This is a genomic window from Streptomyces sp. M-16, from assembly GCF_052114405.1.
In the GTDB taxonomy this organism is placed as follows: domain Bacteria; phylum Actinomycetota; class Actinomycetes; order Streptomycetales; family Streptomycetaceae; genus Streptomyces.
The window spans coordinates 1-41,637 of record NZ_JBFRER010000059.1; the positions used below are offsets into that span (position 1 = coordinate 1).

Below are 41,637 nucleotides of genomic sequence, written 5' to 3' on the forward strand. Positions count from 1 at the left end.
TCGTGTTGTGGGGCGGGGGTGGGGGGGGGGGGGGTCTTCCCCGCCACGCCCGACACCGCAAACATGGCGGGGGGGGGCCCGGGGGTTACGCCGGGGGGCCCCGCCGCGCGTTGTTGGCTGTGTCGGCCGTGGCGGGGAAGACCCCCCGAGCCCCCACCACGGCCGCAGACCTCGATCCGGACGCCGCCCCCGCACCGCGCCCCGTGCCCCGGGCGGCGTCCGCGCGTCAGGCCAGGCCGGCCAGCTCCAGGGCCTCGGTGCCGGCGCGCAGGGCGGCGAGGCGCTCGTCCAGGGTGAAGCCGGCGGGGGCGAGCGTCAGGGTGGTGACCCCGGCGTCGGCGTAGGCGCGCATCCCGTCCGCGATCCGCTCGACGGAGCCCAGCAGGGTGGTCGAGTCGATCAGCGAGTGCGGCACGGCGGCCGCCGCGCCGTCCTTGTCGCCGCCCAGGTACTTGGCCTGGATCTCGGCGGCCTCCTTCTCGTACCCCATGCGCTGGGCGAGCTGGTTGTAGAAGTTCTGCTTGGGGCTGCCCATGCCGCCGACGTACAGGGCGGTGTAGGGGCGGAACACGTCCGCGAGGGCGTTCACGTCCTCGCCGAGGGCCAGCGGCACGGTCGGGCAGACGTCGAAGCCGTCCATCGTCAGTCCGGCCTTCTCGCGCCCGGCGCGGATGTGCCGCAGGGCCGTCTCCTCCAGGTGCTCGGCGGCCGGGAAGATCAGCAGGGCGCCGTCGGCGATCTCGCCGGTCTGCTCCAGGTTCTTGGGCCCGATGGCGGCGATGTAGAGCGGGATGTGCTCGCGCTCGGGGTGCACGGTCAGCTTGAGCGGCTTGCCGGGGCCGCCGGGCAGCGGGAGGGTCCAGTGCGCGCCGTCGTAGGAGAGGCGCTCACGGCTCATCGCCTTGCGGACGATCTCCACGTACTCGCGGGTCCGGGCGAGGGGCTTGTCGAACTTCACCCCGTACCAGCCCTCGGAGACCTGCGGGCCGGAGACGCCGAGGCCGAGCCGGAAGCGGCCCTTGGTCAGGGAGTCCAGGGTGGCGGCCGTCATCGCCGTCATCGCGGGCTGGCGGGCCGGGATCTGGAAGATGGCCGAGCCGACGTCGATGCGCTCCGTCTGGGCGGCCACCCAGGCGAGCACGGTGGCCGCGTCGGAACCGTAGGCCTCGGCCGCCCAGCAGACGTCGTAGCCGAGGCGGTCCGCCTCCTGCGCGACGGCGAGGTTGTCGGCGTCCATGCCCGCGCCCCAGTAGCCGAGGTTGATGCCGAGCCGCATGTGTCGTCCCCTTACGATGTGCCGCTTTACCGATCAGTAACGTGGGTCTGCGGGGGACTGTAGCGCGCCCGGCCGCCGCGCGGCAGTGCCCCAGTAGTCTCAGCGCTCATGGAGCAGAGGCATCTCGGCCGCACCGGACTGCGCGTCTCCCGGATCGGCCTCGGCACCCTGACCTGGGGCCGTGACACCGGCGAGGAAGCCGCCGCCGAGCAGTTGAGGACGTTCTGGGAGGCGGGCGGCACGCTCGTCGACACGGCCGACGTGTACGGCGGCGGGGAGGCGGAGTACCTCCTCGGGCGGCTGGTGGGCTCCCTCGTGCCGCGCCGGGACCTGGTCATCGCGACCAAGGCGGGCAGCGTGCCCGACCCGGACCGGCGGTTCGACGGCTCGCGCGGACACCTGCTGGCCGCCCTGGACGAGTCCCTGGCCCGCCTCGGCACCGGTTACGTCGACCTGTGGCAGGTGCACGCCTTCGACCCGGCGACCCCGCTGGAGGAGACCCTCCAGGCACTGGACCTGGCCGTCGGCAGCGGCCGGGCCCGCTACGCCGGGATCTCCAACTTCAGCGGCTGGCAACTGGCGAAGGCGGCGACCTGGCAGCTGGCCGCACCCGGGACCCGGACCCGCCTCGCGTCGACGCAGATGGAGTACTCGCTCCTGCAGCGGGGCGTGGAGCGGGAGGTGCTCCCGGCCGCGCTGGACCTCGGCGTCGGCCTGCTGCCCTCCTCCCCGCTGGGCCGGGGGGTGCTGACGGGCAAGTACCGGGACGGGACCCCGGCCGGCTCCCGGGGCGCCTCGCAGTCGCTGGCCGCCTTCGTGGACCCGTACCTGGACGAGGCCGCCGGGCGGATCGTGGACGCGGTGGTGACGGCCGCGCAGGGCCTGGCCGTCACCCCGCTCCAGGTGGCGCTGGCCTGGGTCCGGGACCGGGCGGGGGTGGCCGCCCCGATCGTCGGCGCGCGGACGTCCGCGCAGCTCGGGGCGGCGCTGTCGGTGGAGGCCCTTACTCTTCCGGAGGAGATCTGCCGGGCTCTGGACGACGTGTCGGCGCCCGTGCACCGCTATCCCGATCAGGACTGGAGCACGCTGTGAGTACGGACCCCGAGGCCACCGGCCCCGCCGACCCCGCCGCCGCGGAGGAAACGAGCGGGGCCGCCGCAGTGGCCCCGGAGCCCGACGCGCCCGACGCGACGGAGGAACAGGGCACGACCCCGGCCGACGCCGACGGCGAGGAGGCCCACGCCCCGGCCGACGAGGCCGGCGAGGGGGTCCACGCCCCGGCCCACGTGCCCGGCGGCGAGGTCCACGCCCCGGCCGGCGCCGATGACGAGGAAGCCCACGCCCCGGCCGACGAGGCCGGCGAGGAAGCCCACGCCCCGGCCGACGAGGCCGGCGAGGGGGTCCACGCCCCGGCCGATGCCGACAGCAAGGGGGACGAAGTCCCGGTCGGCGAGGCCGGGGCCGGGGGCGGAGCCCCGGTCGGCGAGGCCGACCCCTACGGGCCCGAGGACGGGGGTCCGGGGGCGGAGCCCCCGGTTTCGGGAAGGGGCGGGGTGGGGGAAAGCCCCGCAGGGCCCACCCCGGCCGCCCAGAACGCCGAGCCGGACCGGAGCCCCTCCGGTGGGGCCGAGGCGGGGGCCGAGGACGGGGAGGAGCCGGGCGCGGCCGACGGGGCCGCTGAGACCGCGGAGGAGCCCGGCGCGGCCGACACGGCCGCGCAAACCGGGGAGGCGGGCGAGGCCGCGCAGACCGGGGAAGCGGCAGCGCCCGGGCTCACCGAGGCACAGGCCGAGCTGGCCGCGCAGAAGGTCGAGCGGGAGCGCATCGCACGCCGCAAGGCGGAACGCGAGGCCCCCGTGGACGCCGGCGCCAAGCTCAGCGGCAAGGCCGCCGACCTGCTGGCCGCCGTCCGGGCCGTGGAGAGCGGCGCCAAGCCCTCCGCCGTGTTCTTCGACGAGGCCCCCGCAACCCCCCGCAGGGCGGCCCCCGCTCCCCCGCAGCCCCGCCCCGCCACGGCCCCCGCCGCCGCGCCCGCCCCCACCGCCGGGGACATCGGTGCGGTGCGCGCCGTACTGACCCGCGGCGGGGCCCCCGAGGGCCTCGCCGGAGCCGCCGCCGAGGCCCTCGGGGAGGGAGCCGCGGACCTGCTCGCCGAGGACCCCTGGCGGCTGCTCGCGGTCCCCGGGGTGCGCCCGGCGCAGGCCGACGGCTTCGCGCAGGCCCTGCTGGGCCCCGGGGCCGGTCCCGCCGACGAGCGCCGGAGCGCGGCCCTGCTGGGCTGGCTCCTGGACCAGGCCGCCCTCAAGGGGCACACCGCGCTGGAGGCCCCGGTCCTGGAGAAGGCCCTGGCCCAGTACGGGGTGCCGGCCCCCGCCGAGGCCCTGGAGACGGCCATCGGGGAGGGCGCGGTGCTGGTGTTCCACGAACCGCTGGGCGAGCCCGGCCCGCAGGCGGCGGACGCCGGGGGCGACGGGGGCGACGAGGAGGACGAGCCGCGGCCGGTACGGATCCTCGTGGGCCTGGAGGAACACGCCCTGGCCGAGGAGAGCCTGGCCGACGGCCTGGCCCGGCTGACCGGCACCTTCGGCGGCCCGGCCGACTGGTCCGAGGTGGCCTCCGGCCCCGGCGCCGAACTGGTCCGGGCCGTCGCCGCACACGGCCTGGTCACCCACACCGGCGGCGAGGCCGCCCGCGCCGAGCCGCTGGCCCTGCTGGCGGCCGCCCGGAAGCTGGGCCTTCGGGCCGCCCTGGCCGCGCACGCCCCCACCGGGGACGCCGTGGGCGTGGCGGGGCTGCTCTCGGGGGCCCAGGGCCCCGGACGGGACGCCGACGGCCGCTTCGACCTCGACCTGCTCATCGTGCTGGACGCCCCGCAGCTGGACGTGGAGACGGCCGCCGCCCTGGTGGAGTCGCTGCCCGACGGGGCCCGTCTGGTGCTCTCCGGTGACCCCGGGGTGCTCGGGTCGGCCGGGCCGGGGCGGGTGTTCGCCGACGTGCTGGCCGCCCGCGCCTGCCCCCAGGTGGTGTCCCGGACGCCGGGCCCGGGCCCGCTCGGCGAGCTGGTGTCGGGGATCGGTGTCGGGGAGCTGAACCAGGTCGAGGCTCCCGGCAAGGAGATCGTCATCGTCCCGGTGCGCGATGCCGGCGAGGCCGTGCACCGCACCGTGCAGCTGGTCTCCGAATCGGTGCCGCGCGCCTTCGGGATCCCCGCGGACGCCGTGCAGGTCATCACCCCGGGCCACGGCGGCGCGGCGGGCACCCGGGCGCTCAACGCGGCCCTCAAGGAGCGGCTGAACCCCGGCCCGGGGCGGTTCGGCGGCTTCGATCCCGGTGACCGGGTCGTCCACGTCCCCGCGCCGGGACGGGCCGTGCCGGGCCGGGTGGTGTCGGCCGACGCGCAGGGGCTGCACCTGGACGTGGCGGGCGTACGGGTCGTCGTACCGAAGGAGCGGGTGGAGGCGCGGGTACGGCACGGCTGGGCGGTGACGGCGCACCAGGCCGTCGGGGCGCGCTGGCCCGCGGTGGTCGTCGTCCTGCCCGGGGACGCGGCACCGGCCCTGTCCCGGGACTGGGTGTACACGGCGTTCGGGCGGGCCGAGCGTCACCTGTCGGTGGTGCACGGGGTGGACCAGGCGCTGCCGCGCGCGGTGGCCGAGGTGCTGCCGAAGCCCCGTACGACCCGTCTGACGGGTCTGCTGCGGGCGCTGACGGCGGACGGGCAGCCGCAGGCGTAGCGGAGGGGGCCGCGCCCCCGGCCCGCCGGGGACGGCGGGACGGGGGCGCGGCGCGCCGTGCGCTTGCGACGGCCGGCGGGCTCAGGCCGGGGCCAGGCCCGGGGCCGCTGCCTCCTCGTCCTCGTCGAAGTCCTCGTCCTCGACGTCCTCGTCGAAGACCGAACTGACGTCGAAGCGGTGCACGACGTCCTGGGGATCGGTCTGCCCGAAGGGCGAGTTGAGCCAGTCCCCCGGTTCGGCGACCTCCTCCAGCGCCGCGATCCAGAGGGTGGAGTCGCCTTCCTCCAGGCCGAACTCCTTGTAGCGGGAGGCGATCTCGTCGGGCTCGTACTCACCGAAGAGCACGCCGAGCGCCCCCGCGGTGCCCGCGTCGTCGACGAGTTCGGCGTCCCGGTCGTGCGCGGCGACACGCTCGGCCTGGGCGATCAGCCGGGCCGGTTCGACGACGGCGTAGTCGCGGCGGATGAGCACGCTGAAGGCGGCGGGCTCGGCGGGGCCGGTGTACGCGACACCGTCCTCGGGCGTGGGGATCTCGAAGGGGGTGACCTCGTCGTAGCGGTCGTAGAGGAGTTCGTCGTACTCCTCGGCGGCGGCGGCGAGTTCGTTGAAGGCGGCGTAGACGGCCGGGTCCTCGTCCCCGATCCTGCTCTCGACCGCGGCGAGGTGACGGTCGAGAGCGGCCTTGACCGCCTCGGCGGCGGCGCGTACCTCGGCAACAGTGGGCAGAGCGGCATCAGACATAGTGCAGACGCTATCCGTAGCGGGCCGGTGCCCGCACAATAGATGCGATGCCGGAATACGAATTTGTCGACGTGTACGTGCCTCGCGGTACCTCCCGCCAGGAGACGACCCGCCTGTTGACCGATCATGCGGAATACGGCCACTGGGAGCTGGACCGGATGGCCCTGTACCGGAACGGCAGCCGCCGCGTGCGGTTGCGCCGCCGGATCATCCGTCAGGTCCGCGCGACCTGGTGACGCGGGCCCCCGTGAGGGCGGGCCCGCGTCGCAGTGCCGTCAGGCGGCGTTGCGGGCGCGCCGGTAGAGCACGGCTCCGGCCAGCAGCAGGCCGCCCGCGAGCGGGACCCCGGCCGTCAGGACGTCACCGGAGCCGGTGGCGGCGAGTCCGGGCGTCCCGGAACCCGTGCCGGGTCCGGTGGGCGTACCGGGCGTGCCGGGGGTCTGGCCGCCCGGAGTACCGGGGTTGCCCGGCGTCTGCCCGCCCGGGGTGCCCGGGTTGCCCGGGGTCTGACCTCCCGGGGTGCCCGGCGTACCGGGGGTGTGGCCGCCCGGAGTCCCGGGGTTCCCGGGCGTCTGCCCGCCCGGGGTGCCCGGCGTGCCCGGGTTGCCCGGCGTGCCGGGGTTGCCCGGCGTCTGACCTCCCGGAGTACCGGGATTGCCGGGGACGTGCCCGCCCGGAGTACCGGGGTTGCCCGGGGTGCCCGGGGTGTGCCCGCCGGGGGTCCCCGGATTGCCCGGCGTGTGCCCGCCCGGAGTACCGGGGTTGCCCGGCGTGTGCCCGCCCGGGGTGCCCGGGTTGCCGGGGTGGCCCGGCTCGTCGTCGCAGGGCTCGTCGTGCCCGCCGCCCGGGTGACCGGGGTGGCCCTGGTGCGGCGGCGTGCCGGACGTGTTGGCGCAGGTGTTGCCGAAGGCCGGGTTGAGCAGGCCGATCACGGAGATCGTGTTGCCGCAGGCGTTCACCGGTGCGTCCACCGGCGCCTGCACGTTGTTCCCGGACAGCAGGCCCGGTGAGTTCGCGGCGTGTCCGGACGCCCCGGAGTCGGCTTGCGCGTAACCGCCGCCCATCGCGAGGACGCCCCCCGCCGCCGCCATCGTGATCAGCGTCTTCCTCGTGACCTGAACCGGTCGTCGCATCTGTACTCGTCCCCTGGTGTGTACGTGTCGGTCGGCGCCCAGGCCGTACAGGCTCCCCCGCCTGCCGCGCCGAAGGTGTGGTCCGGGCCCGAAAGCCCGGCGGCCCCGGAGCGCTGGAATGCGCTCCGGGGCCAGTACTTCAGACGCGTCAGGCGTTGACGCAGGTGTTGCCGAAGGCCGGGTTGAGCAGGCCGATCACGGAGATCGTGTTGCCGCAGACGTTCACGGGAACGTGGACCGGAACCTGGACGACGTTGCCGGACAGGACACCGGGGGAGCCGATGGCCGCACCCTGCGCACCCGCGTCGGCGGCGGCGAGGCCGGCACCCGCGAGAACCAGACCACCGGTGGCAGCCGCAGCGGCGACAACCTTCTTGAGCATTGTTCCTCCTAGTAGGCAAGTGCGGTCCCAGCCGCGGACCGCACCACCTGTAACGAGGAGGGATCACCAGGGCTACGAGCGTATGAGTGCATTCACTCTTCTCAGTGGAATGCGCACACCCGCGCGATTTCGGGCCGTCAGGCGTTGTCGATGAACCGGTCGAGCACCCGCACGCCGAACTTGAGCCCGTCGACCGGCACGCGCTCGTCCACGCCGTGGAACATCCCGGCGAAGTCGAGCTCGGGCGGCAGCTGCAGCGGCGCGAAGCCGAAGCAGCGGATGCCGAGGTCGTCGAAGGACTTCGCGTCCGTACCGCCCGAGAGCATGTACGGGACGGCGCGCGCGATCGGGTCCTCGGCCTTCAGGGCGCCCTGCATGGCGTCCACGAGCCGCCCGTCGAAGTCCGTCTCCAGGGCCTTGTCCCCGTGCACGTCCTCCCGCCTGACGCGCGGGCCGAGGATCCGGTCGAGGTCGGCGAAGAACTCGTCCTCGTAGCCCGGCAGGAAGCGGCCGTCGACGTGCGCCGTGGCCTGGCCGGGGATGACGTTCACCTTGTAGCCGGCGCCGAGCATGGTCGGGGCGGCGGAGTTGCGCAGGGTGGCGCCCACCATCTTGGCGATGCCGCCGAGCTTGGCGAGGGTGGCGTCCATGTCGTCGGGGTCGAGCGGGGTCCCGAGGGCGTCCGAGAGTTCGTCGAGGAAGTGCCGGACGGTCTTCGTGACGCGCACCGGCCACTGGTGGCGGCCGAGGCGCCCGACGGCCTCGCACAGCTCGGTGATCGCGTTGTCGCTGTTGGTCATGGAGCCGTGGCCCGCGGTGCCGTCGACCGTGAGCCGCATCCAGTGCATGCCCTTCTGGGCGGTCTCCACGAGGTAGAGCCGCAGGTTCTCGTTCACGGTGAAGGAGAAGCCGCCGACCTCGCCGATGGCCTCGGTGACGCCCTCGAAGAGCCCGGGGTGCTTGTCCACGAGGTGCCGGGCCCCGTACGTGCCGCCCGCCTCCTCGTCCGCCAGGAAGGCGAGCACGATGTCCCTGGGGGGCTTGCGGCCGCTGCGCATGCGGTCGCGGACGACGGCCAGCGTCATCGCGTCCATGTCCTTCATGTCGACCGCGCCGCGGCCCCACACGCAGCCGTCGGCGATCTCGCCCGCGAAGGGGTCGTAGGTCCAGTCGGCGGCGTTGGCCGGGACCACGTCGGTGTGCCCGTGGATCAGCAGCGCGGGCCGGGAGGGGTCCTCGCCCTCGATGCGGGCGACGGTCGAGGCGCGCCCCTTGTGCGACTCGAAGATCTGCGGCTCCAGCCCGACCTCGGCCAGTTTCTCGGCGACCCACTCGGCCGCCTTGCGCTCGCCCGGTCCCGAGTGGTCTCCGTAGTTGCTGGTGTCGATCCGGATGAGGTCCCGGCAGAGGTCGACGACCTCGTCCTCGCCGGAGACGTTCTTGCCCGTGCCCGATTCGCTCACGCTGCTTCCTCCCACTGATCAGTACCGGCTACGTCCCCATCCTCCCGCTCCGGGCCGCTCCGCCCAAGGGCGTTCCCCGGTCACCGGGGGGTGTGATCGGGGGCCCCGAATGTTTGGTAATGTTTTCCACGTCGGAACGGCCCGCGAGGGACGCGAGACAGACACCTTGTCCGGGTGGCGGAATGGCAGACGCGCTAGCTTGAGGTGCTAGTGCCCTTTATCGGGCGTGGGGGTTCAAGTCCCCCCTCGGACACAAGAGAGAAGGACCCCGCTCCGGCGGGGTCCTTCTTCGTTCTCCGGGTGTTACCAGGCTGCCAGCCGGTCGCCCTCGACGAGCTCCGAGACGAAGCCGTCGGGGCCGGTGGCGGGCGCGCCGAGGATCGTGACGCGGTGCATGACGCGGTCGACGTCGAGGTGGCCGAAGTCGGTCGGGGCGAAGTGGCAGGTGCTCCGGTTGTCCCAGAAGGCGATGCTGCCCGGCTCCCAGCGGAAGCGTACGGTGTACTCGGCGCTGGTCATGTGCTGGAAGAGCAGGTCGAGCAGGTGACGGCTCTCGATCTCGCTGAAGCCGACGATCCGGGTGGTGGAGCCGGGGCTGACGAACAGCGCCTTCTCCCCCGTCTCGGGGTGTACGCGGACGACGGGGTGGACGGCGACCTGAGGGTCCTCACAGTAGATCTTGAGGATCTGCCGGTCGCGCTCGTCGGAGTGGCGCAGGTGGACGCCGGTGAAGAAGGCGTGTTCGGCCTGGAGCGTGTCCAGCAGGCCCCGCAGTTGCGGGGAGAGGCCCTCGTAGGCGGCCACGGTGTTGGTCCACTGGGTGTCGCCGCCGAAGGCGGGGGTGGTCTCGGCACGCAGGATGGACAGGTCGGGCGGGTTCACGGCCTGGGTGAGGTCGCTGTGCCAGCCGGCGATGGGCGAGACCCACTTGCGGCGGTAGTGCTCCTCGAAGTTCTTGCCGTAGCGCTCCACGTCGGCCTTGGCGTCGACGGTGAGGACCTCGGGGAAGCCCTCGGGCGAGACGCCGTGCTTGGTGCCGGGGCGGCGGGTGAGGTCGCCGAAGCGGCGGCCGAAGGCCACGTGCCGCGCGTGGTCGAGCTCCTGGCCGCGGAAGAAGAGGACGCGGTGGGTGAGCACGGCCTGCCGGATCTCGGCGACGGTGGTGTCGTCGAGGTCCTCGCGCAGGTCCACTCCGGACACCTCGGCGCCTATGCGCCCGGCGACCTGGCGGACGGAGATCCTGCTGGTTCGCTCTGTCTGGATCACGGTTCGGATCCGCCTCTCGGAAGAAGGGTGGGGAGGGTGGGGGCGGTGCGTGGGGGGGGGTGCGGGACCGCCCGCTCCGGCGTCAGCCGAAGTGGACGGTCCACTGCACCCACAGGGGCAGCAGGAGCAGCGAGGCCAGGGAGCTCTTGACCACGAGCTCGGCCGACATGGCGACGTCGACGTCGTAGCGCTGCGCGAAGATGAAGAGGTTCTGCGGGGCCGGCATCGCGGCGATCAGGACGAGGTAGCTGAGCCACTCGCCCTCGACGCCGAAGAGGTACCGGCACACGGCCCAGGCGATGAAGGGGAAGGCCACGCACTTGAAGGCGATGAGCCACACCTCCTCCAGGGTGGTGCCCCGGATCGTGAGGCCGGCGCCGCCCAGGTGCAGGCCGAGGGCGAACAGCGCCACCGGGGAGGCGCTGTCGCCGACGAACGCGAAGCTGTCCAGGACCGCCTTCGGCAGGTGCACCGACAGCAGGTTGAGCAGGATGCCCGCGTTGCAGGCGAGGACGACGGGCGTCACGAGCGAGGCTCCGACGGCCCGGGCGAGCCGTATGCCCGGGCCCCCGGTGGCCGGGCGGCCCAATTCCATGATCGAGATGACCACGAGGGACAGCACGCAGACCTGGAACAGCAGCACGGGGAAGATCGGCGCCGCGTTCCCGAAGAGCATGATGAACACCGGTACGGCGAAGTAGGCGGTGTTCACCTGCACGCCGGCCATGATCCGCAGCGCTACGCCCCGGGGGTCCAGGACCCCCGTCAGCCGGGCCGCGAGGCCGATGACGACGACCGCGCAGCCGGCCGCGGCCGCGTAGCCGCCGATCGCCCTCCAGTCGAAGAGGGCGGCCAGGTCGCTCGCGTAGATGTTGCCGAACAGGTAGCAGGGGACCGCGAAGAGGAAGGCGTAGTCGGCGAAGACCTTGGAGCTGTCCGCCGGCACCACCTTGCGCCGCGCGAGGAGAACGCCGCAGCCGAAGGCCAGGACCACCGGCAGCAGCTTCTCCAGGGCCGTCAGCGCCCCCATGCGTGCGGCACTTCCACCGGGCTGCGGCCTGCGATCAGGTCGTGGTATCCGGTGATCAGCCGCCCGATCACCTCGTTGCCGCGCAGGTCGTAGTGGTGGTCGTCGATGCGGGAGACGGGAAGGATCTCGCAGGCGGTGCCGCAGATGAACGCGCCGTCCGCCTCGGCGACGAACTCCGGGCCCAGGTCGCCGATCTCGTACGGGATGCCCTCGTGCCCGGCGATCGCCAGGACGCAGGCCCGGGTGATCCCGTCGATGGTGCACCGGGTGGTGGGGGTGTGGAGGGTGCCGCCCCTGGTGAAGAAGATGTGGGCGCCGGTGGCCTCCACGATGTGGCCCCGGTCGTCGAGGAGCATCGCGTCGTCGAAGCCCGCCCGCAGGGCGTGGTTCTTGCTGACCGTGCCGATCATGTAGTTGCCGGCGGCCTTGCTCTTGACCGGGGCGTACTGCGGGGAGGGGCGCCGGTAGTCGGCGGTGACCAGGGAGATGCCCGTCCGGAGGGCGTCGGCCGCCGCGTAGTAGCCGGCCGGGATCTCCCAGGCGGCCACCGAGGTGTGTACAGAGGTCTTCAGCGCGGCGGTCTGGATGACCTCGGAGCCGCGCCAGGCGTTCATGCGGATGTATCCCTCGGTGATGCCGGCCGCGGCGACGACGTCGAGGGTCGCCCGGTGGAGCGTCTCGTCGTCGTGTTCGAGGTCGAAGTCGAGGATGCGGGCCGAGGTGCGCAGCCGTGCGATGTGCTCGCGCAGCATGAAGGGGGCGCCGGCGTAGACGCGTACGCCCTCGAAGACGCTGCTGGCGTAGTGCAGGCCGTGGGTGAGCACGTGAAGCGTGGCGTCGGCCCACTCCACGAGGGCGCCGTCGAGCCAGATCTGACCGGTTCGCTGGTCGAAGGGAAGCAAGGGGGACACCTCAGAGTGCAAGGTCGAAGAGCGGGTTCTGGAGGTCGCCGACGAGGGCGACGAAGCGCCGCTGGTGCGGGGTGAGGCTGCGCACGGACACGCCGTGCAGGGCGAGCGGGTTGATCGGGTACATGACCAGGGTGTTGCTGCGGTAGGGGACGGTGGTGACCTCCTCGACGTACTTCGGGTCTATGTCGAAGCGGTTGTCGCCGTACTCGGAGGCGCTGGTGGTGAACTTGTGGGCGCCTTCCCGGTACTTGTACAGCACGAGGTCGCCGCCGTCGGCGTCGTCCTGCGTCTGGCGCATGTAGAAGAGCCCGCCGAAGAGCTTGTGGGGCTTGTCCACGTGGGGGCCGCGGTAGGCGGAGGGGCGGCCGGTGACGGCCGAGTTGATGACGGCGGTGCAGTCCATCAGGATGTCGTGGGTCCCGAAGCCGTCCCGGTTGCGGCGGCCGACGCGGAGGTCGCGCAGCGGGCCGCACTGCTTCTCGGCGTCGGGGAGGTTCGCGAGCAGGTCATCCCGGAAGAGGTCGAGGAACTCGGCGTAGAACCCGGGCGACGCGTGGTAGGTGACGAAGTCCTTCCACACCCGGGCCATCTCCTCGTCCTGGAGGATGTGCTCGGACATGTAGTTGTAGCGCTCGTTCGAGGTGATCTCCTTGCCGATCCGGGTGCCGATGTATTCGGCGGTCGGCATGGACGCGGACAGCGCATCGTACAGGTCCTGGGGAAGCGCGTCACGGATCACGATGTGCGGGAACGGGTCGCGCCGGATGTCGTCCTTGGTGACTCCGGCCAGCAGGGAGCGGATGGGCGGGACGGACTGCGTCATGTCTCTTCTCCTCGGGTGGGGTTCGGATGGGGTGGGGGTTCGGGCGGGGGGTCGGGCGGGGATCAGGGGGTGAGGTTCCTGACGGACAGCCAGGTCTCCAGCATCAGCAGCGACCACAGGACCTCGGCGGTGTGGGCGCCGGGGCTCTCGGACTGCATGCGGAACAGGTCGCGGACGACGTCCTGGCGGAAGTGGTCCCGGCACCGGGCGCCGGGGCCCAGGAGGGTGTCGCCGATCAGCTCGTGGAGCGCCTCGCCGGGCTTGATCATCGCGGCGACGGGGAGGGTGAAGGGCTGTTTGGGCCGTTCGATGACGCTGCGCGGGATCCAGCGGCGCGCGGCCTCGGAGACCGGTGCCTTGACGGTGTCGCCGACGACCTTCAGTTCCGTGGGCAGGGCGTGCGCGAAGCGCGTCACCGCGGGCTGGAGGAAGGGGATCCGGGCCTCGACCGAGTGCGCCATGCTCAGGTGGTCCACGCGGCGCAGGATGTAGTACGGGAACCGTTCCGCCTGGTCGTAGCGGAGCAGCGTCTCCAGTTTGTCGTGGGTCCGCGAGCGGACGCGGCGCTCCAGTTCGTCGCCGGCGCGGTCGGCGAAGAAGCCGCCGTCGGCCTCGACGTGGGCGCGGTACTCGGGTGTGTAGAGCCGCCGGAGGGTGCTGGTGCCGACGGCGGCCATGGTGTCCTGGTAGCCGCGGTGCCAGTCGGCGCCGTCGTCGCGGGCGGCCTTGACGAAGCGGGCGTAGCCGCCGAAGAGTTCGTCGGCGCCGTCGCCGGTGAGGGCGACCTTGAACCCGGCCTCGTGGACCGCTTCGAAGAGGGCGAAGGTGCTCAGGCTGTGCGGGGCGTTGTTCGGCTGGTCCAGGTGGCGGACGAAGCGGTCGACCAGGGCGGGGAAGTCCGCCGGGTCGAGCAGGACCTGGTGGTGGCGGGTGCCGCAGTGGCGGGCCACCTCCTCGGCGAAGTGGCGTTCGTCGGCGGGCCAGGTGCCCTGGTAGGCGACGTTGAAGGAGGCCAGGTCGGGGACGAGGCCGGCGGCGATGGCGGTGGTGTAGCTGGAGTCGAGGCCGCCGCTGGTGATGACGCAGACGGGTACGTCCGCGTCGAGCATCCGGGTGAGTTCGTGGCGCAGGATGCCGTCGAGGAGGTCCGCGGCCGCGCCGAGGGTGGGCCCTCCGTCCGGCCAGTCGACCTCGGCGGGCGGGAGCGGGGTGCGGGTGAGGGTGATCCGGCCGTCGGCGAAGCGCAGTGCCGTGCCGGGTTCCAGGGTGCGGACGCCGGTGTGGATGGTGCGGGGGCCCCAGACGGCCTTGCCGCCGAGGTAGCGGTCGATGGCGAGGGGGTCGACGGCGTCGGGGAAGTCCGGGAAGCGGGACAGGCCCTGGAGTTCGGAGGCGAAGCAGAGCCGGCGGCCGTCGGCGGAGAGGTGGTAGTAGAGGGACTTCATGCCGGCGTGGTCGTTGAAGAGCTTCAGGCAGGGTTCGCCGCGCAGGTCGACGAGGGCGATCGCGAACATGCCCTCCAGCCGGGAGACGAAGGCGTCGCCGTACCGCTCGTACAGCGGCAGCAGGACGTCGCCGTCGCAGTCGCCCTCGAAGGTGTGGCCGTGGGCGGCGAGTTCGGCCCGCAGTTCGCGGTGGTTGTAGATCTCGCCGTTGAACACGCAGGTCATGTCGCCGAGGACGAAGGGCTGGCGGCCGTGGCCGATGCCCTGGACGGCGAGCCGGTTGTTGCCGAGCGCCCAGGTCCCCGCGGTGTGGAGGGTCTGTTCGTCGGGACCGCCCGGGTGCATCGCGCGGGCGACGGCGTGCAGTGCGTCGCGGTCGACGGGATCGCCGCCGAAGTGGCCGTAGATGCGGCACATGCTGTGTGACCTCTGTCTGTGGACTGGCGGGGCGGGCTTACGGGCCGACGGGCGTCAGCCGGGCGCCGACGGGGCTCTGGCGGGCCTCGGGGTGGTGGCGGCCGAGGAATTCGGTGACGATCTCGACCTGCCGGAGGATGTCGTCGAGCTGGCTGAGGGTGGGGCTGACGCCGTGCCCTTCGAGGGCGCTGTTGCCGGTCTTGAGGTAGATCGGGGCGGCCACGCGGACGAACTCGGGTGCCTCGTAGGTGCGTACGAAACCGCCGGACATGCGGGGGTTGTCCACGTGGCAGTCGAGCGGGATGGACACCGCCTGGCGCAGCGCCGCGATCATCGGGAGGGTGAGGTCGCGGACGGGGTTGAAGCTGTCCGCGCCGAGCATCTCCAGCATCTGAGCGGAGGCCGCGTTGCCGTGGCCGCAGTGGGCGGAGACCTTGAGGTGGATGTCCTCGGGCAGGTCACCGGCGGTGCGCAGCCGGTTCAGCACCCACAGCAGGCCCTCGTCGTAGACGACGAAGCCGCGTACGCCGAGTTCGAGGCCGCGTTTGACGTCCTCGACGGCCCGGACGATCTGTTCCTGGCCGCGGAGGCGGTAGCCGATGCGGACGCCTTCGGGGGTCTGGACGCTGCCGCCGGTGTCGTAGCTGGCCCGGGGGCCGACCGACATCAGGATCTCGGCCCCGTACTCCCGGCCGAGGGCCACGTACTCGGCGATCTCGCGTGCCGTGTGGCGGTACATGCCGCGGGTCTCGGTGATGCGGTTGATCGAGAAGCCGCGGCGGCTGCTCTCCGACAGGAGCGTCTGGGCGGCCTGTACGGAGTTGACGGTGGGCACCTCGATCCTGAAGTGGCAGCCGTCGTCGAAGGTCTTGCCGGAGCCCTCGCCGGCGGAGGGGTCGGCGCCCGGCAGTCCCAGGCGGGCGAGCTGGGCCCTGGTCTCGTCGAAGAAGGGCGTGGTGGCCGGCGTGCTCGCCGTCGTCGTGGTCGTCATCTCGTCACCTCGATGCCGAGCAGGTCCGCCGTCCGTCCGACGATCTGCTCAGCGATCCCGATCGATGTCGCGTGGTCGGCGTGGACGACTTGTACCTCGCCGAAGTTCCCGAGGTTGCCGCGGCAGGCGGGCAGCACGTCGCCGTCCGGGAAGCGGACCGTGAGCGCGTGCAGGGCGTCCCCGTACTCGGTTGCGGCCCACTCCAGGTCGGGTACCCGGTCCGGGCGGGGGACGGGTTCGGCGGCGCCGAACCAGCGGACGGTCGCGTACCGGTCGAAGGCCGGGGCGACCGGCTCCACCTCCTCGTCGAGGTGGATGCGTACGAGCAGTTCGAAGATGTCCCCGCCGCCGGCGAGCCGGAAGAGGTTCGGCAGGCAGGAGCCCATGATGCGCGGGTTCAGTTCGATGAGCCGGGGGCGGCCGTCGGCGCCGAGCATGATCTCCACGTGGAAGACGCCCAGGCGCAGGTCGAGGGCGGTGACGACGGCTTCGGCGAACTCCATGACGCGGGCGTGGTCGCCCGGGCCGATGGCGGCGGGGATGGTGGTGCCGGTCTCCAGTGCCTCGTGCCGGTGCCAGGTGGAGCGTTCGCTGACGGCCAGGCGCAGGAAGCGGCCGTGGGAGAGGCCGATCTCGGCGGACAGGAAGCTGCCGGTCAGGTACTCCTCGACGAGGATGCCCGCCTCGTAGGTGGTGGGGTCGGCCTCGGCGCGGGCCATGATCTCCCGCAGGTGTGCCTCGTCGGCGACGACGTGCGCGCCCTCGCTGGCGGAGCCCCGGGCCGGTTTGACGACGACGGGGTATCCGGTGGCCCGGGCGAACGCGGCCGCCCCGGCGAAGTCGGCGACGACGGCGTGCCGGGTGGTGTCGACCCCGGCGGCGGCGAGGACCTCGCGGCAGCGGTGCTTGAGCTTGGCGTCCCGGGCTCCCCGGGCGCCGGTGAAGGGGACGCCGATCTCCTCGGCGATCCGGGCGACCGGGACGACGAGGGCGTCGACGGTGGCGACGAACCCGTCGACGGGACGGTCGCGGTGGACGGCGAGGACGAGCTCGCGCAGGGCCTCGTGGTCGGTGTGGTCTTCGAGGACGTGCACGGTGTCGACGAACGCGCCGTAGGGCGAGGCGTCGAAGTCGATGTTCTGGGACTTCTCCATCCGCAGGGAGCGGATCAGGGTCACCTCGTGGCCGARCCGCCTGGCCGCCTCGAACGCCGGGGCGTTGCCGGTCTTCCAGGTGACGAACAGGACGTGTCTGCGGGTGTGGTGCGGTGGTGTCTGCTCTGTCATCGGGTCGTCTTCCTCGCGAAGCGCTGTCCGATCCGGACGAAACCGGGTACGCGGGTTCCGGGCGTGGGGATGAAGGAGATGGAGCCGGCCAGGATGTTCTTCTTCGACATGGAGCTGAAGCCGCCGGCGCCGGAGAGCACGAGGTCGCCCTCGTCGAGCCGCAGCCAGCTGCCGTCGCCCTGGCGTTCGGAGTACTCGTAGCCGAGGTGCTCGCCGCCGCGCAGGACGTTGAGCCGGTAGCCGTCGGAGGCGTACAGGCCCGCGCAGTCGTCGAGGTCCATGTCGAAGGGGCGGCCGGTGCGGATCAGGCCCTCGCCGGTCAGGGTCCGCAGGAGGTCCTCGTAGAGGCCGAAGGCGGGGTAGGCGTTGGCCAGGAGGAGCAGGAAGCTGCGCTTCTCCGGGAAGATCTGGATGAAGTTGTGGTGGCCGCTGCCGTTGGAGTTGAAGCCGAAGGCGGTCGGTCCGAACATCAGCCAGCCGAGGCCCCAGGCGTGCATGAAGTGGTGGCCGGGGACGTCGATCTGCGGGGTGCGCATCTGCTCGGCGAGGTCGGCGGACAGCAGCCGCTCCCCGCTCGGGGCCACCCCGTCCCGGAGGGCGAGCAGGGCGATGTTCGCGAGCTCGGGGAGGGTGAGGCAGACGGAGAACGAGCCGGCGGCGTCGTCGGCGACGGTCTGGCGGGGCGGGTCGTGGCGTACGTAGCGCTGCTCCGTCTCGCTCCACAGGTATCCGGCCGAGACGGTGGCACCGTAGTGGCCGTCCTCGGTGAGGGTCTCGGGGATCGCCTCGATGCCGAGGGGGGTGAGCATCAGCTCGTTGACGGCGCGGCGCCAGGGGACGCCGAGGACCTTCTCGATGAGGGCGGCGACGATGGACGTGCCGCAGGCGGAGTAGGCGAAGACCTCGCCGGGCTCGAAGAGCTGTCCGTAGCCGGCGAAGGTGTCGAGGTAGCGGTCGAGGTCCGGGAGGTCGGTGTCGTGCCAGACCTCGTAGGAGTCGTCGATGCCGCTGGTGTGGGACAGGAGCTGGCGCAGCGTCACCTCGACGGTGCGGCCGTCGCTGCGCCGGAACGCCTGCGGGAGCAGGGCGGTGAGGGGTTCGTCGAGGGGGAGCAGGCCGCGGTCGACGAGCCGGAGCGCGGTGAACGCCAGCATCGGCTTGGTGATGCAGGTGACGCGCTGGCGGGAGGTCTCGTCGCGGGGGCGGCCGGTCTCGATGTCGTCGACGCCGTGGTAGGTGAAGCGGAGGGTGCCGTCCGCATAGACGGCGGCGCCGGCGCCGGGGACGCCGTGGCCGCGGCCGGACTCGTGCAGGGTCTCGGCGACGGCGTCCTGGAGCCCGGCGGATCCGGTGGCGGCCGTGGCGGCGGGTGCCTGGGTGCGCTTGTGGCGCAGCAGCCGGGCCTGGGACTCCAGGGTTCGGTGTTCGTAGATCTCGGCGACGCGCACGGTGCGGCCGGCGGCGTCGCCGAGGCGGGCGGCCAGCAGGTTGGCGAGCAGGGAGTGGCCGCCGATGGAGAAGAAGTCGCGGTCCGCGCTGAGGTGGGCGACGCCGAGGAGGTCGCTCCACACGCCCGCGACGACGGCCTCGTCGGGGTCGTCGGTGGTGAAGCCCCCGTCGCCGCCGCCGGTCGCGGTCCAGTCGACGTCCCGGGCGGCGAGCGCCTTGCGGTCGACCTTGCCGTTGGGCAGCTGGGGCAGCCGCTCCTCGACGATGATCTTGGATGGCTGCATGTAGTGCGGGAGCTTGCGGCGCAGGTGGTCGCCCATCTCCTCGACGGCGGGGCCCTCACCCTCCAGGCCCACGTAGCAGACGAGGCGGGTGTCGTCGTCCTTGCGGACCGCGAGGGCGGCGACGTCGCGCAGTCCCACGACCTCGCGCAGGACGGACTCGATCTCGCCGAGCTCGATGCGGAAGCCCCGGACCTTGACCTGGTTGTCCCGGCGGCCCATGAAGCGCAGTTCGCCGTCCTCCGTCCAGCGCGCCAGGTCGCCGGTGCGGTACAGGGTGCCGGGCGGCAGGTGCGCGGGGGCGGGGACGAAGGCGGCGGCCGTGCGCTCGGGGTCGTTGATGTATCCGCCGGCCAGGCCGTCGCCGCCCAGGTGGAGTTCGCCGACGGCTCCGCGGGGGACCAGCCGGCCGTGGGCGTCGAGGAGGTAGGCGACGGTGTTGTGGACCGGGACGCCGATCGTGGGGCTCTGGGTGACGGGGCCGGTGAAGCACTTCCACGTGGAGTACGTGGTGTCCTCGGAGGGTCCGTACAGGTTGTAGAGCCGTTCGACGGCCGTGCCGGCGAAGGCCGCGTTCACGAGTTCCTTGGCGAGGGGTTCGCCCGCGACGTTCAGCACGGTGGTGGAGGCGGGGACGGCAGAGCGCTGCAGGAGCACGTTCAGCGCGCTGGGCACGGTGTTGACCAGGGAGGGGCGCAGGGCGTCGTCCTCGGTGAGGGCCAGTACGTTGTCCACGACGACGACGCAGCCGCCCGTGGTCAGCGGGGCCCACAGTTCGAACACCGAGAGGTCGAAGTTGAGCGAGGTCGCGAAGAGCACGCGGGCGAGGTCCTCGGGCCCGTAGGTGTCGCGGGCCCAGGCGAGCAGGGCCACCACGTTGCGGTGGCTGATGACCACGCCCTTGGGCAGGCCGGTCGAGCCGGAGGTGTAGATCAGGTGGGTGGTGGCGGCCGGGTCCACGGCGAGGTCCGGCGGGTCGGGGCGTTCGGCGGCGGCCTTCTCCCAGAGCTCGCCCCACGCCAGCGCGGTCGTGTCCAAGGCGGTCAGCCACGGTGCGGGGCCGCCGCCGGCCGTGTCGTCGTGGACGACGCCGGCCATGTCCGCCGTGGCGGCGATGCCGCTCAGCCGGTCGGCGGGGTAGGCCGGGTCGAGGGGGACGTAGGCACAGCCCGCCTTGTGGAGGGCGAGCAGCAGGCAGACGGTCCGGTGGGTGCGGGCGACGGAGACGCCGACGCGCGATCCGGGGGTGATGCCGTGGGCCAGCAGGGCGCGGGCGATCCGGTTGGCCTGCTCGTCGAGCTCGCGGTAGGTGAGGGTGAGGCCCCTCCACTCCACGGCGGGGGCCTGGGGGGTGCGGGCCGCCTGGGCCTCGACGTGGGTGTGCACTGCGGTGTCGCGGGGGCGGGGCCGGGCGGTGGCGTTGAGGTCCGTGAGCAGGTGGCGGGTCTCCGGCTCCGACAGCAGGGCCAGGTCCGCGACGGGGTCGGCGGGGCGGCGGCAGGCGTCGAGGAGCAGGGTCCGGTAGTTCGCGGCCATCCGGGAGACGAACTCGGCGGCGAACAGGGTGGTGTCGTAGACGAGGGCGAAGCGCACCGCGTCGGGGGCGTGCTCGACCTCCAGCAGGAGGTGCAGGCCGTCCGGGCGGGCGCCCGCTCCGGCTCCCGCCCGGGGGGCCTCGTGGTCGGCGAAGCCCACGCGCAGGCCGGTGCCGAGGGCGGCGAGGGCGTCGCGGGTGCCGGGGGCCTCTGGGGCCTCGGCGGCGGGGGTGTCGGCGGCGGGGGTGTCGGCGGCGTCGGCGTCCGGGCGCCCGGTGGCGGCACGGTACCGGGCGGCGAGGGCGGCGGTCAGCTCCGCGAACGTGACGTCCTCCCCGATCCGGGAGCGGACGGCCACGGGGCGGGTTCCGGCCGGTCCTCCGGAGCGGGCGGTGACGAGGTCGTCCTGGCCGCTGTACCGGTGGATCAGGAGGGTGAACGCCGCGTTGAACAGCTCGGCGGCTTCGAGCCCGCACGCCCCGACGAACTCCGCGAGTGGCTGGAAATCGTCGCCCGTCCAGGAGTACGTCCCCGACAGTTCCGTCACCTCGCCGCCCGGGTCCCGGGTCGGGAGCTGGAGTGCCGGAGCCGCCGTCCGCCCCTCTTCGGGACCGGTTGACGCGACGGTATGCAATTCGGCCACCGACGTGATTCCCCTCGTTCGACTGCATTGTTTCGGTCTGCGGGTACGGCGGAATTCATCCCCGGCGCGGTGCGGACTGCCGGGGAAAGCGACACGGAATTCCCGATGCCCCGCCGAATTCGCGCACGCCACTGCTCCCCGGGGCCCGGGGTGGGTGGAATGCGGAATACGGGTGTGGCCCGTGTGTGGAATGTGTGCGGAATGCGGACGGATGATGGCGGGACGGCGGGACCGGCCCGGGAACCGCTACGGGACGCGGACGGGCGCCCCGGCCGGATCCTGCGCCGGCCGTCTGCGCTCGGCGCGCGAGGCGACCAGGGGCATGAGGGCCCCGACCGAGGCGAACCCGACGCCCATCACCAGCCAGCCGACCGCGCCGTGCTCGATCGCCAGCCAGGTCAGCACCGCCGGCGCGATCATCTTGCCCAGGTCGGCGCCCATGGCGGCGGTGCCCTGGTACTGGCCCTGGGCGTGCTCCGGGGCCAGCCCGAAGGACATCCCCCAGCTCCCGGCCGACTGCCGGATCTCCCCCAGGACGTGTGCGAGCGCGCCGGCGAAGAGCAGGACGCAGGCGACGGCCGCCGAGGCGCCCTCGGTGAAGGCGAAGACCACACAGGCCACACCGAGGCACAGCGATCCGCTCCGGGCCGCCCGCGCCGCGGCGGACGGTTCGTCGGTCCCGCGCGCGGCTCTGACCTGGAGCAGGACCACGGCGACGGTGTTGGTGATCAGGATGGCCGCGATCATCCAGCGGGGTGCGCCGGTGTGGTGCAGCACCCAGAGCGGGAGCACCACATCGAGCAGCAGGTTGTGCATGGACAGCAGGCCGTCCAGTACGACGAAGGCCAGGAAGGGCCGGTCCCGCAGCACCACCAGCGCCGGGCCGGGCCGGGCGGGCTGYGCCGGCACGGCCGGGAGCAGCAGCGTGAGCAGGCCGGTGACCAGGTAGGTGGAGGCGTTGAAGACGACGGCGGCCCGGTAGACGGCGGGGCTGTCGACGACCAGCACCAGCCCGGCGAGGGCCGCGCCGACCGAGACGCTGACGTTGCTGGTGGCCCGCAGGTAGGCGCGGACGGAGACCCGCTCCTCGGGGGCGACCAGCCCGGCGACCATGGCCATCCTGGCGCTGCGGCTGGCGCTGTACGCGATCGCCTGCACGGACAGCACCAGCAGGTACTGCCGGAATCCGTCGACGAGCAGGAGCGCGGCGGTCAGCGGCCCGAGGGCGAGGAAGGACCAGATCTGGACGGCCCGCGGGCCGATCCGGTCGGCCAGGTGCCCGGTCGGGGTACTGAGGGCCAGGGCGACGCCCGCGGCGACGCCGACACCGATGCCGAACTGGCCTGGCGAGAGCCCGAGGACGGACGTGGCGTAGATGGCGTTGAGCGCCATCCACAGGCCCTGTCCGAGCGTGTGCACCAGCGTGATGCCGGTGAGGGTGCGTGCGGATCCCCGTGCCGGGAGCAACCGGCTCAGCATTGCCGCACCGAGTCGCCGACGCGGCGACCGGAAAGCCGTACGGGCCTCGGGCCGAATTGCCCGGACCATTTCTCGACCGTCAGGATCACTGACACCGTTCCGTACCTCTCGTTCAGCACCATTGCCAACGACAAGATTCGGGAATTTCCCCCGTCGCGCCCGTCCAAGATCGTTGGCCAGGCACGAAGACCCATTAGAGACAGCGTCACGGCGGTACGTCCAGGGAATGTGTTGTGGCGCTCGTCACACGCGAATACCCCGGCCGTCGGCGGTAAATTCTTGGCGAAATTCTCCGGAGGAATGCCGCGAACGTCCCGGCTACCTGCGGGTAGGGAACGGCCCGGACGACGAGAAGGCCCCCGCACCGGTGTGCGGGGGCCTTCTCGTCATGGGGTCGCGGTCGTGGGCCGTACGGGGCTTCCGTACGCCGGTGGTCCGGCCCGTCAGTCGCCGGAGCGGGCGGCGGCGATCTGCGCCACCCTGCCCCGGACCAGGAACCAGCCGCCGACCAGGGCCGCGCCGATGACCGGGACGAAGAGGATCGTGGTGCGGCCGACGCCTCCGTCGCACCACATCAGGACCAGGACGGTGACCAGGAAGACCAGCGTCACGATCTGGGTGTACGGGGCCCACGGCAGGCGGTAGGAGGGGCGCTCCAGGAGGCCCTGGCCGGCGCGCCGCCAGAAGTGGAGCGAGCACAGCATGACCATCGCCCAGGTGCCCAGGATGCCGAGCGAGGCGAAGTTCAGGACGATCTCGAAGGCGTCCTTGGGCATGAAGTAGTTCAGGCCGACGCCCGCGACGCCGAAGGCGGCGGTGAACAGGACGCCGCCGTAGGGGACCTTGCCCTTGTTCATGACGCCGGTGAACTTGGGGGCGGAGCCGGAGACGGCCATCGAGCGCAGGATGCGGCCGGTGGAGTAGAGGCCGGAGTTCAGGCTGGAGAGGGCCGCGGTCAGGACGACCAGGTTCATGATGCCGGCGGCGCCGGGGACGCCGAGCTTGTCGAAGACCGTGACGAAGGGGCTCTGGTCACCGGAGTACTCGGTGTACGGGAGCAGCAGGGCCAGCAGGACCACGGAGCCGACGTAGAAGAGGCCCACGCGCCACATGATCGAGTTGATCGCCTTGGGCATGATCTTCTCGGGGTTCTCGGTCTCGCCCGCGGCGACGCCGCAGAGCTCGACGGAGGCGTACGCGAAGACGACGCCCTGGATGACCAGGAGCATCGGGAGCACGCCGGACGGGAAGATGCCGCCGTTGTCGGTGATGTTGGCGAGGCCCGGGGTGTGGCCGCCGATGTCGTGGCTGGTGGCGACGAGGTAGATGCCGACGATCAGGAAGACCGCCAGGGCGGCGACCTTGACCAGGGAGAACCAGAACTCCAWCTCGCCGAAGTACTTCACCGAGATCAGGTTGGCGGTCAGCACGACGGCCAGGGCGATGAAGGCGAGCACCCACTGGGGGACGTCGGTGAACATCGACCAGAAGTGCGCGTAGGTCGCGGCGGCCGTGATATCGGCCACGGTGGTCGTGGACCAGTTGAGGAAGTAGAGCCAGCCGGCGGTGTAGGCGCCCTTCTCCCCCATGAACTCGCGCGCGTAGGAGACGAAGGCTCCGGAGGACGGGCGGTACAGCACGAGCTCGCCCAGGGCCCGGACCACGAAGAAGGCGAAGACTCCGCACACCGCGTAGGCGATGGCGAGGGAGGGGCCGGCGCCGGCGAGCCGGCCGCCCGCGCCGAGGAACAGGCCGGTGCCTATCGCTCCGCCGATGGCGATCATGTTGATGTGCCGGGACTTGAGGTCCTTGCTGTAGCCCTCGTCACCGGCGTCGACGTGGCGGGACGACGCCTCGGCGGGGGCCTCGGTCAAGGTGCGGTCACTCATTCGGGACTTCGCCTTCGTGGTTCGGACAGGCAGGTCCGGGGCGCGTGCGGGGGAGCTGGGTGGTATCCCCCGTGCCGCGTTCCGGTGATTTTGTCGCCCCAATAGACCATGAGGCTCCGCTACCCGCCAAAATCGGCCCCCTGCGCACGGAGGCCCCGGCGACCATGGAAACGGTCGCGCGGGGCCTCCGGCGGGCAGGAAAGCGAGGCTACGGGGCTCAGCCGACGGGGTCGGCCTCCGCGGCCTGGTCGAGGCGGAAGGCCTCGTTGCCCAGGCCGATCCGGGCGTGGGCCTCGGGGCGGCGCCTCTTGAGCAGCAGTCCGTGGACCAGTCCGCCGAGGGCGGCCACGAAGATGATCGCGGGCAGCGCCCGGCTCAGCGCGGAGCCCTTCGCGGCGCCGACCAGCACGCCGAAGTCCCGCACGGTGTAGACGGCGATGGCGATCAGCGCGAGGCCCGCCAGGGCCGCGGCGATCAGGCGCCACACCTGGGCGCCCGCGGTGCCGCGGCGGACGAAGAAGGCGATGACGGCGAAGGAGGAGGCGGCCATCAGGACGGTCACGCCGAGGGCGCCGACACTGCCCATCCAGGTGAACAGGTGCAGGACGGGAACGGTGGGGTCGCCGGCCGGCGTGCTGTCGGTGAGCGCGAAGGCGATGACGACGACGGCGGCCACGACGGTCTGCAGCAGGGAGCCGGTGGCGGGGGCGCCGGTCCCGGGGTTGGTGCGGCCGAAGCGGGCCGGGAGCAGGCCCTCACGGCCCATGGCGAAGGCGTAGCGGGCGACGACGTTGTGGAAGCTGAGCATGGCCGCGAACATGCCGGTGACGAAGAGCACGTGCAGGACGTCGGTGAAGGCGGCACCCAGACGGGCCTCGGTCAGCTCGAAGAGCAGTCCGGGACCGGCCTTCGCGGAGGCGGCGGTGATCCCGGCGGGTCCGGTGGCCACGGACAGGGCCCAGGCGCTGAGGGCGAAGAAGACGGCGACGAAGCCGATCGCGAGGAACATCACGCGCGAGACCACGATGTGCGGCCTGCTGGTCTCCTCGGCGTACACCGGGGACTGCTCGAAGCCGACGAAGGCGGCGATGCAGAAGCACAGGGCCGTGCCGAGGCCGGCTCCGGAGAGGGTGCCGGGGTCGAAGGCGGTGAGGGAGAGGCCTTCGGGGCCGGGCTTGCCGAGGGCGGCGGCGTCGAAGACGACGACGAGGGCGCACTCGATCAGCAGCAGGACGCCGAGCACCTTGGCGTTGAGGTCGATCTTCAGCCAGCCGAGCGCGCCGGTGGCGGCGACGGCGATCAGGGCCGGGATCCACCAGGCGACCGTGGTGTCGAGGTAGGTCGCGAAGAGGCCGGAGATCTCGAAGCCGAGGATGCCGTACACGCCGACCTGCATGGCGCTGTAGGCGACGAGGGCGACGAGGGAGGCGCAGGCCCCGGCGGTGGGCCCGAGGCCGCGCGCGATGTACGCGTAGAAGGCGCCGGCGTTGTGGACGTGGCGGCTCATCTCGGCGTACCCGACGCCGAAGAGGGCGAGGACGACGCCGAGGATCACGAAGAGGAGCGGCTGGCCGACGATGCCCATGACCCCGAAGATCGTGGGCATGACACCCGCGACGACCATCAGGGGCGCGCTCGCGGCGAGTACGGAGAGCAGCAGTCCGGCGGTGCCGAGACGGCCGGCCCGCAGGGCGCGGTCCTGGCCCTTGTACGTGCGGATCTCGGCCTCGGCTGGGAGCGTGGTGGATCTGCCCGTCGGCATGGCGGGGTCCTTTCGGGGGACTGGCTGGTCGGAGTCAGGCGGTGCCGAGCGCGGCGCTGCGCGCGGCGAGGAAGGCCTTGTGCGGGTCCCGGTCCGGATAGGACCAGGGCGCGGGGGTGGCATGGCTGCCGATGCGGTGGAAGAGGGCCGCGGCCTCGGCGGGGCGGCCCTCGCAGAGCTTGGCGTGGGCGAGGAAGTTGAGGTCGACCCGGTTGCGGGGGTGGTCCTCGCGTTCCCACTCCAGCCACCAGTCGAAGGCGGAGCGCAGCACCTGCCGGGCGCGGCGGCCGGTCCAGTGCGGGCCGGCGGACTCGGGGGCGGCACCCCCCTGGGCGGAGGCGAGGACCCGGTAGCGCTCGGCGTGGGCGATGACGGGCAGCACGGCGAGCGGGGAGTCGGCCGGGGACTCCTCGGCGGCCCAGGCGGCGAAGTCGTAGACCTCGTGGAGCGGGTCGTGCCCCAGGGAGGGGGTGCGTTCGGCCAGCTTGGCGACCATCAGGTGGTGGGCGTGGTGGTGCTCCCGGTGGCGGGCCCGGACCTGGTCGAAGTGGCGGCTGAACTCCTCCTCGGTACCGAAGGCGCGGGAGAGCATGAGCAGGCCCAGCCAGGGCGTGGGGTCGGCGGGCAGCAGCGCGGCGGCCCGCCGGCAGGCCTCCTCGGCCGCCTCGGGAGTGCCCTTGCGGCGCAGGGCGCTGAAGACGGCGGCGCAGGCGAGGAGGGTCGTGGCGTCGGCGCTGCCGGGCTCGGCGAGCAGCCATTCGCGGGCCCACGCGGTGGCGGCCGGGGTTTCGGCGAGGACGACCACGCGGTGGCCGCGACGGTCCCAGTCGTCACCGGTGCCGACGAGGAGGGTACGGGCCTTGGACCACCGGCCCTGGGTGAACTGGGAGCGCACGGAGACCAGTTCGGTGTCGCACAGGGCCGGGTCGAAGAGCTGGGCGTCCCGCTTGCGGGCGCGGCCGAGGGGCGGCGGAGGCGGGGACATCCGCGGGTTCCCTCCAGGACGCGGGCGCGGGTGGACGATGTACGCGGGAGCATGCACGGGGTGACGACCGGGGTGATGACTGAGGACGGTGGTGCCGGTGATGCGGGCGGTTCCGGTGGTGCGGGGGCGGTTCCGGTGGTGCGGCTGGATCACGCCGGTGAGCGTTCCGGATGATCACACACAGCAAACCGGTACGCACAGCTCCGCGTCAAGGTCCGGTCCAGCGGGTGGCGGGTTTCAACTGGTGCTTCCGATAGCACAGTTGGCACGGATGCGGTGGTTCGGGTATGGGCACCACCCGCCGGACGGGGTCCTTAGGCTGCCTCCATGGCGATCTACGACGACCTTCCTCCCTTCCTCCTGGGCTTCCCCGGGGAACTGCGGGACCGACTGGTGGCGGCGGTGCTGAGCGGGGCCAAGACCACGACGACGGGACTGCTGGAGCAGTACGGGCGCGAGGGCGAGCCGCTGCCCGAACCGGGGGCGCGCGCGGTCCTGGTGGACTCCGCCGAACGGCCGCTGGCTGTCCTGGAACTGACGGAGGTGCGGGTGCTGCGGCTGGCCGACGTCGAACTGCGGCACGCGGTGGACGAGGGCGAGGAGTACGCGTCGGTGGCCGAATGGCGCGCCTCCCACGAACGGTTCTGGCACAGCGGTGAACTGGGCGCGGCCGTGGGCGACCCGCACTTCACCGTCGACGACGACACCCTGGTGGTCACGCAACGCTTCAGGATCCTCCGGGACGGGGACGGGGACGGGGAGCGGGACCGGGACGGGGCCTAGGAAACGGCCTTCGCCGCCGCGCGGCCCGCGGCGCGGCCCGAGAAGATGCAACCGCCCAGGAAGGTGCCCTCCAGCGCGCGGTAGCCGTGGACCCCTCCCCCGCCGAAGCCGGCCGCCTCGCCGGCCGCGTAGACGCCGGGGAGCGGTTCGCCCGCCGGGGTCAGGACGCGGGAGGACAGGTCGGTCTCCAGGCCGCCGAGGGACTTCCGGGTCAGGATCGAGAGCCGGACGGCGATCAGCGGGCCCGCCTTCGGGTCGAGGATGCGGTGCGGGGCGGCGGTGCGGATCAGCTTGTCGCCGAGGTACTTGCGGGCGCCGTGGATGGCCGTCACCTGGAGGTCCTTGGTGAAGGGATTGGCGATCTCCCGGTCGCGGGCCACGACCTCCCGGCGGACGGTGGCCTCGTCGAGGAGGTTCTCCTTGGTGACGGCGTTCATCCCGCGCACCAGGGCGGCGAGGTCCCGCTCGACGACGAAGTCGGCGCCTCGGTCCATGAAGGCCTTCACCGGGCCGGGCACGGCCTGGCGGGCGCGGTCGATGACGTCGCGGACCGACCTGCCGGTCAGGTCGGGGTTCTGCTCGGAGCCGGAGAGGCCGAACTCCTTGCCGATGATGCGCTGGTTGAGCACGAACCAGGTGTGGTCGTGGCCCGTCTTCATGATGTGGTCGAGGGTTCCGAGGGTGTCGAAGCCCGGGAAGAGCGGCACGGGAAGCCGCCCGCCGGTGGCGTCGAGCCAGAGCGAGGACGGGCCGGGCAGGATGCGGATGCCGTGCCGGGCCCAGATGGGGTCCCAGTTCTCGATTCCCTCGGTGTAGTGCCACATCCGGTCCTTGTTGATGTGGCTGGCGCCGGCCCGCTCCGTGATGCCGAGCATCAGGCCGTCCACGTGCGCCGGGACCCCGGACAGCATCCGCTCGGGCGGGGTGCCGAGGCGGTCCGGCCACTGCGCGCGCACGAGGTCGTGGTTGCCGCCGATGCCGCCGCTCGTGACGATCACCGCCTGGGCCCGGAGGGAGAAGGCCCCGGTGACCTCGCGGCTGCTCGCGGCGCCCCGTACGGCGTCCGAGGGGGCCAGGACCTCTCCGGTGACGGTGTCCACGGCGCCGCCGGTGGTGGCGAGACCCGTCACCCGGTGACGGAAGCGGAACTCGACCAGGCCGCGGGCCGCCCCGGCCCGGACGCGGCGTTCGAAGGGGGCGACCAGGCCCGGGCCCGTGCCCCAGGTGATGTGGAAGCGGGGGACGGAGTTGCCGTGGCCGTTCGCGTCGTAGCCGCCGCGCTCCGCCCAGCCGACGACGGGGAAGAAGCGGACCCCCCGGGCGTGCAGCCAGGGCCGCTTCTCCCCGGCCGCGAAGTCCACGTAGGCCTCGGCCCAGCGGCGCGGCCAGGCGTCCTCGGGCCGGTCGAACCCCGCGGTTCCGGCCCAGTCCTGGAGGGCGAGCTCGCGGCTGTCCTTGATCCGCATCCGGCGCTGCTCGGGCGAGTCCACGAAGAACAGGCCGCCGAAGGACCAGTGGGCCTGGCCCCCGAGGGACTGCTCGGGCTCCTGGTCGAGGAGGATCACCTTGCGGCCCGCGTCGACGAGCTCGGCGGTGGCGACGAGCCCGGCGAGGCCCGCTCCGATCACGATCACGTCGGCGTCGTACGTCGTCATGGGTAGCCCGTCCTCCGGTCGGTGGTGGGGCAGATCCTTTGCTACGGAGCGGTAACCAGTCAATGGCGGTGGTTGGATGGATTCCGTGAGTGCCGCTGATGAAGTGCTGGACGTGGTGGACCGGGACGACCGGGTCACCGGGCAGGCCCCGCGGGGCGAGGTCTACGCCCGGGGACTGCTCCACCGGTGTGTGTTCGTGCAGGCCAGGGACGCGCGGGGGCGGGTGTTCGTGCACCGCCGGACGGCGTCGAAGCTGGTGTTCCCCGCGCACTACGACATGTTCGTGGGCGGGGTGCCGGGTGCCGGGGAGGACTACGCGGGGGCCGCGCTGCGGGAGGCCGAGGAGGAGCTGGGGGTGAGCGGGCTGGAGCAGCCGGCGCCGCTGTTCAAGTTCCTCTACGAGGGTCCGGGCGGGTCCTGGTGGTCCTACGTGCACGAGGTGCGGTGCGACCTGCCGGTGGCCCCGCAGGCCTCGGAGGTGGACTGGCACACCTGGCTCCCGCAGGAGGAGCTGGACCGGCGGGTCGCCGACGGGAACTGGGCGTGGGTACCGGACGGGCTGGAGGCGTACCGGCGGCTGACGGCGTACCGCGCGGGGTGAGGGGTGACGGCGTACCGCGCGGGGTGAGGAGCGGGGCGGCGGGGGGCTGGGCACCGGGCGGCGGCCGGGGCGGGGCGCCGGGGGCTGAGCGCCCGGCGCCGAAGGCCGGGGCGCTCCCGGGCCGGCCGGGTGGCTGCCCGTAGATTGGCCGGATGATCGACTTCGTCAAGGACGTGCGCCTCTGGTTCGCGCCGCAGCGACTGAGGGACGAGGGCGACACGCCGGACTACCGGTTCTCCCTGGCCAACGAGCGGACCTTCCTGGCCTGGATCCGGACCGCGCTGGCGCTGGTGGGCGGCGGGTTCGCGGTGGACCAGTTCCTGCCGGACCTGCGGTGGGGGGTGCGCGTCGGGATGGCGCTCGCGCTGCTGGCCGTGGGTGCGGCGTGCGCGCTGCGCGCGGTGAACCACTGGGTGCGGTGCGAGCGGGCGATGCGGCGGGGCGAGGACCTGCCGCTGTCGCGGTTCCCGGTGGTGCTCAGCCTGGGCGTCGGGCTGGTCGCGGCGGCGATGGTGGTGGTCGTGCTGCTGGGCTGGACGGCGGGCCGGTGAGCGGGCCGGGTACGGCCTCCCGCGACGCCGGGCTCCAGCCGGAACGGACCCGGCTGGCCTGGCGGCGTACGACTCTGTCCTGTTCGGTGGCCGCGGTACTGGCGCTGCGGCAGGCCCTGCACGGCTCCGGCTCCCCCCTGCGGGTGGCCGGGACGGCGGTGATCGCGCTGATCTGGCTGGCGTTCCTGGGCGTTGCACACGTGCGCATGCGGCAGCTGGCGACGGCGCGGCCTCCGGCGCTCCCGCCGCGGGTGGCCCTCGGAGCGGTGCTGTGCACCGTGGCGCTGGCGCTGTTCGCGGCGACGGTGATCTTCTGAGATCTGCCGAGTCGTGCGACACGAGCCCGGACAGAACGGGCGTTAAGGGGCGTTCCCCACTAGCCTCTGCGCCATGACGACCCTGCACCACGAGCACCCCACGCACGAACACACCCACGGCCCCTCGTGCGGGCACCGGGCGGTCTCGCACGGCGACCACGTCGACTACGCGCACGACGGGCACCTGCACCGGGAGCACTCCGGGCACTGGGACGAGTGCGAGACCCCGGACCACACCACCCACGACGGGCACGAGCACGTCCACGGAGCCGGCTGCGGGCACGAGTCGGTCCCGCACGGCGACCACGTCGACTACCTCCACGACGGGCACCGGCACGCGGAGCACGAGGGACACTACGACGACCACTGACGACCACTGACGGCCGCCGACGGTCGCTGACGGCCCCTCACCCCCCGCTCTCCCCCGGCCGGGCCCCGGCTGACAGGATGCCGATCACCTGTCGTAGCGACCCGGGGGAGAGCGCCCATGACCGTCGACGCACCGTACGTAGTCCAGCCCGCGGCCGGGGTGTACGCCTACGTCCAGCCGGACGGGGGCTGGTGCCTGAACAACGCCGGCTTCGTCAGCGACGGCGGGCGGACCCTGCTCGTCGACACGGCCGCCACCGAGCGGCGGGCGCTGGCCCTGCGCGAGGCCGTCGCGGCGGCCGGGGTGCCGCTCCCCCGGACGGTGGTCAACACCCATCACCACGGCGACCACACCTACGGCAACGGGGTGTTCGCGCCCGAGGCCCTGATCGTCGGGCACGACAACGCGCGCGCCGAACAGCTCGCGGCCGGACACCAGCTGGAGCTGATCTGGCCCGCGACCGACTTCGGGGCGATAGAGATCACCGCCCCGGACCTCACCTTCAGCGAGCGCATGACCCTGCACGTCGGCGAGACCGAGGTGCAGGTCATCCACCCGGGCGTGGCGCACACCACCGGGGACGCGATCGTGTGGCTGCCCCGGCAGCGGGTGGTCTTCACCGGGGACCTGGTCTTCGCCGAGGGCACGCCGTTCCTGGCGATGGGTTCGCTGTCCGGGTCGCTGCGGGCGCTGGAGCTGCTGCGGTCCCTGGGCGCGGAGACCGTCGTACCGGGGCACGGACCGCTGACCGACGCCTCGGCGTACGGGGCGACCGAGCGGTACCTGCGGTTCGTCGCCGAACTGGCGCGGGAGGGGCGGGAGAAGGGACTGACCCCGCTGGAGGTCGCGCAGGGGGCCGATCTCGGCGAGTTCGCGGCCTGGCGGGAGAGCGAGCGGCTGGTGGCGAACGTGCACCGGGCGTACGCGGAGCTGGCCGGGGAGCCGGAGGGCGTGCCGCTGGACATCATGGCCGTGCTCCGGGACATGACGGTGATGAACGGGGGCACGCCGATCCTGTGCCACGCCTGACGCGGCGGCCGTGGGGCGGCGCGGTCGGGGCGCCGCGGTCAGGGCGGCGCGGTCGGGGCGGCGGTGTCCGGAGGGTTCCTCCGGCCCGCCCTCTGGACGCCATACCGACTGGTCGGCATGATGTCCTCCGAGCAACCCTCACCGTCAACCCCGTACGGAGGTGCGCACCATGACCGCAGTCCCGGCAGGCTCCCCGAGCCCGCGCGGCCTGGACCTGGAGCGGCTGCGCGGCCATCTCGACGCCGCGCGCCCCGGGCTCGTGGGCGGGCCGTTGAGCGGCCGGCTGATCGAGGGGGGCCGGTCGAACCTGACGTACGCGGTCACCGACGGCTCCGCCCACTGGGTGGTGCGCCGCCCGCCGCTCGGGCACGTCCTGGCCACCGCGCACGACATGCGGCGCGAGCACCGGGTGATCGCCGCCCTGCACGGGACCGCCGTGCCGGTACCCGGTCCGCTGCTGCTGTGCGAGGACGAGGAGGTGCTGGGGGCGCCGTTCTACGTCATGGAGTACGTGGACGGGGTCCCGTACCGGACCGCCGCCCAGCTGGAGGAGATCGGCCCCGAGCGGACCCGGCGGGCGGTGCTCGCCCTGGTGGACACCCTCGTCGACCTGCACGCGGTGGACCCCGGCGCGGTGGGGCTGGGCGATTTCGGCCGGCCCGAGGGCTTCCTCGACCGGCAGTTGCGCCGCTGGGGCAAGCAGCTCGCGGCCTCCCGCGGGCGGGAGCTGGCCGGCATAGACGAACTGCACGCCGCGCTCGGCAGGACCCTGCCCTCCTCCCCCGCGCCGACCGTGGTGCACGGGGACTTCCGGCTGGACAACGTACTGATCGGCGGGCCGGACGACTCGATCCGGGCGGTGCTGGACTGGGAGATGTCCACGCTGGGCGATCCGCTCACCGACCTCGGACTGCTGGTGATGTACAGCTCCGACCTGGGCCTGACGGACTCCCCGGTCAGCACGACCAGCCGCGCCCCGGGACACCCGGACCCCGCCGAACTGGTCCAGCGCTACGCCGCCCGCTCCGGGCGCGACACCGGCGCGATCGCCTGGTACACGGCCTTCGCCTGGTTCAAGCTCGCGGTAATCCTCGAAGGCATCCACTACCGCTTCACGCTCGGTCAGACGGTCGGCGCGGGCTTCGACCGGATCGGCGAACTGGTCCCGGTCTTCATCGAACACGGTCTGACCACCCTCCAGGAAGGCTGAGCCACACCCATGGACTTCGCATTCGACGCCCGGACCGAGGAACTCCGCGAGCGGCTGCTCGCGTTCATGGAAGGTCACGTCTACCCGGCGGAAGCCCTCGCCGCCGAGCAGCGCGCACGGCTGGCCTCGCCCTGGGACACCCCGGCCGTCTTCGGTGAACTGAAGGCCGAAGCGCGCCGCCAGGGCCTGTGGAACCTCTTCTTCGTGGACCAGCACGGCCTGCCGGGCGCGGAGCACGGCGCCGGACTGACCAACCTCCAGTACGCCCCGCTCGCCGAGATCACCGGCCGCAGTCCGCACCTGGCGCCGATGGCGACCAACTGCGCCGCCCCGGACACCGGGAACATGGAACTGCTCGCGCAGTTCGGGAACGAACAGCAGAAGAAGCAGTGGCTGGAGCCGTTGCTGGCCGGCGAGATCCGCTCCGCCTTCGCGATGACCGAGCCCGAGGTGGCCTCCTCGGACGCGACGAACATCGAGACGCGGATCGAGCGCGTCGGCGACGAGTACGTGGTCACCGGCCGCAAGTGGTACATCTCCGGGGCGATGAACCCCGACTGCAAGGTCTTCATCGTGATGGGCAAGACCGATCCGCGGGGCGCCGACCCGCGCCGCCAGCAGTCGATGATCCTGGTCCCGCGGGACACCCCGGGCGTCGAGGTGCGGCGGGCGATGACGGTGTACGGGTACGCCGACCACGACCACGGCGGGCACGCCGAGGTGGTCTTCGACGGGGTCCGGGTTCCGGCGGCCAACCTCATCGGCGAGGAGGGCACCGGCTTCGCCATCGCCCAGGCGCGGCTGGGTCCGGGGCGGATCCACCACTGCATGCGGCTCATCGGCATGGCCGAGCGCGCCGTCGAGCTGATGTGCCGCCGCGCGGTGGGACGTACGGCCTTCGGCAAGGAGCTGGCCGCGCAGGGAGTGGTGCAGGGCTGGATCGCGGACGCCCGGGTCACCATCGAGCAGCTGCGGCTGCTGGTGCTGAAGACCGCCTGGCTGATGGACACGGTGGGCAACCGCGGCGCGCACACCGAGATCCAGGCCATCAAGATCGCTACCCCCCGCGCGGTCGTGGGCATCCTGGACCAGGCCGTGCAGCTGCACGGCGCGGGCGGCGTCAGCCAGGACTTCCCGCTGGCCGAGCTGTGGGCGGCGGCGCGGACGCTGCGGCTGGCGGACGGGCCGGACGAGGTCCACCAGCGCTCGCTGGCGCACCGGGAACTGAAGCGGTACCGGGCCTAGGCGAGGCCCGGCGCCTCCTGCTCAGGGCCTGAGCGAGCGCAGCAGCAGGTCGGCGAGGTGGTCGGCGACCTGGTGGGGGGTGAGCGGGCCGTCCGTGCGGTACCAGGTCGACAGGTGGTGGACGGACCCGAAGTAGAAGTCCACCACCAGGTCGGCGGGGGTGGCCGTGGCGAACACCCCCGTGCGCTGGCCCTCCTCGACCAGGGCCCGGAAACGCTCGTGGTAGCGGCGGCGCTCCGCCCGTACCTGCTTGTACTTCTCCGGGCTGAGCTGGTGCATCGACCGGAAGAAGATCATCGCGTCGTCGAGGTTCTCGATGGTGGTCACCACCACGTCGGCGGCGGCGGCCCGCAGCCGCTCCTCGACAGGAGCGTCGGATCCGGCCACCGCGTCGAGCCGCTGCTGCTGGAGGCGCAGCATGCGCGCGTACACCTCGTGCAGCAGGTCGTCCTTGGAACCGAAGTAGTGGTAGAGCGCGCCCTTGGTGACTCCGGCTGCCTCGACGATCTCCTGCACGGAGGTGCGGTCGTAGCCGCGCTCGGCGAACAGCCTGGTCGCGACGGCCAGCAGCCGCTGCGGCACCGGGGTCTCCCGGTTGACGCCCTCGGGTCCCGCGGTGGTGCTGGCGGCCATGGTGCTCGCCTTCCTCTCCTGATCCGTCGCCTGTCCTGCGTGTGCCGGGTGTCCTGTGCCGTACGACCATCCGACGATTTTCAGCCGCGCTCGCGCAGTTCCCGTCGCAGGATCTTGCCACTGGTGGTCTGGGGAAGAACAGGCAGGATCTCGACCTCGCGCGGGTACTTGTACGCGGCGAGCCGCTCGGCGCAGTACGCGGACAGCTGCGCGGGGTCGGCGGTGGCGCCGGGCCGCAGGCTCACGTACGCCTTCACGCCCTCGCCGCGGTAGGCGTCGGGGACGCCGACGACGGCCGCCTCGCGGACGGCGGGGTGGGTGTAGAGGACGTCCTCCACCTCCCTCGGCCAGACCTTGAACCCGGAGGCGTTGATCATGTCCTTCTTGCGGTCGACGACGTAGAGCCAGCCGTCGGGGTCCATGAAGCCGACGTCCCCGGTGCGCAGTTCCCCGTCCGGGAAGGCCGCTGCGGTCTCGTCCGGGAGCCCCCAGTAGCCCGGCACGACCTGGGGGCCGCGGACGGCGATCTCCCCGGTCTCGCCGAGGGGAACCTCGGCGCCCTGCTCGTCGAGGATCCGTACGAGGGTCTGCGCGCCGGGCAGGCCGACCGAGAGGGTGCCGGAGCGGGGGTCGACGGGGGCCTCGCGGTGGGCGGGGACCGAGGCACAGGGGGCGGTGCACTCGGTGAGGCCGTAGCCGTTGCGGAGGTAGAAGCCGAAGGAGGCGCGCAGGCGTTCGACGAGGGCGGGCGGGAGCGGGGCGCCGCCCGAGGAGACCACCTGGAACGAGGCGAAGTGCTCCGCGGTGGCCGCGGGGTGGGCGGCGAGGGCCGTGAAGGCGGTGGCCGGTCCGATGGTGTAGGCCGGGCGGTGTTCGAGGAAGGCGTCGAGGACGGCGCCCGCGTCGAAGCGGCGGGCGAGGACGAGGGTGCCGGCGTTGACGAAGCAGGCGGCGAGCTCGCAGACGAGGCCGGTGATGTGGAAGAGCGGCGCCAGGGCGAAGTAACCGGCGCCTTCGGGGAGGGGGTGGCCGGTGACCTGGCGGGTGGCGTTGTAGGTCAGCGCCCCGTGCGGGTTCATGGCGCCCTTGGGGGTGCCCGAGGTGCCGGAGGTGTAGCCGAGGAGCGCGAGGTCGTCGGCGACCGGATCGGGCCCGTCCGGCGCGGGGTGCCCCTGCCGCGCCACGGTCACCAGGTCCTCGGGCCCGCCCGGGAGCCCGAGGGGCCCCGCCGTCGCGGTGTGCGGCTCCCGCTCCTGTGCCGGGGGCGGGAAGAGGCGGGCGTCGTCGCGGGTCTGGAACTCGCGCTCGTCGGTGGTGAGGGCGATCCGGACGCCGGCCTCGTGCGCGGTCCCGCGCAGGTACGCCGCCCAGGCGCGGGCCTCGCAGACCAGCGCGACGGCACCCGAGTCGCGCAGGACGTGCCCGGCCTCGGCGGACTTGTACATCGGGTTCAGCGGGACGACCACCGCCCCGGCCTTCCAGGCGGCCAGCACGGCGAGCACGAAGTGCGGGGTGTTCTGGAGCATGACGGCGATCCGGTCGCCGCGCCGGACCCCCCGCGCGGCGAGGTACCCGGCGAGGGAGTCGGAGAGGGCGTCCGCCTCGGCGTAGCCGACGCGCCCGTCGAAGTACGCGAGGGCCGTACGCCCGGGGGCGCGCGCCGCGGCGGCCCGGAAGGCGTGGAGCACGGTGGGCGGCGGGCTGACCGGTGCCAGCTGCGCCGCGCTGAGCCGGCGCAGCCACGGCCGCGCGGCGTACGGGGAGCCGGCCGGGGCCCCCGCGTCCGCCCCGGGTGTGCGGGCGGGCGTCACGAGGACTCCCACTTCTGCTGGAGGTGGTTCATGGCCTCCAGCCACCGGTCCGGGTCGTTCGCGCGGGCGGCGTGGTAGTCCGCCACCTCGGGGTGCGGGAGGATCAAGAAGCGGCCCTTCTCCATGCCGTCGAACAGTGCGTCAGCGACCGCGTCCGGCTCGATGGCGGTCGGCGCCAGGACGAGTTCGCCCGCCGAGCCCGCGGCGGTCAGCATGTCGGTGCGCACGCCCTGCGGGCAGATGGCGTGGACCCGGACGCCGCGGTGGCGGTAGGTCAGCGAGAGCCATTCCGCGAAGGCGAGGGCACCGTGCTTGCTGACACTGTACGGCGCCGCCCCGATCATGGTCAGCAGCCCTGCGGCGGAGACGGTGGACACGAAGCGGCCGCTGCCCCGCTCCAGCCACTGCGGCAGCAGGGTCCGGGCGGCCCGCACGTGCGCCATGACGTTGGTGTCCCAGGCCGCCTCCCACACGGCCTCGTCCGCGAAGGCGTCCCCGCCCGAGGCGAGTCCGGCGTTGGCGCAGTAGACGTCGACCGTGCCGCCGAGGGCCTCGCGGGCCTCCGCGACGACGGTCGAGGCGTCTCCGGGGACCGCGACGGCCCGGAGGCCGATCGCCTCCGCGACCGACGCGGCCTTCGCGGGGTCGAGGTCGTTGACGACGACGGTGGCCCCCTCGGCGGCGAAGCGGCGGGCGAGGGCCTCGCCGATGCCGCCGCCCGCTCCGGTGACGACGACTCGCTGGTCCTGGTACGCGTTCACGGGGATCACCTTTCGCCACGGCCTGCCGGATCCCGGCAGACTAACCAGTCGGTATGTGAGGACGGAAGGGGGCCGGGCCCTAGCGTGTGCGGATGACGCTGTCACGACGCGGGGTACTGGGGCTGGCGGGGGCCATGGGGACCGCGGGGGCCTTCGCGGGAACCGGTCCGGCGGCCCGCGCCGCCGCGGCGGGCACCGCGGGTACGGCGGGCGGGGCGGGCACCGCGAACACGCCGGACATGGCGGGCATGGCGGGCGGCCCCGCGCCGGGACGGGTGCTCACCGGATGCGAACGGCTCGCCGCCGACGGGTACGCCGAACTCGCCGGACAGCGCGTCGGCGTCGTCACCAACCCCACCGGGATCACCTCCGACGCCCGCCACCTGGTCGACGTCCTGCACGCCGACCCGCGGGTCGACCTGGTCGCGGTGTTCGGGCCGGAACACGGCTTCCGCGGATCGGCCCAGGCGGGCGGCTCGGAGGGGACCGGTCGGGATCCGGCGACGGGCCTGCCCGTCTACGACACGTACGACACGAGCGGGCAGCGCCTGGCGGACCTCTTCACGGCCGCCGGGATCGACACCGTCGTCTTCGACATCCAGGACGTCGGCGCCCGCTTCTACACCTACGTCTGGACCCTCTACGACTGCATGCGCGCGGCCGCCCTGGCCGGCAAGGCCGTGGTGGTGCTGGACCGCCCCAAYCCGGTGGGCGGACGCCGGGCGGCCGGCCCGGTGCTGGAGCGGCCCTACGCCAGCTTCGTGGGCCGCGAGCCGATCGCGCTCGCGCACGGGATGACGGCGGCCGAGCTGGCCCTGCTCTTCAACGGCGAGTTCCTGCGCGCCCGTCCGGTCCGGCTGCGGACGGTCCCCATGACGGGCTGGCGCCGCGCGTCCTTCTACGGTTCCACCGGGCTGCCGTGGGTGCCGCCGAGCCCGAACATGCCCACCCCCGACACCGCTCTCGCCTACGCGGGGACCTGCCTGTTCGAGGGGACCACGCTCTCCGAGGGCCGGGGCACGACCACCCCCTTCGAGGTGGTCGGCGCCCAGGGCGTGGACCGGCGGTGGGCGGAGGCGGCGAACGCGCTGGGGCTGCCCGGCGTCTGGTTCCGGGAGACCTGGTTCACCCCCTCCTTCTCGAAGCACGCCGGAAAGCTCTGCGGCGGGGTCCGGCTGATCGTGCACGACCGCGAGGCCTTCGACCCGGTGCGGGCGGGGATCGGCCTCCTGGTCACCGCGCGGCGGGCGTGGAGCGGTTTCGGCTGGCGCGCGGACCACTGGATCGACCGGCTGACCGGCTCGGACCGGGTGCGGACGCTGGTGGACGCGGGGGCGGGGGTGGAGGAGATCGCGGGCGACTGGGCGGCGGGGCTGGCCCGGTTCGCGGCGGTCCGGGAGGAGTACCTCCTCTACCCCTGACTCCGCCCGCCGGGCCGTGCGGATCCGTGCGGATCCCGTGCTGCCGCGGGTCTGGCCGACGGGCGCCCGCGGCGGGATGCTGCGTGCACCGCAGGCACGGCACGGCACTGAGGGGGACGTCATGACGGACAGCGGAGCCGCATTCGGAACCGGAGCCCGGGCCGGAGCCACGACGGCGACCACGACCACGACCGGGGTGGGCGTCGGGCCCTACCGGGAGCTGACCTTCGACGCCCAGGGCGACGTGGACCCGGCGACGCGGGCGGCGGTGGCCCGGATCGAGGCCACGGACCTGCTGGTGTTCGCGCACGGCTGGAACAGCGACCGGACCACCGCGACCCGGCTCTTCGACCGCTTCTTCGCCCCTTTCCCGGGGCTCGTGGGAACGGGGGTGCGGCTCGGCTACGTGGGGGTGGTCTGGCCCTCGATCCGCTTCTCCGACGAGCCGATACCGGACTTCGACCCGCAGCGCGCCCTCACCGCCCCGGACACCGCCACCGGCACGCGGCCCGCCCCCACCCCCGGCCTGGACGCCGACACGCGGCGGGCGCTCGGGGCCTTCTGGCCGGGCCGGCGGGCGGAGCTGGACCGGGTCGCCGAACTGCTCGACGGGCGCCCGGAGTCGGAGCCCGCCTTCGCCGAGTTCGGGGCCCTGGTACGGGAACTCGCCAATGTCGACCGTGCCGGTGCCGCGGTCGGCCCCACGGCCGCGGCGGATCCGGGCGGCGCCCGCGGGGTACCGGCCCTTTTCGCGCGGGACGTGCTGGAGGTCTGCCGGGAACTGTCCGACGCCCTGACCGCCGCCGGGGCGGACGCCGGCGAGGGCCCGCGCCTGGCCCCCGGTGACGGGCTGCGCGCCCTGTGGGGCGGGGCCAAGGAGCTGCTGCGCCAGGCGACGTACTACGAGATGAAGAACCGGGCCGGGGTCGTCGGCGAGCACGGGCTCGGGCCGGTGCTGGCGGACCTGGCGGGCAGACGCCCGGCCCTGCGCGTCCACCTGATAGGCCACAGCTTCGGGGCGCGGGTGGTGTCCTTCTCCCTGCGCGCCGTACCGGACGRGGCGCGGCAGCTGAAGTCGCTGACCCTGCTCCAGGGAGCCTTCTCGCACTACGCCTTCAGCGACAGCCTCCCCCACGATCCCCGCCGCGGCGGCGCCCTGCGGGGACTCCAGCGCAGGGTCGACGGCCCCGTGGTGGCCTGCCACTCCTCCCACGACAGCGCCCTCGGGCTGTTCTATCCCCTGGCGTCCCGGATGGCGGGAGATTCGGCCGGTCTGCTGGGGTTCGACGAACGGTGGGGCGCGGTCGGGCACGACGGCGTGCAGGCGCTGCCGGGCGCACAGCGGCTCAGCCTGGAGGCGGCCCTGCGCGACGGGCTGCCCGCGGCCGGTTGCGTCAGCGTGGACGCGGGCTCCGTGGTGCGGCGCGGCGGTCCGCCGTCGGGGGCGCACAGCGACATCTGCCACGAGGAGCTGGCCCGGATCGTGGTCGGGGCGGGGCGCATGGGGCGCTGAGTTCCGGCCATGTGCCACCCGCACGCCTCGACCGCCCCCGCATGCGCCCACATCCGGCAGGGCATGTTGGGCACGTCAGGGCACGCTGCTTCGTTCGACGAAGTAGCGCGAACACAGGTGTGGGCGGGGGCACGGCGGCGGAGGTGAAGGTGCGATGGCGGGTTTTCGGAGTCTGGCCTACCAGGTGCGCGATGCGCGCAACGACCGGGCCCTGCGGCGCCATTCGCTGCGCCGCTGCCTGGAACGGTTCGCGCCCTACGGGCACCGGGCGACGTGGTGGCACCTGTGCGACCGGCACGGGATCGCCCCCGAGGACCGGGGCGCCGATCCGCTGCGCCTGGTCGCGGCGCTGGAGGAACTGGAAGAAGCCCGGGCGGTCTGGCTGGAGTACGAGCGGCAGTTCGCGGCGCGCCGTAGACGGGAGAAGCACGACGGGGTGCGCCGGCCGGAGTGGGCCTGGGGCGGCAGCGGGGACGCCGTGGTGCGGTGCGTGGATCCGGGGGTGCGGCCGGACGGGACGCTCGGCGAGGTGCTGCGCCGACTGGTGAAGGCGCTGGAATCGGAGCCCGGGACGGCCTGCCCGGTGTGCGGGGAGCGGGAGTTGCGCTGGTCGGCGGCGCTGACGGCCCACGTGGCGTGGGCCGGGGCGTGGGCGTGGGACGGGCCGGTGTGCGGGGGCTGCGGGATCGTGGTGCCGAGACCGGCGCTCGCGGACGCGGTACTGGTACACCCGGCGGTGGTGCTCCCGGCCCCGGCGGGCGCGGCGTGAAGGGGGCGGCCGGAGACGGGCCGGGCGGACACCGGCCGGGCAGGGCC

At 73.2% G+C, this 41,637-nt stretch carries 35 protein-coding genes and 1 tRNA gene; 15 read left to right on the forward strand and 21 right to left on the reverse strand.

What is annotated here, in order from left to right; translation table 11 throughout:
- Positions 1 to 226: 226 nt before the first annotated feature.
- Entirely contained in the window at positions 227 to 1,276 is a 1,050-nt protein-coding gene (locus tag AB4039_RS24925) for an LLM class F420-dependent oxidoreductase (protein ID WP_266838205.1), read from the reverse strand.
- Positions 1,277 to 1,384: 108 nt separating this feature from the next.
- Between AB4039_RS24925 and AB4039_RS24930 the strand changes: the two genes are divergently transcribed.
- On the forward strand, positions 1,385 to 2,368 hold the full coding sequence (locus AB4039_RS24930) for an aldo/keto reductase (protein WP_442271862.1): 984 nt from the start codon (positions 1,385 to 1,387) through the stop codon (positions 2,366 to 2,368).
- A 461-nt stretch (positions 2,369 to 2,829) separates the two neighbouring features.
- A complete protein-coding gene (locus AB4039_RS24935; protein ID WP_442271877.1) occupies positions 2,830 to 5,010 on the forward strand; it encodes a helix-hairpin-helix domain-containing protein in 2,181 nt (726 codons plus the stop codon).
- Between the two features lie 81 nt (positions 5,011 to 5,091).
- On the opposite strand, the gene AB4039_RS24940 is transcribed toward AB4039_RS24935, so the two are convergent.
- Positions 5,092 to 5,751 (reverse strand): hypothetical protein, encoded by a 660-nt coding sequence (locus tag AB4039_RS24940; protein ID WP_266838207.1) that lies wholly within the window; start codon positions 5,749 to 5,751, stop codon positions 5,092 to 5,094.
- 47 nt (positions 5,752 to 5,798) lie between these two features.
- Between AB4039_RS24940 and AB4039_RS24945 the strand changes: the two genes are divergently transcribed.
- Positions 5,799 to 5,987 (forward strand): DUF5703 family protein, encoded by a 189-nt coding sequence (locus tag AB4039_RS24945; protein WP_266838208.1) that lies wholly within the window; start codon positions 5,799 to 5,801, stop codon positions 5,985 to 5,987.
- A 39-nt stretch (positions 5,988 to 6,026) separates the two neighbouring features.
- Here the strand turns inward: AB4039_RS24945 and AB4039_RS24950 are convergent, their stop codons facing one another.
- From AB4039_RS24950 to AB4039_RS24960, 3 genes are all read right to left on the reverse strand, one after another.
- Positions 6,027 to 6,884, reverse strand: a complete 858-nt coding sequence (locus AB4039_RS24950; RefSeq protein WP_442271863.1) for a chaplin family protein — start codon at positions 6,882 to 6,884, stop codon at positions 6,027 to 6,029.
- Between the two features lie 148 nt (positions 6,885 to 7,032).
- Positions 7,033 to 7,266 carry a chaplin ChpH gene (gene chpH, locus AB4039_RS24955; RefSeq protein ID WP_030238980.1) on the reverse strand — a complete coding sequence of 78 codons (234 nt, stop codon included), beginning with the start codon at positions 7,264 to 7,266 and terminating at the stop codon, positions 7,033 to 7,035.
- 137 nt (positions 7,267 to 7,403) lie between these two features.
- Entirely contained in the window at positions 7,404 to 8,729 is a 1,326-nt protein-coding gene (locus tag AB4039_RS24960; protein WP_442271864.1) for a M20/M25/M40 family metallo-hydrolase, read from the reverse strand.
- Positions 8,730 to 8,897: 168 nt separating this feature from the next.
- Between AB4039_RS24960 and AB4039_RS24965 the strand changes: the two genes are divergently transcribed.
- A tRNA-Leu gene (locus AB4039_RS24965) sits at positions 8,898 to 8,982 on the forward strand.
- A gap of 50 nt (positions 8,983 to 9,032) precedes the next feature.
- Here AB4039_RS24965 and AB4039_RS24970 read toward each other — a convergent pair.
- The 12 genes from AB4039_RS24970 to AB4039_RS25025 all read right to left on the reverse strand — a co-directional run bounded on the left by AB4039_RS24970 (position 9,033) and on the right by AB4039_RS25025 (position 26,921).
- Positions 9,033 to 9,995, reverse strand: a complete 963-nt coding sequence (locus AB4039_RS24970) for a TauD/TfdA family dioxygenase (RefSeq protein WP_266838210.1) — start codon at positions 9,993 to 9,995, stop codon at positions 9,033 to 9,035.
- Between the two features lie 82 nt (positions 9,996 to 10,077).
- Positions 10,078 to 11,025, reverse strand: coding sequence for an AEC family transporter (locus AB4039_RS24975; protein ID WP_266838211.1), 948 nt, complete (start codon positions 11,023 to 11,025; stop codon positions 10,078 to 10,080).
- Positions 11,013 to 11,927, reverse strand: a complete 915-nt coding sequence (locus AB4039_RS24980; protein WP_266838212.1) for an aminotransferase class IV — start codon at positions 11,925 to 11,927, stop codon at positions 11,013 to 11,015. Before AB4039_RS24980 ends, AB4039_RS24975 begins: the two co-directional genes overlap by 13 nt.
- A gap of 10 nt (positions 11,928 to 11,937) precedes the next feature.
- Complete coding sequence (locus tag AB4039_RS24985; protein ID WP_266838213.1) at positions 11,938 to 12,759, reverse strand: hypothetical protein; 822 nt, start codon at positions 12,757 to 12,759, stop codon at positions 11,938 to 11,940.
- Positions 12,760 to 12,821: 62 nt separating this feature from the next.
- Positions 12,822 to 14,621: an asparagine synthase (glutamine-hydrolyzing) gene (gene asnB / locus AB4039_RS24990; RefSeq protein WP_266838214.1), complete on the reverse strand. Its 1,800-nt coding sequence runs from the start codon at positions 14,619 to 14,621 to the stop codon at positions 12,822 to 12,824.
- A 37-nt stretch (positions 14,622 to 14,658) separates the two neighbouring features.
- Positions 14,659 to 15,612 (reverse strand): peptidase, encoded by a 954-nt coding sequence (locus AB4039_RS24995; RefSeq protein ID WP_266838215.1) that lies wholly within the window; start codon positions 15,610 to 15,612, stop codon positions 14,659 to 14,661.
- Positions 15,609 to 16,898: an ATP-grasp domain-containing protein gene (locus AB4039_RS25000; protein ID WP_442271865.1), complete on the reverse strand. Its 1,290-nt coding sequence runs from the start codon at positions 16,896 to 16,898 to the stop codon at positions 15,609 to 15,611. Before AB4039_RS25000 ends, AB4039_RS24995 begins: the two co-directional genes overlap by 4 nt.
- Positions 16,895 to 20,806, reverse strand: coding sequence for a non-ribosomal peptide synthetase (locus AB4039_RS25005; protein WP_442271866.1), 3,912 nt, complete (start codon positions 20,804 to 20,806; stop codon positions 16,895 to 16,897). The genes AB4039_RS25000 and AB4039_RS25005 overlap by 4 nt, the downstream gene beginning before the upstream one ends.
- A 246-nt stretch (positions 20,807 to 21,052) precedes the next feature.
- Positions 21,053 to 22,273 (reverse strand): MFS transporter, encoded by a 1,221-nt coding sequence (locus tag AB4039_RS25010; protein ID WP_442271867.1) that lies wholly within the window; start codon positions 22,271 to 22,273, stop codon positions 21,053 to 21,055.
- A 455-nt stretch (positions 22,274 to 22,728) separates the two neighbouring features.
- Positions 22,729 to 24,174, reverse strand: a complete 1,446-nt coding sequence (locus AB4039_RS25015) for an amino acid permease (RefSeq protein WP_442271868.1) — start codon at positions 24,172 to 24,174, stop codon at positions 22,729 to 22,731.
- A gap of 217 nt (positions 24,175 to 24,391) precedes the next feature.
- Positions 24,392 to 25,936: an APC family permease gene (locus AB4039_RS25020; RefSeq protein ID WP_266838220.1), complete on the reverse strand. Its 1,545-nt coding sequence runs from the start codon at positions 25,934 to 25,936 to the stop codon at positions 24,392 to 24,394.
- 34 nt (positions 25,937 to 25,970) lie between these two features.
- Positions 25,971 to 26,921: a hypothetical protein gene (locus tag AB4039_RS25025; protein ID WP_266838221.1), complete on the reverse strand. Its 951-nt coding sequence runs from the start codon at positions 26,919 to 26,921 to the stop codon at positions 25,971 to 25,973.
- 327 nt (positions 26,922 to 27,248) lie between these two features.
- Between AB4039_RS25025 and AB4039_RS25030 the strand changes: the two genes are divergently transcribed.
- The gene (locus AB4039_RS25030; RefSeq protein ID WP_442271869.1) at positions 27,249 to 27,704 is read left to right on the forward strand and encodes an ASCH domain-containing protein; all 456 of its coding nucleotides are present in this window, start codon (positions 27,249 to 27,251) and stop codon (positions 27,702 to 27,704) included.
- Here AB4039_RS25030 and AB4039_RS25035 read toward each other — a convergent pair.
- A complete protein-coding gene (locus AB4039_RS25035) occupies positions 27,701 to 29,359 on the reverse strand; it encodes an FAD-binding dehydrogenase (protein WP_442271870.1) in 1,659 nt (552 codons plus the stop codon). The genes AB4039_RS25030 and AB4039_RS25035 overlap by 4 nt on opposite strands.
- Positions 29,360 to 29,435: 76 nt before the next feature.
- Between AB4039_RS25035 and AB4039_RS25040 the strand changes: the two genes are divergently transcribed.
- The 7 genes from AB4039_RS25040 to AB4039_RS25070 all read left to right on the forward strand — a co-directional run bounded on the left by AB4039_RS25040 (position 29,436) and on the right by AB4039_RS25070 (position 34,682).
- Positions 29,436 to 29,960: an NUDIX hydrolase gene (locus tag AB4039_RS25040; RefSeq protein WP_442271871.1), complete on the forward strand. Its 525-nt coding sequence runs from the start codon at positions 29,436 to 29,438 to the stop codon at positions 29,958 to 29,960.
- 152 nt (positions 29,961 to 30,112) lie between these two features.
- On the forward strand, positions 30,113 to 30,511 hold the full coding sequence (locus AB4039_RS25045) for a YidH family protein (protein WP_266838225.1): 399 nt from the start codon (positions 30,113 to 30,115) through the stop codon (positions 30,509 to 30,511).
- On the forward strand, positions 30,508 to 30,828 hold the full coding sequence (locus AB4039_RS25050) for a DUF202 domain-containing protein (RefSeq protein WP_266838226.1): 321 nt from the start codon (positions 30,508 to 30,510) through the stop codon (positions 30,826 to 30,828). Before AB4039_RS25045 ends, AB4039_RS25050 begins: the two co-directional genes overlap by 4 nt.
- 73 nt (positions 30,829 to 30,901) lie before the next feature.
- Positions 30,902 to 31,198, forward strand: a complete 297-nt coding sequence (locus AB4039_RS25055; RefSeq protein ID WP_266838227.1) for a hypothetical protein — start codon at positions 30,902 to 30,904, stop codon at positions 31,196 to 31,198.
- Positions 31,199 to 31,315: 117 nt separating this feature from the next.
- The gene (locus AB4039_RS25060; protein WP_442271872.1) at positions 31,316 to 32,227 is read left to right on the forward strand and encodes an MBL fold metallo-hydrolase; all 912 of its coding nucleotides are present in this window, start codon (positions 31,316 to 31,318) and stop codon (positions 32,225 to 32,227) included.
- A gap of 169 nt (positions 32,228 to 32,396) precedes the next feature.
- Complete coding sequence (locus AB4039_RS25065; RefSeq protein WP_442271873.1) at positions 32,397 to 33,437, forward strand: phosphotransferase family protein; 1,041 nt, start codon at positions 32,397 to 32,399, stop codon at positions 33,435 to 33,437.
- Positions 33,438 to 33,446: 9 nt separating this feature from the next.
- Positions 33,447 to 34,682, forward strand: coding sequence for an acyl-CoA dehydrogenase family protein (locus AB4039_RS25070; RefSeq protein ID WP_266838230.1), 1,236 nt, complete (start codon positions 33,447 to 33,449; stop codon positions 34,680 to 34,682).
- Positions 34,683 to 34,703: 21 nt separating this feature from the next.
- Here the strand turns inward: AB4039_RS25070 and AB4039_RS25075 are convergent, their stop codons facing one another.
- The 3 genes from AB4039_RS25075 to AB4039_RS25085 all read right to left on the reverse strand — a co-directional run bounded on the left by AB4039_RS25075 (position 34,704) and on the right by AB4039_RS25085 (position 37,896).
- Complete coding sequence (locus AB4039_RS25075) at positions 34,704 to 35,315, reverse strand: TetR/AcrR family transcriptional regulator (protein WP_266838231.1); 612 nt, start codon at positions 35,313 to 35,315, stop codon at positions 34,704 to 34,706.
- 80 nt (positions 35,316 to 35,395) lie between these two features.
- The gene (locus AB4039_RS25080; protein WP_266838232.1) at positions 35,396 to 37,126 is read right to left on the reverse strand and encodes an AMP-binding protein; all 1,731 of its coding nucleotides are present in this window, start codon (positions 37,124 to 37,126) and stop codon (positions 35,396 to 35,398) included.
- Entirely contained in the window at positions 37,123 to 37,896 is a 774-nt protein-coding gene (locus tag AB4039_RS25085) for an SDR family oxidoreductase (protein WP_442271874.1), read from the reverse strand. The genes AB4039_RS25080 and AB4039_RS25085 overlap by 4 nt, the downstream gene beginning before the upstream one ends.
- An 83-nt stretch (positions 37,897 to 37,979) precedes the next feature.
- Between AB4039_RS25085 and AB4039_RS25090 the strand changes: the two genes are divergently transcribed.
- The 3 genes from AB4039_RS25090 to AB4039_RS25100 all read left to right on the forward strand — a co-directional run bounded on the left by AB4039_RS25090 (position 37,980) and on the right by AB4039_RS25100 (position 41,590).
- Positions 37,980 to 39,308, forward strand: coding sequence for an exo-beta-N-acetylmuramidase NamZ family protein (locus AB4039_RS25090; RefSeq protein WP_442271875.1), 1,329 nt, complete (start codon positions 37,980 to 37,982; stop codon positions 39,306 to 39,308).
- A gap of 121 nt (positions 39,309 to 39,429) precedes the next feature.
- A complete protein-coding gene (locus tag AB4039_RS25095) occupies positions 39,430 to 40,821 on the forward strand; it encodes a serine-threonine protein kinase (RefSeq protein ID WP_442271876.1) in 1,392 nt (463 codons plus the stop codon).
- A 154-nt stretch (positions 40,822 to 40,975) separates the two neighbouring features.
- Positions 40,976 to 41,590, forward strand: coding sequence for a hypothetical protein (locus AB4039_RS25100; protein ID WP_266838236.1), 615 nt, complete (start codon positions 40,976 to 40,978; stop codon positions 41,588 to 41,590).
- Positions 41,591 to 41,637 lie beyond the last annotated feature (47 nt).

Coding starts and splice junctions, on each gene's coding strand:
- AB4039_RS24925 (WP_266838205.1), bottom strand. CDS start 1,276: ATGCGGCTCGGCATCAACCTCGGCTACTGGGGCGCGGGCATGGACGCC.
- AB4039_RS24930 (WP_442271862.1), top strand. CDS start 1,385: ATGGAGCAGAGGCATCTCGGCCGCACCGGACTGCGCGTCTCCCGGATC.
- AB4039_RS24940 (WP_266838207.1), bottom strand. CDS start 5,751: ATGTCTGATGCCGCTCTGCCCACTGTTGCCGAGGTACGCGCCGCCGCC.
- AB4039_RS24945 (WP_266838208.1), top strand. CDS start 5,799: ATGCCGGAATACGAATTTGTCGACGTGTACGTGCCTCGCGGTACCTCC.
- AB4039_RS24950 (WP_442271863.1), bottom strand. CDS start 6,884: ATGCGACGACCGGTTCAGGTCACGAGGAAGACGCTGATCACGATGGCG.
- chpH (WP_030238980.1), bottom strand. CDS start 7,266: ATGCTCAAGAAGGTTGTCGCCGCTGCGGCTGCCACCGGTGGTCTGGTT.
- AB4039_RS24975 (WP_266838211.1), bottom strand. CDS start 11,025: ATGGGGGCGCTGACGGCCCTGGAGAAGCTGCTGCCGGTGGTCCTGGCC.
- AB4039_RS24985 (WP_266838213.1), bottom strand. CDS start 12,759: ATGACGCAGTCCGTCCCGCCCATCCGCTCCCTGCTGGCCGGAGTCACC.
- asnB (WP_266838214.1), bottom strand. CDS start 14,621: ATGTGCCGCATCTACGGCCACTTCGGCGGCGATCCCGTCGACCGCGAC.
- AB4039_RS24995 (WP_266838215.1), bottom strand. CDS start 15,612: ATGACGACCACGACGACGGCGAGCACGCCGGCCACCACGCCCTTCTTC.
- AB4039_RS25020 (WP_266838220.1), bottom strand. CDS start 25,936: ATGCCGACGGGCAGATCCACCACGCTCCCAGCCGAGGCCGAGATCCGC.
- AB4039_RS25025 (WP_266838221.1), bottom strand. CDS start 26,921: ATGTCCCCGCCTCCGCCGCCCCTCGGCCGCGCCCGCAAGCGGGACGCC.
- AB4039_RS25030 (WP_442271869.1), top strand. CDS start 27,249: ATGGCGATCTACGACGACCTTCCTCCCTTCCTCCTGGGCTTCCCCGGG.
- AB4039_RS25035 (WP_442271870.1), bottom strand. CDS start 29,359: ATGACGACGTACGACGCCGACGTGATCGTGATCGGAGCGGGCCTCGCC.
- AB4039_RS25040 (WP_442271871.1), top strand. CDS start 29,436: ATGGATTCCGTGAGTGCCGCTGATGAAGTGCTGGACGTGGTGGACCGG.
- AB4039_RS25045 (WP_266838225.1), top strand. CDS start 30,113: ATGATCGACTTCGTCAAGGACGTGCGCCTCTGGTTCGCGCCGCAGCGA.
- AB4039_RS25055 (WP_266838227.1), top strand. CDS start 30,902: ATGACGACCCTGCACCACGAGCACCCCACGCACGAACACACCCACGGC.
- AB4039_RS25060 (WP_442271872.1), top strand. CDS start 31,316: ATGACCGTCGACGCACCGTACGTAGTCCAGCCCGCGGCCGGGGTGTAC.
- AB4039_RS25065 (WP_442271873.1), top strand. CDS start 32,397: ATGACCGCAGTCCCGGCAGGCTCCCCGAGCCCGCGCGGCCTGGACCTG.
- AB4039_RS25070 (WP_266838230.1), top strand. CDS start 33,447: ATGGACTTCGCATTCGACGCCCGGACCGAGGAACTCCGCGAGCGGCTG.
- AB4039_RS25075 (WP_266838231.1), bottom strand. CDS start 35,315: ATGGCCGCCAGCACCACCGCGGGACCCGAGGGCGTCAACCGGGAGACC.
- AB4039_RS25100 (WP_266838236.1), top strand. CDS start 40,976: ATGGCGGGTTTTCGGAGTCTGGCCTACCAGGTGCGCGATGCGCGCAAC.